Raw genomic sequence first — 45,561 nt, forward strand, 5'->3', positions numbered from 1 at the left:
GGGTCCGCGCCGCGGGCGCCGCCGGACCGGTCGCACCGGAGCTGGGGAGCCGCCCGGCACGCGCGGCCGGGCCGGTCCTGGGGACGCCGCCGCCGACGAGTGCACGGGCCGCGTCGGGGGCTCGCGCCCGCGTGCTGCCCGCCGTGAACCCCCTGCCTCCCGCCGCGCCGCTGCTCCCCGCCGCGCCCGCCCCGGAGGTCCTCCCACGGGCAGCCGCGCCGGCCGCCGGCCCGCCGGCGGTTCCTGCGCAGGACCCGGCCGCCACGCCCGCGGAGGCCCCGGCTCCGCCTCCTGCGGCCCCGGGCAGGACGCCCCCTGTGGACCCGGGCAGCCCGCCGGCTGCGGACCCGGGCACAGCGCCCCCTGACGACCCGGCTCCCCCGCCCGGCGACGGCTCCCCGGAGCACCCGCCGCTCCCGGCCCCGGACGGCGGCGACGGGGACGCCCCGGACGGTCCGGGGACGCCGGCCCCCGGACAGCCCGAGGCGCCCGAGCCGCCCGACGACGGCGACGCCCCCGGCACACCGGCCCCCGGCACACCGGCCCCCGGGACACCGGCCCCGGAACAGCCCGAGCAGCCCGAGCAGCCCCAGCAGCCCGAGCAGCCCGAGCAGCCCGACGACGGCTACCAGGTCGAACGGGACCTCGATGCCGGGACGGTGGGGGACGCCGTCGCGGCCGTACCCGGGTAGCGGATCAGACCAGGTCGAGCGGGTCGAGCTGCACGCGCACGTGCTCGGGCGCCTTCTTGGCGCTGCGTACGCCCTGCACCTCGGCCAGCGCGTGCGCCAGGGCCGCACCCTCGCCACGGGGCACCCGGACCAGGTAGCGCTCCCGCTCCCCGTCCTGGCCCGGGCGCGGTGGCTCGGGGACCGGCCCGAGCAGGTCGGCGTCGGCCGGCAGCCGCGCCGCCTCGAGGAACTCGGCCAGCGCCGGCGCGGAGCCCGACAGCGCGGCCATGCGGGTGACCGGGGGGAAACCGAGCTCCCGGCGGTCGGCCAGCTCGCGGGCGGCCAGCCAGGCCGGGTCCCAGCGCACCAGCGCCTGGACGACGGCGTGCGCGGCGTCCGCGGCGACCACCACCTGCCCGCCGTCCGGCGCGGAGCGGACCAGGGCGGCCGCGTTCACCCACCGGCGCAGGGTCTCCTCCCCCGCCCGGAGGTCGGCGCGGCCGAGCAGCGCCCACGAGTCCAGCAGCAGCGCCGCCCCGTACCCGCCCTCGGCGACCGGCTCGGCCCCGGGCGTGGCCACGACCAGCGCCGGGCCGCCCGGCACGGCGGCCAGCACCCCGGAGCCGCGCCCGGAGACCCGCACCGCCGCCCCGGGGAAGGCCCGCCCCAGCTCCTCGGCGGTCCGGGTGGCGCCGACGACGGAGGCGCGCAGCTTGGTGCCGTGGCAGTACGGGCAGTCGAACGTCGCCGCCGGGCGGGCGCACCAGCGGCAGGCCGGCACGCGGGAGCCGCCCGTCCCGGGCGTGGGTGAGATCCCCAGCGGCCCGGAGCAGACCGGGCACCGCGCCGGGGCGCGGCAGCGGTCGCAGGCCAGGCCGGGCGCGTACCCGGCCCGCGGCACCTGCACCAGCACCGGTGCGCCGTCGGCCAGCGTCTGCCGGGCGACCCGGTGGGCGAGGCTGGGGAGCCGGGCGGTGCGGGCGGCCGGGTCGCGGGCCAGCTCGGCGTCGGCCCCCAGCGCGTGCACCCGGGGCGCGGCGGCGCGCAGGGTGGCGCGGTCGGCCACCAGCTCGTGCGCCCACCCGCTCTCGACCAGGAGCTGCGCCTCGGCGGTGCGGGCGGTCGCCGCGACCACCGCCGCGCACGAGGTCAGGTGCGCACGGTGCACCAGCACGTCACGGGCGTGCGCGTAGGGCGCGCGCGGTTCGGCGTGCAGGTCGTCGCCGTCGTCCCAGACCGCGACCAGGGCGAGGTCGGCGACCGGCGCGTAGACCGCCGCCCGGGTGCCGAGCACCACCTTCGCGCTGCCGCGGACGGCGTCGAGGAAGCGGCGGTACCGGGCGTCGGGAGCGGCGTCGGCGCGCAGCACGACGAACGAGCCCTTCGGCAGCCGGGCCTCCGCGGCGGCGGCCAGCCGGTCGAGGTCGCGTCCGTCCGGTGCGACGACCAGGGCGCCGCGGCCGCCGGAGAGCGCGGCCTGGCACAGCTCGACCAGCCGGGCGGGCCAGTCCTCGCCGGGCAGCGCCGTCCAGACCGCCCGCGCCGGCCGCCCCTCGGCGACCGCGGCCAGCAGGGCCGGACCGGTGGCATACCGCGCGAAGCCGGCCGGGTCGGGCGGCGGCGGGGCGGGTGGCGCCTCGGCCGGCGGGCGCTTCTCGGCGGCGGCCCGGCGCGGCGGCACGGCCAGCCGCAGCACGTCGGGGACGGTGCCGCCCCAGCGGTCGGCGACCGACCGGGCGAGCACCGCGACCTCCGGGGTGAGCACCGGCTCGGACGAGACGAGCTTGGCCAACGGCGCCAGCTTGCCGCCGTGCTCGGTGCTGGTCCCCAGGTCGAGGACGAACCCGTCGACCAGCTGCCCGGCGAAGCGCACGCGGACCCGGCAGCCGGGCCGGACGTCGCCGGCCAGCTCCTCGGGGACGGCGTAGTCGAAGGTCCGGTCGAGGTGCGCCAGGGGCACGTCGACGACGACCCGGGCCACCGTCGGCCCCGTCCGGAGGCTCACCACGGGCGTGCGGGTGGTGAGGGAGACGGGGCCCGCTTCCGGTGCGTTCAGGCCCCGGTGGCCGCGCGGAGCGCCTCGACGCGGTCCAGCCGCTCCCAGGGCAGGTCGATGTCGGTGCGGCCGAAGTGCCCGTAGGCGGCCGTCGGCGCGTAGATCGGGCGCAGCAGGTCCAGGTCGCGGACGATGGCGCCCGGACGCAGGTCGAAGACCGAGCCGATCGCCTTCTCCAGCACGTCGTCGGCGACCGTGCCGGTGCCGAACGTCTCGACGAACAGGCCGACCGGGTGCGCGGCGCCGATGGCGTAGGCCACCTGGACCTCGCAGCGGCGGGCCAGCCCGGCGGCGACGACGTTCTTGGCCACCCAGCGCATCGCGTAGGCGCCGGAGCGGTCCACCTTCGACGGGTCCTTGCCCGAGAAGGCGCCGCCGCCGTGCCGCGCCATGCCGCCGTAGGTGTCGACGATGATCTTGCGACCGGTGAGCCCGGCGTCGCCCATCGGCCCGCCGATGACGAACTTGCCGGTCGGGTTGACCAGCAGCCGGTAGCCGCTGGTGGGCAGGCCGAGGGCCGCCAACTCCGGCTCGACCACCAGCTCCTGGACGTCGGGGGCCAGCAGTTGCTCGATCGAGATGTCCTCGGCGTGCTGGGAGGAGACGACCACGGTGTCGACGGCGACCGGGCGGTCGTCCTCGTAGACGACGGTGACCTGGGTCTTGCCGTCGGGCCGCAGGTAGGGCACCGAGCCGTCCTTGCGCACCGCCGACAGCCGCCGCGACAGCCGGTGCGCCAGCGCGATCGGCAGCGGCATGAGCTCGGGGGTCTCGTCGGTGGCGTACCCGAACATCAGGCCCTGGTCGCCGGCGCCCTGCCGCTCGATCTCGTCCTCGGTGGTGCCCGCGGTGCGCGCCTCGTAGCCGGTGTCCACGCCCTGGGCGATGTCCGGCGACTGGGAGCCGATCGAGACGCTGACGCCGCACGAGGCGCCGTCGAAGCCCTTGCGCGAGGAGTCGTAGCCGATGCCGAGGATCGTCCGGCGGACGATCTCGGCGATGTCGACGTAGCCGGCGGTGGTGACCTCGCCGGCGATGTGCACCTGGCCGGTGGTGATGAGCGTCTCCACGGCGACCCGGCTGCGCGGGTCCTGCTCGAGCATGGCGTCGAGGATGGAGTCGCTGATCTGGTCGGCGATCTTGTCCGGGTGGCCCTCGGTCACCGACTCGGACGTGAAGAGACGGCGTGGCACTGGGGCTCCTAGCGGTCGGGAACGGTTCGGGTCCTGCCGTGCGGCAGGGGCGTCGGGTTGGAGGTTACCGGCGGAGGCCGACCACCGGGCGCACGGACGATGGCCGGTTCAGGACAGCCGCGGCGCCACGGCGCTCCAGATGCCCGCCGCCACGGCGTCCTTGGTGCCCTCGCGCAGCTCGGTGTCGGTGCCGTCGGCGGCGAGCACCACCGCGGCGTTGTCCGGCCGGCCGAACACCCGCCCGCCCGAGACGTCGTTGACCACCAGCAGGTCGCAGCCCTTGCGGGCGAGCTTGGCGCGGGCGTGGGTGAGCACGTCGCCGGCGTCGTCCCCCGTCTCGGCGGCGAAGCCGATGACGAGCTGCCCGGCCGGGCGCTTGGTGACCAGCTCGGCCAGCACGTCGGGGTTGCGTGCCAGCGGCACCGCGCTGGGCTCGGCGGCGCTGCCCTTCTTCAGCTTGGTCGCGGCGACCGTCGACGGCCGGAAGTCGGCGACCGCCGCGGACATGACGACGACGTCGGCGTCCGCCGCCTCGGCCAGCACGGCGCTGCGCAGCTCCTCCGCCGTACCGACGGGGACGACGCGGACCCCGAACGGCGCGGGCAGGTCGACGTTGGCCGCGACGAGCACGACCTCGGCGCCGCGGGCGACGGCCACGCGGGCCAGGGCCCACCCCTGCCGGCCCGACGAGCGGTTGCCCAGGTACCGGACGGGGTCCAGGGGCTCCCGGGTGCCGCCGGCGCTGATGACCACGCGCCGTCCGGCCAGGTCGGGGGCGAGCGCGGCGGCGCCGTCGGTGAGCACCACGGCGGCCAGGGCGGCGATGTCGGCCGGCTCCGGCAGGCGCCCGGGCCCGGAGTCGGGGCCGGTCAGCCGGCCCACGGCCGGGGGCAGCACGATCGCGCCGCGACGGCGGAGGGTGGCCACGTTGTCCTGGGTGGCCGGGTGCAGCCACATCTCGGTGTGCATGGCCGGGACGAAGACCACCGGGCAGTGCGCGGTGAGCAGGGTCGCGGCGAGCAGGTCGTCGGCCCGGCCGGCGGCGGCGCGGGCCAGCAGGTCGGCGGTGGCCGGGGCGACGACGACGAGGTCGGCGGTCTGCCCGATGCGCACGTGGGCCACCTCGTCGACGTCGCTCCAGACGTCGGTGGTGACCGGGTGGCCCGACAGCGCCTCGAACGTGGCCGCCCCGACGAAGCGCAGCGCGGCCGGCGTCGGCACGACCCGCACGTCGTGGCCGGCCTCGGTGAACTCCCGGAGGAGGAGGGCGGCCTTGTAGGCGGCCACTCCCCCGCTGACACCGAGCACGATCCTCGCCATGCGGGTCATCCTCCACCAGACACGACGGCGCCCCCGGAACGAACCGGAGGCGCCGGTGAGGACCCCGTCCTCCCCACCCTTCGCAAGCTCAGGGCGGGACCGGGACGGGGCCTCAGTTCTCGCCGGCGGTGTGGGTGAGCAGGCCCTCGTTGATCTCGCGCAGCGCGATCGAGAGCGGCTTCTCCTGCGGGGCGGTGTCGACCAGCGGGCCGACGTACTCCAGCAAGCCCTCGGAGAGCTGGCTGTAGTAGGCGTTGATCTGCCGCGCGCGCTTGGCGGCGAAGATCACCAGGCCGTACTTGCTGCTGGTGCGCTCGAGCAGCTCGTCGATCGGCGGGTTGGTGATGCCCTCGGGGGCGGGTGCGACTCCGGACACGGGCGGGCGTGCTCCTCAGATCGTTCGACGGGAGTGGCGGGCGGCGCTGGCCGCGGGCCCGCTACTCGTGGGCGCCGCTGCCCCGCTCAGGGCGGCCGGACGACGGCGCAGTCAGCAAGCCTACCAACTCGTCGGCGGCCCGGGTGACGTCGTCGTTGACCACCACCACGTCGAACTCCCCCGCGGCGTCCAGCTCGGCCTGCGCGATGGCCAGCCGGCGCTCCTGCACGGCGGGGGGCTCGGAGCCCCGGCCGGCCAGCCGGCTGACCAGTTCGGCCCAGGACGGCGGGGCGAGGAAGACCAGCTGGGCACCGGCGTCGCGGGCGCGGACCTGCCGGGCCCCCTGGAGCTCGATCTCCAGCAGCGCCGGTGCCCCGGTGGCCAGGCGCTCGCGCACCGGGGCGGCCGGCGTGCCGTAGCGGTTGCCCGCGTACTCGGCCCACTCGAGGAGCCCGTCCTCGGCGATCAGCCGGTCGAACTCCGCGTCGTCGACGAAGTGGTAGTGCACTCCGTCGAGCTCACCGGCGCGGGGCGGCCGGGTGGTCGCCGACACCGACAGCCAGACCTCCGGGTACCGGCGCCGGACCTCGGCCACGACCGTGCCCTTGCCGACCCCGGAGGGTCCCGAGAGCACGGTCAGCCGCGCCGGTGTGCCTTGCTCGGCAGCACGTCCCACTCGTCGTCGTCCTCGACCTCCGGGCGCCTCGTCGTGCGGGTCAGCCCTCCGCGGCGACGTGGTCGGCGGAGACCTGGTCGCCGCCGAACTCCGCTTCGAGGGCCTTGCGCTGGTTGGCACCCAGTCCGCGCACCCGGCGGGTCGGGGAGATCTCGAGCCGCTCCATGATCTTGGCAGCCCGTGCCTTGCCCACTCCGGGCAGGGACTCCAGGACCGCGGAGACACGCATCTTGCCGATGACCTCGTCGCTCTCACCCTGGCGCAGGACGTCGCCCACGGTGGCGCCCTTGCTCTTGAGCCGCTCGCGCAGCTCGGCACGGGACTTGCGGGCGGCGGCGGCCTTCTCGAGTGCAGCGGCGCGCTGTTCGGGGGTCAGATCAGGGAGGGGCATGGTGCGACCCAATCGTGTCGTCGCCGGCTCGCGGTTCGACCGGCGGGGGCTCCGGTGCTGTGTCGGGGACAGAGCTCACTGCTGAGCCTGTCGGCCAACCTAGTTCCCGGAAAAGCGCAGGTCACGCCCGTCTTTCCGGTTCGTTTCACGCGGAGGGTGACTCGCCGGCCACGGTGCGTTCAACACCGTGCTCACGGTCTGTCATCCCCGCAGGTCAGCGACGACCGTCGCGGGCCCTACGGTCGGTTCCGGAAGCGGACGGTTCCGTCCGACACGCCGGTCGCGACACGCCGAGCGGAGCCGGAAACCGCTGGTGACGAGGCCGTCGGGGCGCTCGGTCGGGTGACCACCGCCGCCGTCCCGACGCCTCGCGCCTCACCCGGCCAGCTCGGTGGCCCACCGGTCGGCCGCGGCCCGGAGTGCGGCGGGGTCGGGGCCGGCGGACAGCACGTCGCGGGACACGGTGGGGACGACGGCCGCGTCGCCGCCGAACAGCCGGCGCAGGTCGGCCACCGATCCACCCTGGGCGCCGAGACCGGGAGCCAGCACCGGACCGCCGAGCCCGGCGAGGTCGACGTCGATCTCGCGCAGGGTGGCGCCGACGACCACCCCGAACGAGCCGGTGTGCGCGCCGAACCGGCTGCTCAGGTCGCGGACGGCGGCGACGTCGGGCAGCGGGTCGCCGACGACCCAGCCCGGGGTGTTCCAGCCGCGCACGGTGTCGACGACGACCTGCGCGACCGACCGCTCCCCCACCAGGGCGTGCTGGAGCGTGCCCGCGTCGGGGTTGGAGGTGCGGGCCAGCACGAACAGCCCGCCGCCGAACCGGCGCGCCGTGTCGACCGCGGGCTGCAGCGAGCCGGGGCCGAGGTACGGGCTGACCGTCATGGCGTCCACGGTCAGCGGGTGGTCGGGGCGCAGGTAGTCGGCGTAGGCGTCCATCGTCGAGCCGATGTCGCCGCGCTTGGCGTCCAGCAGGACGAGGGCACCGGCGGCCCGCGCCCGCGCGACGGCGTCCTCCAGGACGGCCAGGCCCCGGGAGCCGTGCCGCTCGTAGAAGGCCAGCTGCGGCTTGAGGACGGCGACGCTGCCGGCCAGCCCGTCGACGACCGCGTCGGTGAACCGAGCCAGGCCCGAGGGGTCGTCCGACAGCCCCCAGCGCTCCAGCAGCGGCGCGTGCGGGTCGATGCCCACGCACAGCGGGCCGCGGGCGGCGACGGCGTCGGCCAGCCGCTCGCCGAACGGTTGTCTCATCGGTGCGCGTACCCGACGGCGTCGCGCAGGCTCGCGAAGCCGCGCGCGGCCAGTGCCGCGGCCAGCTCGTCGTGCACGCGGCCCACCGCCGAGGGGTCGGCGAACACCGCCGTCCCCACGCTGACCGCCGACGCGCCGGCGAGGACGAACTGCAGCGCGTCCAGACCGGTGCGGATGCCGCCCATCCCCAGGATCGGGACCTCGGGGAGCGCCTGGTGCACCTGCCACACGCAGCGCAGCGCCACGGGGCGGATCGCCGGGCCGGAGAGCCCGCCGGTGACCCCGCCGAGCACCGGGCGCATGGTGTCCGGGTCGATGACCAGCCCGAGCAGGGTGTTGATCATCGACAGCCCGTCGGCGCCGGCGGCGACCACCGAGCGGGCCACCCCCACGATGTCGGTGACGTCGGGGCTGAGCTTCGCGTAGACCGGGTGCGCCGGGTCCGCGGCCGCCCGGACGGCAGCGACGACGTCGGCGGCGGCGACCGGGTCGCAGGCGAAGACCTCGCCGCGGCTCTCCACGTTCGGGCAGCTGATGTTGACCTCGAGACCCAGCACGCCGGGCGCCCCGCGCAGGCGCGCGGCCAGCTCGGCGAAGTCCTCGACCCGGGTGCCCGCGATGGAGACGAACGCCCGGGCGCCGCGCGCGGCCAGCCACGGCAGCTCGTCGGCCAGCAGCCCGTCGATGCCCGGACCCTGCAGGCCGATGGAGTTGAGCATCCCGCTCGGCGTCTCTGCCATGCGCGGCGTCGGCCGGCCGGACCGGGGCCGCAGCTGCACCGACTTGGTGACCACCGCGCCGATCGCGGCCAGGTCGACGAACGGCTCGAGCTCCTCCCCGAACGCCGAGCAGCCCGACGCGGTCAGCACCGGGCTCGGGATCGGCGCCGTCCCCAGCGCCGTCGACATGTCGACGGCCGTCTCGGAGGGGCCGACGTGGCCGCTCTGCCCCTTCAACGTCGCGGTCACGGTGCCACCACTCCCATCGCGTCGGCGCCCACGACGTCCCACGGCAGGGCGCCCACGTCGGCGAAGCGCACCCGGTCGCCGCCGAACACCGGGCCCTCGGTGCACGACCGGGAGAACCGGGTCCGCCCGTCGGCCCCGACCACCGGCAGCACGCAGGTCATGCAGACCCCGATCCCGCAGGCCATCGACTCCTCGACCGCCACGTAGGACGGCACGCCGGCCGCGGTGGCCGCGTCCGCGACCGCGCGCAGCATCGGCATCGGCCCGCAGGCGTAGACCACGCCGGCGTCGCCGAGCAGCTCGGCCACCGCGTCGGTGACCCGGCCGCGCCGGCCGGCGCTGCCGTCGTCCGTGGTCACCGCGACCGTGCCGGCCACGGCGGCCAGCTCGTCGACGGAGCACAGCCGCTCCGCCGAGGCGGCCCCGGTGACCGCGTCGACCGGGTGTCCCTGGTCGCGCAGCAGCTCGGCCAGCCCGACCAGCGCCGCGGCGCCGTACCCGCCGCCGACCAGCAGCGCCCGCGCCCCGGGCGGAGCGGCCGGGAAGGGCCGGCCCAGCGGGCCGACGACGTCGACGGTGTCCCCCGTCCGCAGCCCGGCCAGCCAGGTCGACCCGGGCCCGTGCGGCGCGACCACCACGGTGACCCGGCCGTCGGCCGCACCGGCGATCGCGATGGAGCGGCGCAGCAGGTGCGCCGAGGTCGGCCCGCCGACGGCGAAGGCGACGAACTGACCCGGTTCGGCGCGCCCGGCGATCTCCGGGGCGGTCAGCGTCAGCTCCACGTAGGCGCCGACCGGGCGGCGTCCGGTCACCTCCACGACGCGCTGCACCGGCGGGTGCGCGGCTCGCGGGGCCGGCTCGGTGAGCAGCGGGGCAGGGACGGCCGTCCCCGCCCCTGAGGCGGCGGTCACGGGTTCGTCCCGGCGGCGAGGGCGGCGTGGACCTCCTGGAGGCTGCGCACCCCGATGTCGTCGCGGCGCAGCGCCTCGACGCCCTGCACCGCGGCGGCCAGCCCCTGCACCGTGGTGATGCACGGGATGCCGGCGGCGACGGCGGCGGTGCGGATCTCGTAGCCGTCCAGCCGCGGCCCGCTGTTGCCGGGCGCGCCGAACGGGGTGTTGACGACGATGTCGACGTCGCCGGCGAGGATCCGCTCGACGACGTTGCCCGGGCCCTCGCTGAACTTGCCGACCACGTCGCAGGAGACGCCGTTGCGGCGCAGCACCTGCGCGGTGCCGGAGGTGGCCAGCACGTGGAAGCCGAGGTCGGCCAGCCGCTTGACCGGGAAGATCGCCGAGCGCTTGTCGCGGTTGGCCAGCGAGACGAACACCGTCCCCTCGGTGGGCAGCGAGCCGTACGCGGCGGCCTGGGACTTCGCGAACGCCGTCCCGAAGCCGGTGTCGAGGCCCATGACCTCGCCGGTGGACTTCATCTCCGGGCCGAGCACGGTGTCGACGTTGTGCCCCTCGACCGTGCGGAACCGGTGGAAGGGCAGCACCGCCTCCTTGACCGCGATCGGCATGTCCGCGGGCAGGTCCGCGCCGTCGCCGGTGGCCGGCAGCACGCCGGCGGCGCGCAGCTCGGGGATGGTCTCCCCGACCGCGATGCGCGCGGCGGCCTTGGCCAGCTGGACGGCGGTGGCCTTGGAGACGAACGGCACGGTGCGGCTGGCCCGCGGGTTGGCCTCCAGCACGTAGAGGATGTCGTCCTTGACCGCGTACTGGACGTTGATCAGCCCGCGGACGCCGACCCGGGCCGCGAGCTTCTCCGTCGCGGCGCGGATGCGCACCAGGTCGGCCGAGCCGAGGGTGATCGGCGGCAGCGCGCAGGCGGAGTCGCCGGAGTGGATGCCGGCCTCCTCGATGTGCTCCATGACGCCGCCGAGGTAGAGCTCGTTGCCGTCGTAGAGCGCGTCGACGTCCACCTCGACGGCGTCCTCGAGGAACCGGTCGACCAGCACGGGGTGCTCGGGGCTGACGTCGGTGGCCTTGGCGATGTAGGCCTCCAGCGTGGCGTCGTCGTAGACGATCTCCATGCCGCGCCCGCCCAGCACGTACGAGGGGCGGACCAGCACCGGGTAGCCGATGACCGCCGCGATCTCCCGCGCCTCGGCGAAGGTGGTCGCGGTGCCGTGCTTGGGTGCCAGCAGCCCGGTGTCGTGCAGCACCCGGGAGAAGGCGCCGCGGTCCTCGGCGGCGTCGATGGACTCCGGCGAGGTGCCCAGCACCGGCACGCCGGCGTCCTTGAGCCGCTGCGCCAGACCCAGCGGCGTCTGCCCGCCGAGCGTGCAGATCACCCCGGCGACGGGGCCGGCGGCGCGCTCGGCCTCCACCACCTCCAGGACGTCCTCGAAGGTCAGCGGCTCGAAGTACAGCCGGTCGGCGGTGTCGTAGTCGGTGGAGACGGTCTCCGGGTTGCAGTTGACCATCACCGCCTCGTAGCCGGCGTCCTGCAGCGCCGCGAGCGCGTGCACGCACGAGTAGTCGAACTCGATGCCCTGCCCGATCCGGTTGGGGCCGGAGCCGAGGATGAGCACCGCCGGCCTCTCCCGCGGCTCGACCTCCGTCTCCTCGTCGTAGGAGGAGTAGTGGTACGGCGTGCGGGCGGCGAACTCCGCCGCGCAGGTGTCGACGGTCTTGAAGACCGGCCGGATGCCCAGGCGCCACCGGAGCCTCCGGACGCCGTCCTCCCCGGCCAGCTCCGGCCGCAGCGCGGCCACCTGCCGGTCGGAGAGCCCGTACCGCTTGGCGCGGCGGAGCAGGTCCGGGGTGAGCGACGGCGCGTCGTGCACCTCGGTGCCGATCTCGGTGACCAGGGCGATCTGGTCGACGAACCACGGGTCGAAGCCGCTGGCCTCGGCCACCTGCTCGACCGTGGCGCCGGCGGAGAGCGCCTGCTCGGCCAGGTAGAGCCGCCCGTCGACCGGGGTGCGCAGCCGCTCGAGCAGCTCGGCGGGGTCGGCGTTGGCGTCCTCCACCCCGGTCCAGAACCCGGCCACGGAGGTCTCCGTGGACCGCATGGCCTTGCCCAGCGCCTCGGGGAAGTTGCGGCCCAGGGCCATGACCTCGCCGACGCTCTTCATCGTCGTGGTCAGCCGCGGGTCGGCGCCGGGGAACTTCTCGAACGCGAACCGCGGGATCTTCACCACGACGTAGTCCAGCGCCGGCTCGAAACTGGCCGGCGTGACGCCGGTGATGTCGTTGGTGATCTCGTCCAGCGTGTAGCCGATGGCCAGCTTCGCGGCGATCTTGGCGATCGGGAAGCCGGTGGCCTTGGACGCCAGCGCGGACGACCGCGACACCCGAGGGTTCATCTCGATGACGACCAGCCGGCCGGTCTGCGGGTGGACGGCGAACTGGATGTTGCAGCCGCCGGTGTCGACGCCGACCGCGCGCAGCACGGCGATCCCGACGTCGCGCATCTGCTGGTACTCGCGGTCGGTGAGGGTCATCGCCGGGGCGACGGTCACCGAGTCGCCGGTGTGCACGCCCATCGCGTCGATGTTCTCGATGGAGCAGATGACCACCACGTTGTCGCTGCGGTCGCGCATCAGCTCGAGCTCGAACTCCTTCCAGCCGAGCACCGACTCCTCGATGAGCACGGTGTGCACCGGGGAGTCGGCGAGCCCGTGCCCGGCCATCCGGCGCAGCATCGGCTCGTCGGTGGCGATGCCGGAGCCGAGCCCGCCCATGGTGAAGCTGGGCCGGATGACGACCGGGTAGCCGACCTCCGCGGCCGTGGCGAGGGCCTCCTCGACGCTGGCGCAGACGGTGGAGCGCGGGGCGTCGGCGCCGATCGACCGGACGATGTCCTTGAACATCTGCCGGTCCTCGCCGCGGTTGATCGCGTCGACGTCGGCGCCGATGAGCCGCACGCCGTACCGCTCGAGGACGCCGTTCTCGTAGAGCCCGATCGCGATGTTGAGCGCGGTCTGGCCGCCGAGGGTGGCCAGCAGCGCGTCGGGCCGCTCCTTGGCGATGACCTTCTCGACGAACTCCGGGGTCAGCGGCTCGACGTAGGTGGCGTCGGCGATCTCCGGGTCGGTCATGATCGTCGCCGGGTTGCTGTTGACCAGGCTGACCCGCAGCCCCTCGGCCCGGAGCACCCGGCAGGCCTGGGTGCCGGAGTAGTCGAACTCGGCGGCCTGGCCGATGAGGATCGGCCCGGAGCCGATCACCATCACGTGGTGGATGTCGGTGCGCTTGGGCATCAGGCGTTCTTCTCCGCGGTGCTGTGCTCCACGACGGGAGGCGGGCTGACGGCGTCCCCGGTGTCCCGGGTGCGCTCCATGAGGTCGACGAAGCGCTGGAACAGCGGCGCGGCGTCGTGCGGGCCGGCGGCTGCCTCGGGGTGGAACTGGACGCTGAACGCCGGGGCGTCGAGGCAGCGCAGCCCCTCGACGACGTCGTCGTTGAGGCCCACGTGGCTCACCTCGACCCGCCCGTAGGGGGTGTCGGTGGGCCGGTCCAGCGGGGCGTCGACGGCGAAGCCGTGGTTGTGGCTGGTCACCCGCACCGTGCCGCTGACCCGGTCGAGCACCGGCTGGTTGAGCCCGCGGTGGCCGAAGCGCAGCTTGTAGGTGCCCAGGCCGAGCGCCCGGCCCAGGATCTGGTTGCCGAAGCAGATGCCGAACAGCGGGCGGCCGGCGTCGAGCACGCCCCGCACCGCCTCGACCGCGTAGTCGGCGGCGGCCGGGTCGCCGGGGCCGTTGGAGAGGAAGACGCCGTCGGGCCCGGCGGCGAGCAGGTCCGCGGCGGTCGCGGTGGCGGGCAGCACGTGCGTCTCGACGCCGAGCTCGGCCAGGTGCCGCGGCGTCGCGGTCTTGATGCCGAGGTCCAGCGCGGCGATGGTGAACCGCTTCTCCCCCACCGCCGGGACGACGTAGGGGTCGTTGGCGGTGACCGCGGGGGCGAGGTCCGCGCCGGTCATGCTCTCCGACGCGAGCACCCGGACCAGCAGGTCGTCGGCCGACAGCCCGTCGCTGCTGATGCCGGCCCGCATGGCGCCGCGCTCGCGCAGGTGCCGGGTGAGCGCCCGGGTGTCGACGCCGCTGATGCCGACCACGCCCTGGGCGACCAGCTCGTCGTCCAGGCTGCCGGTGGCCCGCCAGTTGGCCGGCCGGCGGGCGGGGTCGCGGACGACGAAGCCGGCCACCCACATGCGGCGGCTCTCGTCGTCCTCGCCGTTCACGCCGGTGTTGCCGATGTGCGGGGCGGTCATGACGACGACCTGGCGGTGGTAGCTGGGGTCGGTGAGGGTCTCCTGGTAGCCGGTCATCCCGGTGGAGAACACCGCCTCGCCGACCGTCGTCCCGACCGCGCCGTAGGCCTCGCCCCGGAACGTCCTCCCGTCCTCGAGGACGAGTACTGCTTCTCTCAACGAACTGCCTTCCCGTCCAGAACGGTCGGCGTCCCCCGCAGGAACGTCGCGACCACCCGGCCGGGGAGCTCCCGGCCGGCGTAGGGGCTGTTGCGGCTGCGGCTGGCCAGCGCCGCGGGGTCGACCACCGACCGCGCGGCCGGGTCGAGCAGCACCAGGTTGGCCGGCTCCCCGGGGGTCAGGGGACGGCCGTGCCCGTCCAGCCGGCCGATCGCCGCGGGCCGCGCCGACATGCGGTCGGCGACGCCCCGCCAGTCGAGCAGGCCGGTCTCGACCATGGTCTGCACGACCACGGCCAGCGCCTGCTCCAGGCCCAGCATCCCCGGCCGGGCGCTGGCCCACTCGGTCTCCTTGTCCTCCACCGCGTGCGGCGCGTGGTCGGTGGCGACGGCGTCGATCGTGCCGTCGGCCAGTCCGGCGCGCAGGGCCTCGACGTCGGCGTCCGTGCGCAGCGGCGGGTTGACCTTGAAGACCGGGTCGTAGCTCTCGGCGCACGCGTCGGTGAGCAGCAGGTGGTGCGGGGTCACCTCGGCGGTCACCTGGACGCCGCGGGACTTCGCCCAGCGCAGCAGCTCCACCGAGCCCGCCGTCGAGACGTGGCAGACGTGCAGCCGCGCGCCGACGTGCCCGGCCAGCAGCACGTCGCGGGCGATGATCGCCTCCTCCGCGGCGGCCGGCCAGCCGGCCAGGCCCAGCCGGGCGGAGCGGTCGCCCTCGTGCATCTGCGCGCCGGCGGTCAGCCGCGGCTCCTCCGCGTGCTGGGCGACGACGCCGTCGAGGGCCTTCACGTACTCCAGCGCCCGGCGCATCAGCGCCGGGTCGGCGACGCAGTGGCCGTCGTCGGAGAACACGCGGACGCGGGCGGCGGAGTCGGCCATCGCGCCGAGCTCGGCCAGCCGCTCGCCGGCCAGGCCCACGGTCACCGCGCCCACGGGGACGACGTCGACCAGCCCGGCCGCCTGGCCCAGCCGCCAGACCTGCTCGACGACGCCGGCGGTGTCGGCCACCGGGTCGGTGTTGGCCATGGCGTGCACCGCGGTGTAGCCGCCGAGGGCCGCCGCGCGGCTGCCGGTCTCGACCGTCTCGGCGTCCTCCCGGCCGGGTTCGCGCAGGTGGGTGTGCAGGTCGACGAGGCCGGGGAGGGCGATCAGCCCGCCGGCCTCGACCACCTCGGCACCGGGCGCGGAGAGGCTCTCCCCGATGGCGGCGATCCGGCCGTCCGCCACCAGGATGTCGGCGGCGTCCTCGCCGTAGGGGCGGGCCCCCGTGATGAGCAACGTCATGAGGGGGCGCCTCCCAGCAGCAGGTACAGGACGGCCATGCGCACGGAGACGCCGTTGCCGACCTGCTCGACGATCGTGGAACGGACGGAGTCGGCCACCTCGGCGGCGATCTCCATGCCGCGGTTCATGGGGCCCGGGTGCATGACGATCGCGTCGTCGGCCAGGGCGCCCACCCGCCGGGTGTCCAGGCCGTAGCGGCGGCTGTACTCCCGCGCGCTGGGGAAGAACGAGGCGTTCATGCGCTCGGCCTGGACCCGCAGCATCATCACCACGTCGGCCTTGGGCAGCACGGCGTCCAGGTCGTAGGAGACCTCCGCCGGCCAGCTGCCCACCCCCACCGGCAGCAGCGTGGGCGGGGCGACCAGGGTGACCTCGGCGCCGAGGGTGTGCAGCAGCCGCACGTTGGAGCGGGCCACCCGGCTGTGCAGGACGTCGCCGACGATCGCGACCCGCACGCCCTCGACCCGGCCCAGCCGGCGCCGGATCGTGTAGGAGTCCAGCAGCGCCTGGGTGGGGTGCTCGTGCGTGCCGTCGCCGGCGTTGACGACGCTGCCGCGGACCCAGTTCGCCAGCCGGTGCGGTGCCCCGGAGGCGCCGTGCCGGACGACGATCGCGTCGCTGCCCATCGCCTCGAGCGTCAGCGCGGTGTCCTTGAGGCTCTCGCCCTTGGAGACGCTGCTGCCCTTGGCGGAGAAGTTGATGACGTCGGCGGAGAGCCGCTTGGCCGCCAGCTCGAACGAGATGCGGGTGCGGGTGGAGTCCTCGTAGAAGAGGTTGACGACCGTGCGGCCGCGCAGCGTCGGCAGCTTCTTGACCTCGCGGCCGGCGAGCGCGGCGTCGATCTGCGCCGCGGTGTCGAGCACCAGCGTCGCGTCGGCGCGGTCGAGGTCGGCCGCGTCCAGCAGGTGTCGCTTCACGCCTTCTCCCCCTCCGTGACCAGCACCTCGTCGGTGCCGTCGATCTCGTCCAGGTGCACGCGGACCTGCTGCGCGCGGGAGGTCGGCACGTTCTTGCCGACGTAGTCGGCGCGGATCGGCAGCTCCCTGTGGCCGCGGTCGACCAGCACCGCGAGCTGCACCGCGCGCGGCCGGCCGAGGTCGCGGAGCGCGTCGAGCGCCGCGCGGACCGACCGGCCGGAGTAGAGGACGTCGTCGACGAGGACGACCAGCCGGCCGTCGATGCCGCCCTCGGGCAGGACGGTGACCTCCAGCGCCCGGACGCCGCGCAGCCGCAGGTCGTCGCGGTAGAGGGTGATGTCGACGGTGCCCACGTCGACACGGGTGCCGGAGAAGGCCTCGATGCGGGCGGCGAGCCGGCGGGCCAGTGGGGCGCCGCGGGTCGGGATGCCGACCAGCACGAGGTCGGCGAGGCCGTTGCCCGCCTTCTCGATCAGCTGGTGGGCCATCCGGTCGACCACGCGGGCGACGTCGGGGGCGGTGAGGAGCGGAGCGGGGCTGCCGAGGGCAGCCGCGGACGAGTCGGCCATCAGGCCTCCTTCCCCGCCTCACTGGACGGGTCGTTAAAGGAGTGGTTGGACCGGGACCGACGGTACTGCACCCTCCGGTGTGACCCGCACCGCGCCCCGGAGAGGCGGAGATCGGATCCCGTCACCCGACAGGAGTCTTCTGGTGTCGCACTCTCCGCTCGACCAGTACGCTCCGTGACGACAACTCGACTTCGACGACGGACAGTGAGCAGGAAGCGATGAGCACCGACTACTCACGGGCCCTCGGTGCCCGGCTCCGGGCCATCCGGAACCAGCAGGGTCTCTCCCTCCAGGGTGTGGAGGACAAGTCACACGGCCGGTGGAAGGCCGTCGTCGTCGGCTCCTACGAGCGCGGCGACCGCGCGGTCACCGTGCAGCGGCTGTCCGAGCTGGCGGTCTTCTACGGCGTCCCGGTCTCCGAGCTGCTGCCCGACCCGCGGCCGAGCTCGGCGGTCACGTCGACGACGAAGATCGTGCTGAACCTGGAGTCCCTGGGCTCGCTGCCCGCCGACGAGGCCGGCCCGCTGGCCCGCTACGCCTCGACGATCCAGGCGCAGCGGCACGACTACAACGGCAAGGTCCTCTCGATCCGCGCCGAGGACCTCAAGTCGCTGGCGATCATCTACGACATGAGCCCCGACGAGCTGACCTCCCGGCTCATCGAGTGGGGCGTGCTCTCCCCCGGCATGGAGAGCGTCGTGGGCTTCGGCGGCGACGAGGACGAGGACGAGGTCAACCCCAACTGGGAGCGCCGCCGCACCCCGCGCTGACCCGGAGACGTCGAGGGCCCCTGACCGCACGGCGGTCGGGGGCCCTTCGCACGTCCGGCACAGGAAAGTGTCAGAGGGGCTCCCTAGCGTCGCCCGTGTCGCCGCCGATCCCCGAGGAGCCCCTGATGAGCCTGCCCGACCCGGTCCCCGTCGTCCTCGACGGTGAGCTCGTGCTCGCCGCCCGCCGGCGGGCGGCGCTGCGCCGGGTGCACCGGCAGCGGTCGGCCGCCCGGCTCACCGCGATGCTGGTGGCCGCCGGCCCCGGAGCCGGCCGACCGGGCTGACGCGTCAGCTGGTGGGCAGCTCCGCGTCCAGGATCGCGCCGAGGACGCCGTTGACGTAGGCCGGCGAGTCGTCCGTGGACAGCGCCTTGGCCAGCTCGACCGCCTCGTCGATGACCACGGCGTCGGGCACGTCGTCGGCCCACAGCAGCTCGAAGACCGCCATCCGCAGGATCGCGCGGTCGACGTCGGGCAGCCGCTCCAGCGACCAGCCGGTCGCGTGCCGCTCGATCAGCTCGTCGATACGCGGCCCGTGCTCGACGGCGCCCTCGACCAGCCGGACGGCGTGGTCCGGGATCGGCGGGCTGGCGTCGGCCACCCGCTCGCGCAGCAGCACCAGCGGGTCGGCGCTGCGGACGTCGGCCTCGTAGAGGACGTCGACGGCGCGCTTGCGCGCCTTGGAACGGGCAGCCACGGGGAGCCGGTGCGTCAGTTGGCGCGGCCGAGGTACCGGCCGTCGCGGGTGTCGACCTTGAGCTTGTCGCCGGTGTTGACGAACAGCGGCACCGCGATCTGGGCGCCGGTCTCCAGGGTGGCGGGCTTGGTGCCGCCGGTGGAGCGGTCGCCCTGCAGGCCCGGGTCGGTGTGCTGGACGACCAGTTCCATGGTCACCGGGAGCTCGACGTAGAGCGGGTTGCCGTCATGGACCGCGACGACGACCTCGGTGTTCTCCAGCAGGTAGTCCGCCCCGCCGCCGACGGTCTCGGCCGGCACGTGGATCTGCTCGTAGGTGTCGCCGTCCATGAAGACGTAGTCGGTGCCGTCCTTGTACAGGTACGTCATCGACCGCTTGTCCACGTTGGCGGTCTCGACCTTGGTGCCGGCGTTGAACGTCTTGTCGACCACCTTGCCCGACAGCACGTTCTTCAGCGTGGTGCGGACGAAGGCGCCGCCCTTGCCCGGCTTCACGTGCTGGAACTCGGTGACGGTCCAGAGCTGGCCGTCGAGGTTGAGGACCAGGCCGTTCTTGAGGTCGTTGGTGGTAGCCATCAGAGGACCAGTAGTTCCTTGCTCGTGAGGGTCAACAACTCGGGCTCGTCGTCCGTGACGATCAGGGTGTCCTCGATCCGGACTCCGCCGTGGCCGGGGAGGTACACCCCCGGCTCCACGGTGACGGCCATGCCGGCGGCCAGCGTACCCGCGCCGAGCTGCCCGATGCCCGGCGCCTCGTGGATCTCCAGCCCCACGCCGTGCCCGAGGCCGTGGGTGAAGTGCTCGCCGTGGCCGGCGGCGGCGATGACCTCACGCGCCGCGGAGTCGACCGCGACCACGTCCGCGCCGACGGCGAGGGCGGCCCGGCCGGCGGCCTGCGCGGCCGCGACCAGCTCGTAGACCTCCCGCTGCCAGGCCGCCACGACCCCGCCCGGCCCGCCGAGGACGATGGTGCGGGTCATGTCGGAGTGGTAGCCGTCGACCGTCGCCCCGAAGTCCAGCTTGAGGAGGTCGCCCTCGCGCAGGACGGTCGTGTCCGGCCGGTGGTGCGGGATCGCGGAGTTCGCGCCCGCGGCCACGATCGTCTCGAAGGACGGCGCCTCGGCGCCCATGGCGAGCATCCGGGCGTCGAGCTCCCGGCCCACCTGCAGCTCGGTCCGTCCCGGCCGGAGCGCCCCCTCCGCGGCCAGCTCGGCAAGTGCCGCGTCGGCCACCGCGCACGCCCGGCGCAGCGCGTCCACCTCGTCGGAGTCCTTGATCGCCCGCAGTCCCTCCACCGCGCGGCGGACCGACACCAGCTCGGGCACGGTGCCGCCGGCCGCTGCGTCGGCGAGGACCGACTCCAGGCCGCGCAGCCCGTCGACGGTGACGTCGTGGCTCTCGTACCCGATCCGGCGGGCGGGCGGGCCCCCTGGATGAGAGCGCACCGCCTCGCGGGCGAGCGCGGCCGCGGTGTTCCGGTCGACGAGCAGCTCGACGTCGGGCACCTGGGTGCCGGCCTGGGTGGTGTAGCGGCCGTCGGTGCCGAAGACGTCCGGTCCGTCGGTGCGCAGCAGCAGCGCGCCGTTGGACCCGGTGAAGCCGGTGAGGTATCGGACGTTGAGCAGGTTGGTGACCAGGACGGCGTCCAGCCCGCGTTCGGCCGCGGTCGCCCGCAGCCGCTCCCGCCGCTCGGCGGCCCGGCTCACCGCGCCCCCCGTTCGGCTCCGCGCTCGCTCCGCTCCTCGCTCGCAGAGCTCGCTGCGATGCTCACTCGCTGTCGCCTCACCGCGCCCCCCGTTCGGCTCCGCGCTCGCTCCGCTCCTCGCTCGCAGAGCTCGCTGCGATGCTCACTCGCTGTCGCCTCACCGCGCCCCCCGTTCGGCTCCGCGCTCGCTCCGCTCCTCGCTCGCAGAGCTCGCTGCGATGCTCACTCGCTGTCGCCTCACCGGTGGTCCCGGGCCGCCAGCCAGCGCAGGGCCAGCACGTACCCGTCCACACCCAGCCCCGCGATCACGCCCTGGGCGACGCGGGAGACGTAGGAGAAGTGCCGGAACTCCTCGCGCTTGTGGATGTTGGTGACGTGCACCTCCAGCACCGGCGCACTCGTCGCGGCCAGCGCGTCGTGGAGGACCACCGAGGTGTGCGACCACCCGCCGGGGTTGATGACGATCGGGGAGCCGGCGTCGGTCGCCTCGTACACCCAGCGCAGCAGCTGGCCCTCGTCGTCGGTCTGCCGGACCTGCACCTGCAGACCGAGCTGGGCGCCGGCGGACTCGATCAGCTCGACGAGCTGGGCGTACGTCGTCGTCCCGTACTTCTCCGGCTCCCGCAGCCCCAGCCGGCCGAGGTTGGCACCGTTGAGCACCTGGATCGTCACGCTTCCTCCGATACTGCGGCCCACGCCGCGTCGAGCCAGGCCTGGTCGGGGTCGGTGAGGATGCGCGGCCGGCCGAGCCCGTCGAGGACGACGAACCGCAGCGAGGCGCCGCGGGCCTTCTTGTCCACCCGCATCACCGACTGCAGCCGCGGCCAGTCGCCGGCGTAGCGGGTCGGCAGCCCCATCGCGTCGATCAGCCGCCGGTGCCCGTTGACCTCCGCGCGGGTCAGCAGCCCCGCCTGGCCGGCCAGCTCGGCGGCGAACACCAACCCGACGGCGACCGCCTCGCCGTGCCGCCAGCCGAAGTCCTCCACGCGTTCGATCGCGTGGGCGAGGGTGTGCCCGTAGTTGAGGAACTCGCGCACGCCGGTGTCGAAGAGGTCCGTACCCACCGCGTCGGCCTTGACCTGCACCGCGCGCTCGATGAGCTCGGCGGTGTCCCGGCGGCCGGTGGGGTCGGCGTGGAGCAGGTCGAGGATCGCGCCGTCGGCGATGAAGCCGCACTTGACCACCTCGGCCAGCCCGGCGCGGAACTCCGCCTCCGGCAGCCCGGCGAGGACGTCGGTGTCAGCGAGCACCGCGGCCGGCGGGTGGAACGCGCCCACGAGGTTCTTCCCGGCACCGGTGTTGATCCCGGTCTTGCCGCCGACCGCGGCGTCCACCATGCCCAGCAGGCTGGTCGGCACCTGCACCACCCGCACGCCGCGCACCCAGGTGGCGGCGAGGAAGCCGGCGAGGTCGGTGACCGCACCGCCGCCCACGCCGACGACGGCGTCGGTCCGGGTGAGCCCCAGCCGGCCGAACTCCTCCCAGGCCGCCGCGGCGACCTCGGCGGTCTTGGCCGCCTCCCCGTCGGGGACGACGACCGCCTCGGCGGCGACGCCCGCGGACTGCAGGATCTCGACTGCGGCGCCCGCGCGCGCGGCCAGCGGCGGCGCGTGCACGACGGCGGCGCGGGCCGTCCCGGCCAGCACCAGGCCCAGCTCCACCTGCGCGGCGGGGCCGATGACGACCTCGTAGGGCTTGTCGCCCGCGACGTTCACCCGTCGCCTCATCATCGGTTCGCTCCCGCGGGCCGCTCCGCTCCTCGCTCGTTCCTCGCTGCGAGGCTCGCGCCCCTGTCCGCTCACGGCGTCGCCGCGCGGAGGGCGGTGGCCACGTCGGCGATCACGTCGCCGGGCTCCCGGTTGCCGGTGGGCACGGTGACGGTGGCGACCTCGGCGTACAGCGGAGCCCGCGCGAGGAGCAGGTTGCGCAGCGTGGCCCGCGGGTTCATGCCGAGCACCGGGCGCTCGCGGCCCAGGCCCACCCGCCGGGCGGCGGAGGCCAGGTCCACGTCCAGCCAGACCACGGTGCCGCCGGCCCGGCGGTAGCCGAGCAGCAGCTCCCGCGTGGCCGCGCTGAGCACCGCGCCCCCCCCGAGGGCGAGGACGCCGGCGTGCGTGGCCAGGGCGCGTGCCACCGCCTGCTCCTCCAGGGCGCGGAAGAACGGCTCGCCCCGGTCGACGAACAGGTCGGCGACGGACTGACCGGTGACGTCCTCGATGTCGGCGTCGGTGTCGCGGAACGGGACGCCGAGCAGTTCGGCGATGGCGGTGCCGACGGTCGTCTTGCCCGCCGACGGCGGCCCGACGAGGACCACGCGGGGGCCGACGGGGTTCGCGGACGTCATCGGATGGGGAGGGCGTCGAGGTAGGCCTGCACGTTGCGCCGGGTCTCGGGCACCGAGTCGCCGCCGAACTTCTCCAGCGCCGCGTCGGCCAGGACCAGGGCGACCATCGCCTCCATGACCACCGCGCCGCGGGGCACCGCGCAGGCGTCGCTGCGCTGGTTGATCGCGACCGCCGGCTCGAGCGTCGACGTGTCGACGGTGGCCAGCGCGCGCGGCACGGTGGAGATCGGCTTCATCGCCGCGCGGACCCGCAGCACCTCGCCGTTGGTCATGCCGCCCTCGATGCCGCCGGCGCGGTCGGTGAGCCGCTGGACGCGGCCGTCGGCGAGCACGATCTCGTCGTGGGCGACCGAGCCGCGGCGGCGGGCGGTCTCCAGGCCGTCGCCGACCTCCACCGCCTTGACCGACTGCACGCCCATGAGCGCGCCGGCCAGCCGGGAGTCCAGCCGGCGGTCCCAGTGCACGTGGCTGCCCAGGCCCGGCGGGAGGCCGTGGACGACGACCTCGATGACGCCGCCGAGGGTGTCGCCGTTCTTCCGGGCGTCGTCGACCTCGGCGACCATCAGCTCGCTGGTCGCCGGGTCCGCGCAGCGCACCGGGTCCTCGTCGATCCGGGGGTTGTCCTCCGGGCCGGGGACGATGCCCTCGGGCGTGACGACCGGGCCGATCGCCACGACGTGGCTGACCACCTCGGCCCCGAGCGCCTGGCGCAGGAAGGCGCGGGCGACGGCGCCCAGCGCGACGCGGGCCGCGGTCTCGCGGGCGCTGGCCCGCTCGAGCACCGGACGGGCGTCGTCGAAGCCGTACTTCTGCATGCCGGCGAGGTCGGCGTGGCCGGGCCGGGGGCGGGTCAGCGGCGCGTTGCGCGCCTGCCCGGCGAGCACCTCGGGGTCGACCGGGTCCGCCGACATGACCGTCGTCCACTTGGGCCACTCGGTGTTGCCGATCTGGACGGCGATCGGCCCGCCCTGGGTGACGCCGTGCCGGACCCCGCCGGTCAGCGTGACGACGTCCTCCTCGAAGGACATCCGGGCGCCGCGGCCGTGGCCGAGCCGGCGCCGGGCGAGGTCGACGTCGAGGTCGGAGGTCTGCACCTGCACGCCGGCGGGCAGGCCCTCGAGGATGGCGGTGAGCTGCTGGCCGTGCGACTCACCGGCGGTCAGCCAGCGCAACATGACCCGGATTGTAGGAGGACCCCCCTTCCCCCCTTCCCCCGCAGGCTCGGGCGGGGCCCGGGAGGGTGGCCGTTCCCGTCACCACGTGCCGGCGAGCGCCAGGGCCAGCACGGCGCCGACGAGCAGCGGTGGCCCGAACGGGAGGGCGCTGCGCCAGCCGGCCCGGCCGGTGGCCAGCAGGGCCAGCGAGACCAGTGCCCCGGTGAGCAGGCCGAGGAAGACCCCGGCCAGCAGCGCGCCCCACCCGACCCAGCCGAGCACCAGGCCGAGCAGGCCCAGGAGCTTGACGTCCCCGAAGCCGAGGCCCCGCGGGGAGACCAGGGCGGCCAGTGCGGCCAGCCCGAACGCGGCCGCGGCGGCCAGTCCGGCCCGGAGCAGGGCGGTCCAGGTCCCCAGGACGGCGGCGTCGAGCAGCAGGGCCGCGGCGACGACGCCCGCCGTGGGGTAGGTGACCCGGTCGGGCAGCCGGTGGACGGCGAGGTCCACCCCGGCCAGCACCACCCCGGCCGCGGCGGCCCAGAGCAACCCGAGCGTGGCGGGCCGCAGCCCGGCGAGCTGCAGCACGCCGGCCAGGGCGGCGGCGAGCACGGCGCCGGTGACCGCGGTCCGGAGCGGGCTCGCCGTCGCCGCGTCGTCCCGCGTCGCCAGGCGCACGGTCAGCCGGGCCAGCCAGGGGCCCAGCGCGAGCGCCGCGAGGACGGAGGCGGCGACCGCGGCCGGCGGCAGGTCCGCCACGCCGGCGGCGGTCAGCGGGCGTCCAGCGCCGCGCGCATCTCCGCGATCGGCGCCGGCTGCCCGGTCATCAGCTCGACCTGGACCGTGGCCTGCCAGAAGAGCACCTCGAGCCCGCCGACCACCGCGCCGCCCGCGTCGGCGACCGCCGTCGCCAGCGGGGTCGGCCACGGGTCGTAGAGCACGTCGAGGACGGTCTGTCCGGCCCGCCAGGGCAGCGCGGCCACGACCGGCTGCCCTCCGACGGGGACGGTGCTGACCACGACCGACGCGTCGACGACCGCCTGCTCCAGCGACACGACCGTCGTCGGCACGGTGAGGGTGTCGAGCACCCGCAGCAGGTCCCCGGCGCGGATCGGTTCCCGGACGACGACGTCGACGTGCTCGGCGCCCAGGGAGGCCAGCGCGACGGCCGCGGCCGCCGCCGTGCCCCCGGCGCCGAGGATCGCGGCCCGCTCGACCTGCTCGACGCCGGCCAGCTGCAGTGCCATGCCGATCCCGGTGACGTCGGTGTTCTCCGCCCGCCAGCCGGCGTCCGTGCGCACCAGCGTGTTGGCCGCGTGCAGCAGCCGCGGCAGCGGCTCGACGACGTCGGCGACGTCGGCCGCCGCCTGCTTGCACGGCATGGTGACCGAGAAGCCGCGCCACTCCTCGCCGAGCCCCGCGAGCAGGGTCGGGAGGTCCTCGGCGCCGATGTCCAGGGCGTCGTAGGTCCACTCGGTCAGGCCGAGCGCGGCGTAGGCGGCCCGGTGCAGCAACGGGGACAGCGAGTGCCCCACCGGGCGGCCGAGCACGGCCGCCCGCCGGGTGCCGACGGCCGTGCCCGGAGTCCTCCGGTCAGCCACCGCAGCCGAGGCCGGCGGCGGCACACCGCTCGCGCGCCGCCATGAACTCCGCGTAGTCGGCGGTGAAGAAGTGCTTCCCGTCCTCGGACTCCAGCACGTAGTACAGGAGGTTCCCGGCCGACGGCGAGAGCGCCGCCTCCAGGCTGGCCTCGCCGGGCGAGCTGATCGGCGTGGGCGGCAGCGCGGCCCGGGTGCGCGTGTTGTACGGGCTGTCGGTCTGCAGGTCGGTGACGGTGAGGTCGTTGCCGTTCTTGCCCAGGCCGTAGGCGAGGGTGGCGTCGATGCCGAGCGGGATGCCCTGGCCCAGCCGGTTGTAGACGACCTGCGCGACGTCCACCCGCTCCTCGTCCAGCCGGGTCTCCGACTGGATCATCGAGGCGACGGTGACGATGTCGAAGACCGACCGCCCGGCCGCCGCGGCCCGCTGCTCGAGCTGGATGGTGGCGGCGGTCTCGGTGAACCGGCCGACCATCGCGCGGAGCATGTCGGTCGGGGTGTCGTCGGGCTGGAAGTCGTACGTGGCCGGGAAGAGGAAGCCCTCGAGCTGGCCGTTGGCGTAGGCGGGCAGGCCGAGCGCGGCGTGGTCGCCCGCGGCGGCCTGCAGCTCCTCGACCGGGGTCTGGGTGCCCTCCGACAGCCGCTGCAGGATCTGCTGCACCGTGAAGCCCTCGGGGACGGTGACCCGCGAGAAGAGCCGTGTGGCCGGGTCGAGCAGCAGGTCGAGGGCGGCCTGGCCGCTCATCTCCGACCGCATCGCGTAGACGCCGGGCTGGATGCCGCGCGCCGCCGGCTCGGTCTCCGCGGCGTCGACGAACGGGCCCACCGAGGCGATGACGCCGGCGTCGACGAGGCTGCGCGCGATGTCGCTGAGGGTGTCGCCCACCGCGATGCGGACCTCGACGCTGCCCGAGCCCTGGCCGGCGAAGTCCTGGCTCGGCGGGTTGACCAGGTCGATGAGCGCCTTGCCGCCGAAGACGATGCCGGCCACCAGGCCGACGAGGACGACGAGGGAGAGGACGACGGCCAGCGGGCTGCGCCGGCGGCCGGACCGGCGGCCCCCGCCGCCCTCGCCGTCGTGACCGTCGTCGCCGTGGCCGCGGCGGAACCGGCGGTGGTCGTCGGCGCCGGAGGCCCCCAGGACCTCCAGGCCGCCGGTGGACTCGTGCTCGTCGTCCCAGCCGTGCGGGTCGGGGTGGGCGGTGCCGTGGTCGTCGTCCGGGTGGAGGCGGGGCCCGGCGGTGAGCGGCTGGGCCACGGTCGCGTCGTCGTCACGACCGACGTCGGTGCGGCGCTGCATCCGGGACCAGGCACCGGGCGGCCGCGGGGGGAGGTCGGGCAGCGGGGCCGACGGGTGGGCCGCGCGCTCCTGGCCGTCGGTCCAGCGCGGCGGGACGGGGCGGGCGCTGCCGTTGCCCGGCAGCGGGCCGGTGGTGCGGTCCTCGGGCGACGCGTGCCGGCCCCGCCGCGCGGACGGGGCCGGATCGCTCACGACCGCTCCCGCTGGGCGTCCAGATAGGCCTGGAGGATGACCACGGCGGCCGCCTGGTCGATCACCGAGCGCTGCTGACGGCTGTCCAGACCGTTCGCCCGGAGGGAACTGGCTGCGGTCACGGTGGAGAGCCTTTCGTCGACGAGGTGCACGGGCACGCTGCCGATGCGCCCGGCGAGTGCCCGAGAGTAGGCACGCGCCTCCTTCGCCGACGCGCCCGACGCACCCGAGAGGTGCCTCGGCTCCCCCACGATCACCTCTGTCACCTCGTGTTCCACCACGAGGTCGGCGATCCGGTCGAGGTCGGACTCGTTCCGTGCCCGCTGCACCGTCTCCAGCGGGGTGGCCAGCGTGCCGCTCGGGTCGGAGATCGCCACCCCCACCCGGACCGTGCCGACGTCGATGCCGAGCCGGCGACCCTGCCGCTGGCGCCGCGGCGGGATGGGCAACCCGCCGGGGAGGCCGCCGGACAGGTCGATCTGCGAGGTCTCGTGCCGGACCGGCGGGAACCCGGCGGACAGGTCGATCTCTGTGGTCTCGTGCCGCACCGGCGGCGGAGTGGGGCGGGGCCGGGCCGGGGGCACCGCCGGGCGGCGCACCCGGCGCTCCCCCACCGGACCGGTCTCGTCGGGGCGCTGCTCGGGCACCTCGCTCACCTCCCTGTGGCGGTCGCGACCGCCTGTTCGCCGGCCTGGAGGGCCGCGGGGATGCCGGCGGGGTCGGTCCCGCCTCCCTGGGCCACGTCTGTCTTGCCGCCGCCGCGGCCGCCGACCGGTGCCGCCGCCGCGCGCAGCACGTCGTTGGCCGACAGCCCACGCTCCTGGGCGGCCGGGTTGAGGGCCGCGACGACAGCCACCTTGCCCTCCGACTCCGACGCGAGCAAGACGACCGCCGGACGGTCGGCCGGGAGCCGGCCGCGCACGTCGAGGGCCAGCGTGCGCAGATCCCCGCCGCCCAGGCCGCCCGGCGAGCCGGTGACCACGGCGACCCCGCCGACGTCCCGGGCTCCGGCGGCCAGCTCGCCGGCCGCCGCGAGGGTCTGCTGGGCGCGCAGCTCGGCGAGTTCCTTGTCGACGTCCCGCAGCCGGGCGAGCATGCCGCTCACCCGCTCGGCGATGCCGTCGGTCGGGGTCTTGAGCAGGTCGGCCAGCTGGCGGACGAGGTCCCGCTCGCGGGCCAGGTACCGGAACCCGTCCAGCCCGACGACCGCCTCGACCCGGCGGGAGCCGGAGCCGACCGAGGACTCGCCGGTCAGCGCGAGGGTGCCGATCTGGGCGCTGCCCTGCACGTGGGTGCCGCCGCAGAGCTCGCGCGACCACGGGCCGCCGATCTCCACGACGCGCACCTGCTCGCCGTAGGTCTCGCCGAACAGCGCCAGGGCGCCGAAGGCCCGCGCCTCGGGCAGGGTCATGTAGCTGGCGGTGACCCGGTGGTCGGCGCGGACGGCGGCGTTGGCGACGTCCTCGATGTCGTGCCGCTGCTGGGCGGTGAGCGCACCCTGCCAGGCGAAGTCCAGCCGCAGGTAGCCGGGCCGGTTGTAGGACCCCGACTGGAGCGCCTGCGGGCCGAGCACCTGGCGCAGCGCCGCGTGCACCACGTGGGTGCCCGAGTGCGCCTGGCAGGCCGACAGCCGCCACTCGCGGTCCACCTCGGCGACCAGCTCGGCGCCCTCGCGCAGCTCGCCCTCGAGCACCCGCACCTGGTGGGCGACCAGGCCCTTGACCGGGCGCTGGACGTCGAGCACCTCGGCCCGCCCGCCGTCCCAGGTCAGGACGCCGGCGTCGGCCACCTGGCCGCCGGACTCGGCGTAGAACGGCGTCCGGTCGAGGACCACGCGGGTGATCTCGCCCGGGCCGGCGGTGGCGCTCGCCCCCTCCTCGTCGGCGAGGTCGGAGACGACGCCGAGCACGCGCGACTCGGTCCGCAGCGTGTCGTAGGCCCGCCAGTCGGTGGGGCCGTGGTCGGCCAGCAGCCGGCGGTAGGCCAGGACGTCGACCGAGCCGGTCTTCTTGGCCCGGGCGTCGGCGCGGGCCCGGTCGCGCTGCTGCTGCATGAGCGCGCGGAACCCGTCCTCGTCGACGGCGACGCCCTGCTCGGCGGCCATCTCGAGGGTGACGTCGATCGGGAATCCGTAGGTGTCGTGCAGCGAGAACGCCTGGTCGCCGGACAGCCGCGGCCGGTCGCTCTTCTTCGCCTCCCGCACCGCGGTGTCGAACAGCGTCGTCCCGGCCGTGAGGGTGCGGCGGAAGGCCTCCTCCTCCGCGTAGGCAACCGCGGAGATCCGGCCGAAGTCGGTTGCCAGCTCGGGGTAGCTGGGGCTCATCGCGTCGCGGGAGACCGGCAGCAGCTCGGGCAGCGTGGCCTCGTCGACGCCGAGCCGCTTCATGGAGCTGATCGCGCGGCGCAGCAGCCGGCGCAGGATGTAGCCGCGGCCCTCGTTGCCGGGGGTGACGCCGTCCCCGATGAGCATCAGCCCGCTGCGCACGTGGTCGGCGACGACGCGCAACTGCACGTCGGCGTCGTGATCGCGGCCGTACGTGACGCCGGCGAGCTCCGCGCCGCGGCGCAGCACCGGTGAGACCTCGTCGATCTCGTAGAGGTTGTTCACCCCCTGGAGCAGGTAGGCGACCCGCTCCAGGCCCATCCCGGTGTCGATGTTCTGCTTGGGCAGGTCACCGACGATGCGGAACTCCTCCTTGCTCCGCACGTCGTCGAGTTCGTACTGCATGAACACGAGGTTCCAGATCTCGAGGAAGCGGTCCTCGTCCACGACCGGACCGCCGTCGCGGCCGTGCTCCGGACCGCGGTCGTAGTAGATCTCGCTGCACGGCCCGCCCGGCCCGGGCTGGCCGGTGTGCCAGTAGTTGTCCTTGTAGCCGCGGCGCTGGATGCGCTCGTCGGGCAGCCCGGCGATCCGCCGCCAGGCGTCGGCGGCCTCGTCGTCCTCGTGGAAGACGGTGACCCAGATCTTCTCCGGGTCGAAGCCCAGCCCGCCGCCGTCCACCGACCCGGTGACCAGCTCCCAGGCGTACTGGATCGCGCCTTCCTTGAAGTAGTCGCCGAAGGAGAAGTTGCCGTTCATCTGGAAGAACGTGCCGTGGCGGGTGGTCTTGCCCACCTCCTCGATGTCGAGGGTGCGCACGCACTTCTGCACGCTGGTCGCCCGCGGGTAGGGCGCGGGCTCGCGGCCGGTGAGGTACGGGATGAACGGCACCATGCCGGCGACCGTGAACAGCAGCGACGGGTCGGGCGAGACCAGCGAGGCGCTGGGCACGACGGTGTGGCCGCGGGTGGAGAAGTGCTCCAGGAAGCGGCGGCGGATCTCGGCGGTCTGCATGGTCCTACTCGGGAGTCGAGGTGCGGGCGGCGGCGCCCGCGGGCGGTGAGGTGGTCAGTGGTCGGCGGCGTGCGCCCCACGACGGGCCGGCAACTGGATCTGGTCCCCCGTGGGCAGCGGGGCGTCCAGGCCGGTGCCGGCGCGGAGCTCCTGCTCCCGCTCGGCGGCGGCCGCGCGGACGTCGGCGCCGAACTCCCCGATCGCGTCGGCGAGGTCGCGCAGCCCCTCGACGAGGGCGCCGGCGATCCCCTGCGGCGTGAGCTTCTCGGCGGCCCGGGACACCTTGCGGACGACGAGCGCGCCGATGGTGATGCCCATGGCGAGCCAGAACAGCCGGCGCATCAGGCGGCCCGCCGGGCGGCCCGGCGCTCGCGCCGCGCGGCCTTGTCACGAGCGGCGGCGTCGGCGATCGCCTGGCCCTCTCGCTTCTTCTTCGCGGCGCTGCGGACGCCGTAGCTGAAGGCGGCGGCCTTGATCAGCGGGCTGCCCAGGGTGGCGGCGACGACGCTGCTCAGCGCGGCGACGTTGCTCGACACGTTGGCCGCGTTGCCGGTGATGTCGTCGACCCGCTCGAGGTTGCTGTTGACGTGGGCGACCGTCGTCGAGGCCTGGCTGAGGATGGGGGCGCTCTGCTCCCGGGCCTGGCGGATGGTGAGGGTCGCCTCGTCGAGGGTGCGCCCCAGCTTGAGGATCGGGACGGCCAGCAGCACCACCAGCAGCACCAGGGCCAGGGCTGCGATCAAGCCGGCCCACTCTCCTGCGGACACGCGGTCTCCTGTTCCTCGGCGACTGATTCCTCGTCGTCTGCGGCGGTTCGGCCGGCGGTGCGTCCCGCCCCGGACCTGCCGGCGGGCGTCGGCCCGGCGTGGTCACAGTAGTCGCGGGCCCGGGCGCCCGTCCGTGCCCCGCCGGGCGGTCAGCGGCCGCGGCGCACGATCGCGCGGAGCTTGGCCAGGCGGGCCGCGATCGGCCCCTCGGCGCCCCGGCTCGTGGGGCGGTAGTAGTCCCGGCCGACGAGCGCGTCGGGCGGGTACTGCTGCGGCACGATCCCGTCGGGCGCGTCGTGCGGGTAGCGGTAGGTGGAGCCGTGGCCGAGTTTCTTGGCGCCCGCGTAGTGGGCGTCGCGGAGGCCCGGGGGGACCGGGCCGGCCAGGCCGGCGCGCACGTCGGCGACCGACTCGCCGATGCCCACGGTGATCGCGTTCGACTTAGGCGCCGTGGCCAGGTGGACGACGGCGTGCGCCAGCGGGAAGTGCCCCTCCGGCATGCCGATGAAGGCGACCGCGTCCGCGGCGGCGACCGCGGTGAGCAGCGCGGTCGGGTCGGCCATGCCGATGTCCTCGCTGGCGGAGATGACCAGCCGCCGGGCGATGAAGCGGGGGTCCTCCCCCGCCTCCACCATGCGGGCCAGGTAGTGCAGCGCGGCGTCGACGTCGCTGCCGCGGATCGACTTGATCAGCGCGCTGGCGACGTCGTAGTGCATGTCGCCCTGCCGGTCGTAGCGGACCGCCGCCTGGGCCACCGCCGTCTCCAGCGTGGCCAGGTCCAGCACGTCGGTGCCCGCGGCCTTCGCCGCGCCCGCGCCCGACTCCAGCGCGGTGAGCGCCTTGCGGGCGTCGCCGCCGGCCACCCGGAGCAGGTGCTCCTCGGCCTCCTCGGTGAGCGTGACGGCCCCGTCGAGCCCGCGGTCGCTGGTCAGCGCCCGACGCAGCACCGCGCGGACGTCGTCGTCGGAGAGCGGCTGAAGGGCCAGCACGAGGCTGCGCGACAGCAGCGGGCTGACCACGGAGAAGAAGGGGTTCTCGGTGGTGGCCGCGATCAGGCTGACGATCCGGTCCTCGACGGCGGACAGCAGCGAGTCCTGCTGGGTCTTGGAGAAGCGGTGGACCTCGTCGATGAACAGGACGGTGCGCCGTCCGGCGTAGGTGAGCTCGCGCTTGGCGCTCTGGATGACCGCGCGGACCTCCTTGACCCCGGAGTCGAGCGCCGACAGCTGGACGAACTGCCGCTTGGTGGCCAGGGAGATGACGTGCGCCAGGGTCGTCTTGCCGGTGCCCGGCGGCCCGTAGAGGACCAGCGACATCGGCTCGTCGCCCTCCACCAGCCGGCGCAGCGGGGCGCGCGGACCCAGCAGGTGCTGCTGGCCGACCACCTCGTCGAGCGCGCGCGGCCGCATCCGGACGGCCAGCGGGGCGCCCGGGTCGACCGCCGGGGTCTCCTCCGGCGCCGGGTCGAACAGCGAACTCACGGTTGCGACGCTACCCGCGGGGCACGACAGCCCCGTGCAGAAGCGACACATCGGGGACCGGACCGTCAGCGCCATCGGGCTCGGCGCGATGCCCCTGTCCACCAAGAGCGACCGGCCGTCGCCGGCCGACGCGGAGGCGGTCGTGCACGCCGCGCTCGACGCCGGCGTGACCCTCATCGACACCGCCGACGCCTACTCCCACGACGAGGCGGAGTTCGGCCACAACGAGTCGGTCGTGGCCGCGGCGCTCGCCTCGTACGGGTCCGGCGCGGCCGACGTGCTGGTGGCGACCAAGGGCGGGCACACCCGGCGCGGCTCGGACTGGGGGCTCGACGGGACGCCGGCCTACCTGCGTCGCGCCTGCGAGGCGTCGCTGCGCCGGCTCGGCGTCGAGGCGATCGGGCTGTACCAGCTGCACCGGCCCGACCCGGACACGCCCTGGGAGGAGTCGATGGGGGCCCTGCGGTCGCTGGCCGACGACGGGCTGGTGCAGATGGTGGGCATCTCCAACGCCGACGTCGCGCAGATCGACGTCGCCCGGTCGATCGTGGGTCCGGCGCTGGTGAGCGTGCAGAACCAGTTCTCGCCCGGCTGGCGGTTCTCCGCCGACGAGGTGAGCCACTGCGCCGCGCACGGGCTGGCGTTCCTGCCGTGGAGCCCCTTCGGCGGGGTGTCGGCGGCGGGGTCGCTGGACGCGACCGCGCCGGCGTTCAGCGCGGTCGCCGAGGAGCTGGGCGTGTCGGTCTACCAGGTGACGCTGGCCTGGCACCTGGCGCAGTCGGACGCGGTCATCCCGATCCCGGGGGCGTCGCGGCCGGCGTCCATCGTCGACTCCGCGGCCGCGGCACACCTGCAGCTGAGCCCCGACCAGCTCGTCCGCCTCAACGCCTGACCCCTCCCGCAGTTGATCTCGTCGGGTGGCGGTCGCCTGCGGCGCGTCGGGCCCCCACCCGACGATGATCAACTCGGCTGCCGGCGCGTCCACAGGCCCGGCGCTCCTCCACAGATCCCGCCGGGACGCGGCCACCTGAGCCACGACCTCCACGTCCGGCTGGACGGCACGAGCGGCTGGCGCTCCTGAGCACCGCCCTGCCGCCGGACGCCGCCTCACCCCGGACGGGCTCGACCGCCGGCTGGCCCGGGCGCGTCGCGCCGCGGGGTGGTGCGGGCGCGGGAGTGCGCACCGCTGCTGTCTGCCCTGGCGATGTCCCGCCCGGAGAGCCTGATGCGGTACTGGCTGGTGCGCAGCGACCTCCCCGAGCCGCAGCCACAGGTGCCCGTGCGCGACCGGTGGGGCCGGGTCGTCGCGCACGGGGACCTCGGCTACGAAGCGTGGAAGGTCGTGCTGGAGTACGAGGGGCGGCAGCACGCCGAGGCCGGGCAGTTCGGCCGGGACATCGACCGCTACTCGCTCATGGCCGCCGACGGCTGGCTGGTGCTCCGCTTCGCCGCCCGGCACGTCGGCGGACCGCGGCTCGTCGTCGACCGCACGCGCCGGGCGTTGACGACCCGCGGATGGCGCCCCTCCCCCCGTTGATCATCGTCGGGGAGCTGTCCGGCGCGCCGAGGGCAGCCGCCGGACGGCGATGATCAACCGGGGGAAACAAATCACGCGGGGGGCTCAGCGGCCCAGCACCTCGCGCAGCGCCGCCAGCACGAGAGCGACCGTGTCCGGCCGGGCGTTGTGACCCATCAGGCCGATCCGCCAGACGGTGGCCGCGTACGCCCCGACGCCGCCGCCGATCTCGAGGTCGTAGCGCTCGAGCAGCTCCTTGCGCACCGCGGCGGAGTCGACGCCGTCGGGCACGCGGACCGTGGTCAGCTCCGGCAGCCGGTACCCCTCGGCGGCGAACAGCTCCAGCCCGAGCTCCTGCAGCCCGTCGTGCAGCAGCCGGCCGGCCTCGGCGTGCCGGGCGTGCACCGCGTCCAGCCCCTCCTCGAGCACCCGGCCCAGGCCCGCGTGCAGCGACACGACCATCCCGGTCGGCGCGGTGTGGTGGTAGGTGCGGCCACCGGAGCCGGCCGCCTCGCCGGCGTACCCGCCGAGCATGCCGAGGTCCAGGTACCAGCTCTGCGGCTTCTCGATCCGCCGCTCCCAGGCCCGCTCGTTGATCGTGAACGGCGCCAGTCCCGGGGCCACGCCCAGGCACTTCTGCGAGCCCGAGTAGGCGAGGTCGACGCCCCAGTCGTCCAGGCGCACCGGGATGCCGCCCAGCGACGTGACACAGTCCGCGAGCAGCAGCGCCTCCCCCTTGCCGGCGGCCAGCGGCTCGAGGTCCGAGCGGACGCCGGTCGAGGTCTCGGCGTGGACGGCGGCGATCAGCTTCGGCGAGGGGTGCGCGGCCAGCACCCGCTCGGCGTCGACCGGCTGTCCCCACTCGTGGTCCACGCGGACCACCTCCGCGCCGCAGCGCGAGGCGACGTCGACCATGCGCTCGCCGAACAGCCCGTTGACGGCGACCACCACGACGTCCCCGCGGCCGACCGTGTTGACGAAGGACGCCTCCATCCCCGCCGACCCGGTCGCCGACAGCGGCAGGGTGCGCCGGTTCGTCGTCCCGAACACCTGGCGGAGCCGGTCGGAGGTCTCGTCGAGGATCCCCAGGAAGACGGGGTCGAGGTGGCCCAGCAGCGGCTGGGTGAGGGCGACGGTCGCCTCCGGGTAGGGGTTGGAGGGGCCGGGTCCGAGCAGGGTGCGGGCACGCAGCGGCATGTCCAGCAAACTACCGGCGTGACTCCCGACCAGCCGGGCGACCTCGATCGCGACGCGGCGTCCGCGCTGTGGCGGGACTACGTCGCCACGCTCCCCGCCCCGCCGCTGGAGGAGCCCACCGTCGAGCGGTTCGGTGACGGCGTCGCGCTGGCCGACGAGCTGCTCGCGCTGGTCCTCGCCGGCACCAAGCGGGCGACGGCCGGGCTGGTCGCCGACTTCGCCGCCGACGGCGAACCGCTGCCCCGGATCGGTGGGCACTGGGTCGTCTGCGACGGCGCCGGCGTCCCCCGCTGCGTGCTGCGCAGCGTCGAGCTGCGGATCGGCCCCCTGGCCAGCGTCGACGACACCTTCGCCTGGGACGAGGGCGAGGGCGACCGCACCCGCGCCGGCTGGCTGGCCGGGCACGAACGCTACTTCCGCCGCACCCTGGCCGCCCGGGGCCGCGAGTGGTCCGACGACCTCGAGGTGGTCTTCGAGCGCTTCCGCGTCGTCTGGCCCCCCGAGGTCGCCGAGTGACTCAGTGCGCCGGGTTGGTCGGCCCCGGGGCGCCCGGCTCGCCGGGCAGCGCCGGCTCCTCCGGCTGGACGTCGATGCCCGCCTCCTTGCGCTGGGCGTCGGAGATCGGCGTCGGCGCGCCGGTGAGCGGGTCGAACCCGGCGCCCGTCTTCGGGAAGGCGATGACCTCGCGGATCGACTCCACCCCGGCCAGCAGCGCCGTCAGCCGGTCCCAGCCGAGCGCGGCGCCGGCGTGCGGGGGCGGGCCGTAGGCGAACGCCTCGAGGAAGAAGCCGAACCGCTCGCGGGCCTCCTCGCGCGACATCCCGAGGGTCTCGAACACCCGCTCCTGCAGGTCGGCGTCGTGGATGCGGACCGAGCCGCTGGCGAGCTCGTTGCCGTTGACCACCAGGTCGTAGGCGTCGGACAGCGCGCCGGCCTTGTCCTCGGCGAACCGTTCCCGCCACTCGGGGGTCGGCGAGGTGAACGGGTGGTGCATGAACGTCCAGTCGCCGTCCTCGGTCTCCTCGAACATCGGGAAGTCGACGACGAACAGGAACGACCAGCTGCCCGGCTCGATCAGCTCCAGCCGCTTGGCGATCTCGTTGCGGGCCGCCCCCAGCAGCTCCTGCGACGAGCGCCGTTGGCCGGCGGCGAAGAACACGCAGTCCCCGGGCCGGGCGCCCACGGCCGCGAGCAGGCCGGCGCGCTCCTCCTCGGAGATGTTCTTCGCGACCGGCCCGCCCAGCGTCCCGTCCTCGGCGATCGTCACGTAGGCCAGGCCCCGCGCCCCGCGCGACTTCGCCCAGTCCTGCCAGGCGTCGAACGCCCGCCGCGGCTGCGACCCGCCCCCGGGCATGACCACGGCGCCCACGTAGGGCGCCTGGAACACCCGGAACGGCGTGTCGGCGAAGTAGGACGTCAGCTCGGTCAGCTCGATGCCAAACCGCAGGTCCGGCTTGTCCGAGCCGAAGCGGTCCATCGCCTCGCGGTAGCTCATCCGCGGGATCTCCGGCAGCTCGTAGGCCGCCAGCTCCCGCCACAGTGCGCGGACGACGTCCTCGACGACGGCCAGGACGTCGTCGCGCTCGACGAAGCTCATCTCGAAGTCGAGCTGGGTGAACTCCGGCTGCCGGTCGGCGCGGAAGTCCTCGTCCCGGAAGCAGCGGGCGATCTGGTAGTAGCGCTCCAGGCCGCCGATCATCAGCAGCTGCTTGAACAGCTGCGGCGACTGCGGCAGCGCGTACCACTTGCCCGGCTGCAGCCGGACGGGGACGACGAAGTCCCGCGCCCCCTCGGGCGTGGAGCGGGTGAGGTTCGGCGTCTCGACCTCGACGAACCCGTGCCGCGCCATCACCCCGCGGGCGATCCGGCTGATCTCGCTGCGCAGCCGGATGGTGCGGGCCGGGCCCTGCCGGCGCAGGTCCAGGTACCGGTACCGGTAGCGGACGTCGTCGGACGCGGCCTGGTCGGTCTCGATCGGGAACGGCAGGGGCGCGGCGGTGGACAGGACCCGCAGGGCCGAGGTCGCCACCTCGATCTCCCCGGTCGGCAGCTCGGGGTTCTCGTTGCCCTCCGGGCGGCGGCGCACCTCCCCGGTGACCAGCACGCAGAACTCGTTGCGCAGGTGGTGTGCCTCCTCCTCGCGGACGACGACCTGGACGTAGCCCGAGGCGTCGCGCAGGTCGAGGAAGACGACCCCGCCGTGGTCGCGGCGGCGGGCCACCCAGCCGGCGAGGGTGACCGTGGAACCGGCGTCGGTCGCGCGCAGCGTGCCGGCGTCGTGGGTGCGGAGCACAGGAACTGCCTTTCGGGTTACCAGCGGTCGTGCACGTGGGCGCGGATGCGCTCGTCGTACACGCGCTCGAGGTCGGCGAGCTGGGTGTCGGTGAGGGGGGCGAGCGAGGCGGCCGCGACGTTGCCGCGAACCTGCTCGACGGAGCGGGCGCCGGGGATCACCGTGGTGACGCCGGGCTGGTCGATGACCCAGCGCAGCGCGAACGCCGCCGTCGGGGCGTCTCCGGAGACCTCGGCGACCTCTCGGGCGGCTGCGACGCCGACCTCGAACGGCACGCCGGCGAAGGTCTCGCCGACGTCGAAGGCCTCGCCGTGCCGGTTGAAGTTCCGGTGGTCGTCGGGCGGGAACGTCGTCGACTCGTCGTACTTGCCGGTGAGCAGGCCGCTGGCCAGCGGGACCCGGGCGAGGACGCCGACCCCCGCCTCGGCCGCCGCGGGCAGCAGCTCCTCCAGCGGCTTGCGGCGGAACACGTTGAGGATGACCTGGATCGTCTGCACACCCGGGTGCGCCAGCGCCGTCAGCCCCTCGGCCACGGTCTCCACCGAGACGCCGTAGGCGGCGATCGCGCCGTCGGCCACCAACCCGTCGAGCGTGTCGTAGACCCGCTCGTCGGAGTAGACCGCCGGCGGCGGGCAGTGCAGCTGGACCAGGTCGAGGGTGTCGACGCCGAGGTTGCGCCGCGACCGGTCGATCCAGGCGCGCAGGTTCTCGGGCGTGTACTGGGCGGCCTCGAACGGATCGGCGCGGCGACCGGCCTTGGTCGCGACGAACGGCCGGTCCGACCGGGCCACGAGCGCCCGCCGGATCCGCTGCTCGGAGCGCCCGTCGCCGTACACGTCGGCGGTGTCGAACAGCGTCACCCCCGCGTCCAGCGCCGCGTCGAGGACCGCTGCGGCCGCGTCGTCGTCGACGTCCCCCCACTCGGCGCCCAGCTGCCACGTGCCCAGGCCGACGACGCTGACGTCGGCCCCTGTCCGCCCGAGCGGTCGCTGCTCCATCACTCCCCCACCGTCGCACGTCGCACCGTCTGGAACAGCTCGGCGACCGGGACGGCGGTCTGCTCGCCGGTGCGCAGGTCCTTGAGCTGGCCCACCCCCTCGGCGAGGTCGCGCTCCCCGATGACCACGGCGTGCGAGGCCCCGGACCGGTCGGCGGCCTTCATGGCGCCCTTGAGCCCGCGGTCGCCGTAGACGGTGTCGGCCGAGACGCCGGCCGCGCGCAGCTGCCCGACCAGCCTCACCGCCAGCCGCTTGGCCTGGGCCCCCAGCGGGACGACGAACGCCTGCACCCCGGCCGCCGCGCCGATGTCCAGGCCCTCGGCCGCCACGGCCAGCAGCGTCCGGTCCACGCCGACCGCGTAGCCGATGCCCGACACGTCCGGCCCGCCCAGCGCCGCGGACAGCCCGTCGTAGCGGCCGCCGCCGCCGATCGCCGACTGCGCCCCGAGGCCGTTGTGCACGAACTCGAAGGTCGTCTTCGTGTAGTAGTCCAGCCCGCGCACCAGCCGGGGCGCCTCGGTCCAGGTGACGCCGAGGTCGGTGAGGTGCTGGCGGACGGCGTCGTAGTGCGCCCTCGTCGAGTCCGACAGGTGGTCGACCATCAGCGGGGCGTCGTCGAGCTGCGCCTGCACCTCGGGGCGCTTGTCGTCCAGGACCCGCAGCGGGTTGATCTCGGCACGCCGGCGGGTGTCCTCGTCCAGGTCCAGCTTCGCGAGGAAGTCCACCAGCAGCTCGCGGTACTGCGGCCGGCAGGTGGCGTCACCGAGCGAGGTGAGCAGCAGCTCGAAGTCGGTCAGCCCCAGGTCGCGGAAGCCCTGCACGCCGAGGGCCACCACCTCGGCGTCCAGCGCGGGGTCGTCGACGCCGAGGGCCTCCATGTCGACCTGGGTGAAGTGCCGGTAGCGGCCGGCCTGCGGGCGTTCGTAGCGGAACGCCGAGCCGACGGTCCACAGCTTGACCGGCAGCGCGCCGGTGTGCAGCCGGTGCTCGATGAACGCCCGCATGAGCCCGGCCGTGAGCTCCGGGCGGAGGGTGAGCGAGCGGCCCCCGCGGTCGTCGAAGGTGTACATCTCCTTCGTCACGACGTCGGTGGACTCCCCCACCCCGCGGGAGAACACGGCGGTCTCCTCGAACACCGGCGTCTCGACGTAGCCGTAGCCGGCCCGCCGCAGGGGCGCGGTGAGCGTGTCGCGGACGGCCAGGAAGCGCGCCGACTCCGGCGGCAGCGTGTCGAAGGTGCCCTTCGGCGCGGTCAGGCCATTGCTCACAGCGCCCTCCGTTCGACTCCGGGCTCGTTCCGCTCCTCGGTCGCTGTCCCCCGCAAGCGGGAGGTGCCCCCAGCCTGGAGCGCTGCTCGCTCCCCCGTCGTCTTCACAGCCCGCGCCCCTTCGGCGCGGGACCCGCACCGGCGGCCGCCTCGGCCAGGTACGGGTTGGTCGCCCGCTCCCGCCCGATCGTCGTGGCCGGCCCGTGCCCGGGCAGCACCACGGTCGCGTCGTCCAGCGGCAGGACGACGTCCCGCAGCGACCGCAGCATCGCGTCCCAGGACCCGCCGGGCAGGTCGACGCGGCCCACCGACCCCGCGAAGAGGACGTCGCCGGCCAGCAGCCCCGGCGCCTCGCCCAGGTCGACGGAGAACACCACGGAGCCCTGGGTGTGCCCCGGCGCGTGCCGGACGGTCAGCTCGACGCCGGCGAGCGAGAGCACCGCGCCGTCGTCGAGCGGCAGGACGTCGGAGGGGTCGGGTAGCGCGACGCCGGCGATCAGCGGGGCCAGCTGCGGACCGTGCCACCGGGCGGGGTCGGCGAGCATGCCGAAGTCGCTCGGGTGGAGGTAGGCGGGGATGTCGTAGCCGTCGCAGACGGGCAGCACCGAGAAGGTGTGGTCGAGGTGGCCGTGGGTGAGCACGACGGCGACCGGCTTGAGGCCGTCCTCGGCCAGCATCCGGGCCAGCGGCTCGACGGCGTCCATGCCGGGGTCGACGACCACGCACTCCTGCCGCGGCCCGGGGGCGACGGCGTAGCAGTTGGTGCCGAACGCGCCGGCCGGGAACGAGCGGATGAGCACCCGTGCAGGTTACGCGGGGCGGTTCCGCCGCTCCGGGGCTCTCCGGCTGCCGGTGGAGCGGCGGCATCGCCACCTAGACTCGCGGATCGACCAGCGGTGCGTGGACGCGCCTCCCGGCTGCCAGCCGCGCCCCGCCGCAGCACCCGTCCGTCCGAGGAGTACCACCCGTGCCCAGCAACAAGCAGCGGCGGCAGGCCGCCCAGCGCCGCCTGCAGCGTCAACTCGAGCGCCGCGCCGAGCTGGCCCGCAAGCGCCGGCGCAACGTGCTGATCGGCGTCACCGTCGTCGCCGTGCTGCTCGTCCTCGGGGCCGTCTGGCTGATCACCGGCGTCGGCGGGGACGACCCGGCCGACTCGGCCGCCGCCGACCCGACGCCGTCGTCCTCCGCACCGGCCGTCGACGGCAGCGACGGCACCTGCGACTTCACCGCCGACGCCTCCGGCAACCCCGACCTGACCGAGGTCGGGACGCCGCCGGCCGAGGTCACCCCCTCGGGCACCACCGCGCTGACCATGACGACGAACTTCGGCCCGGTCGGGCTGACCCTGGACCAGGCCGCCGCGCCGTGCGCATCGGCGAGCTTCGCGTACCTGACCGGCCAGGGCTTCTTCGACGGCACCGTCTGCCACCGGGAGACCGACAGCGAGGGCCTCAAGGTCCTGCAGTGCGGCGACCCGAGCGGCACCGGCCGGGGCGGCCCCACCTACGAGTTCCCCACCCAGGTCACCGGCAGCGAGACCTATCCGCGCGGCACCCTGGCCATGGCCAACAGCGGCGACGGCTTCGACGGCAGCCAGTTCTTCCTGGTCTACGGCGACAGCCAGCTCTCCCCCGACTACACCGTCGTCGGCACCATCGACGAGGCCGGGCTCGCCACCCTGGACACCATCGCCGCCAACGGCAACGACGCCAGCAACGGCCCCGGGGACGGCGCGCCGACCCAGGAGGTCCGCATCGAGACGATGACGATCGCCGCGTGACCGCGTCCGCGACGGCGCGGCTGCGGGCCGCGACCGGGCTGGCCGGGGCCCTGCTGGCCCTGGTCGCCTGCTCCGGCAGCGCGCCGGACTCCGGCGAGCAGGCCGGCCCGGGCGGCGGCTCCGACGGGGGCGGCGGCGCCGGCTCGGGCGGGACGGTGAGCTGCGACTGGTCGACCGACGAGTCGGGCAACCCCTATCTCATCGACGTCCGGCCGCCGGCCGACGACGTGCCCGCCGAGGGCACCGTGGACCTGCTGATGTCGACCAACCTGGGCGACCTCACCCTGACCCTCGACCAGCAGGCCACCCCGTGCGCCGCGGCCAGCCTGGTCCACCTGGCGGAGGTGGGCTTCTTCGACGACTCCCCCTGCCACCGGCAGGTCGACAGCGCGGGGCTCCAGGTGCTGCAGTGCGGCGACCCGACCGGCACCGGCGCCGGCGGGCCGACCTACACCTTCCCCACCGAGGTCACCGGCGAGGAGACCTATCCGCGCGGCACCATCGCGATGGCCAACAGCGGGCAGGGCTTCGACGGCAGCCAGTTCTTCCTCGTCTGGGGCGACAGCCAGCTGTCGCCGGACTACACCGTCGTCGGCACGGTGGACGACGCGGGGCTGGCCGTCCTCGACGTCGTGGCCACCAACGGCAACGACGGCTCCATGGACCCGAGCCCCGGCGGCGGCGCCCCCACCGTGCCGGTGAGCATCGAGTCGATGACCGTCGTCTAGGACCTCAGGCCGTCACGCGCTCCACGTCGAACACGCCGTCGACGTTGCGCACGGTCTGCAGCACCGCACCCAGGTGGGCCGGGTCGGCCAACTCGAAGGTGAACCGGCTGACCGCCACCCGGTCCCGGCTGGTCTGCACCGACGCGGACAGGATGTTGACCCGCTCGTCGGCCAGCGCCTTGGTGACGTCGGAGAGCAGCCGGTGGCGGTCCAGCGCCTCCACCTGGATGGCCACGAGGAACACCGCCCCCGGCTGGCTGGCCCACTCGACCTCGACCAGCCGCTCGGGCTTGCGCTTGAGGTCCTCGGCGTTGGTGCAGTCGGTGCGGTGCACGCTCACCCCGCCGCCGCGGGTGACGAAGCCGAGCACGCCGTCACCGGGGACCGGGGTGCAGCACTTGGCGAGCTTGGCCCAGACGTCGCTCATGCCGTGGACGACGATCCCCGGGTCACCGCCGGCCGGGCGGCGGTGCACCGGCCGCTTGGTCGGGATGGCGGTCTCGGCGATGTCCTCGACGGCGCCCTCGGCGCCGCCCAGGGCGTTGAGCAGCTTCTCCACCACCGAGGCGGCCGAGATCTGGTGCTCTCCCACCGCTGCGTACAGCGCGGTGACGTCGGCGTAGCGGAGGTCCTTGGCCAGCGTGGACAGCGCCTCGCCACCGAGCAGCCGCTGCAGGGGCAGCCCGGCCTTGCGCATGGCCCGGGTCAGCGCCTCCTTGCCGGCCTCGACGGCGTCCTCACGGCGCTCCTTGGTGAACCACTGCCGGATCTTGGTCCGGGCGCGGGAGGAGCCGACGAAGGACAGCCAGTCCTTCGACGGGCCGGCCGTCGGTGACTTGGAGGTGAAGATCTCGACGACGTCGCCGTTGTTGAGCGTGCTGTCCAGCGACACCAGCGTGCCGTTGACGCGGGCGCCGATGCAGCGGTGACCGACCTCGGTGTGCACCGCGTAGGCGAAGTCGACCGGGGTGGAGTTGCCCGGCAGGCTCACGACGTCGCCCTTGGGCGTGAAGACGAAGACCTCCTGCGGACCGAGGTCGTAGCGCAGCGTCTCGAGGAACTCGCCGGGCTCCTGCGCCTCGCGCTGCCAGTCCAGCAGCTGGCGCAGCCACAGCATGTCGTCGGGCGAGCCGGCCTTGGCGCCGCCGAACTCCCCGGCCGCGGGCTTGCCGCCGGCCCGCGCCTTCTCCTTGTACTTCCAGTGCGCGGCGATGCCGTACTCGGCGGTCCGGTGCATGTCGTGCGTGCGGATCTGCAGCTCGACCGGCTTGCCCTGCGGCCCGATCACCGTCGTGTGCAGCGACTGGTACATGTTGAACTTCGGCATCGCGATGAAGTCCTTGAACCGCCCCGGTACCGGCTGCCAGTGCGCGTGCATGATGCCCAGCGCGGCGTAGCAGTCGCGGACGGAGTCGACCAGGATGCGGATGCCGACGAGGTCCCAGATGTCGGCGAAGTCGCGGCCGCGCACGATCATCTTCTGGTAGATCGAGTAGTAGTGCTTCGGGCGGCCGGTGACGACCGCCTCGATCTTCGCGGCCTTGAGCTGGTCGGTGACCGCGGTGGTGACCTCGGCGAGGTAGGTGTCCCGCGACGGCGCCCGCTCGGCCACCAGGCGGACGATCTCGTCGTACCGCTTCGGGTACAGCGTGGCGAAGGCGAGGTCCTCGAGCTCCCACTTGATGGTGTTCATACCCAGCCGGTGGGCCAGCGGGGCGAGGATCTCCAGCGTCTCGCGCGCCTTCTTCTCCTGCTTCTCCGGCGGGAGGAAGCGCAGCGTGCGCATGTTGTGCAGCCGGTCGGCCAGCTTGATGACCAGCACCCGGGGGTCGCGGGCCATCGCGACGATCATCTTGCGGATCGTCTCGGCCTGCGCCGCGTCACCGAGCTTGACCCGGTCGATCTTCGTGACGCCGTCGACCAGGTGGGCCACCTCGGGCCCGAACGCCTCGGTGATCGACTCCAGCGTCTGGCCGGTGTCCTCGACCGTGTCGTGCAGCAGCGCGGCCACCAGCGTCGTGGTGTCCATGCCCAGCCCGGCCAGGATGGTGGCCACCGCGAGCGGGTGGGTGATGTAGGGGTCGCCGCTCTTGCGCTTCTGCGCTGCGTGCGCGCCCTCCGCGACGTCGTAGGCGCGCTGCAGCAGGGCGAGATCGGCCTTGGGGTGGCTCTGCCGGTGCAGCGCCGCGAGCGGCTCGAGCACCGGCCGGACGACGCCGCTGCGCTGGCCGGCCACGATCCGCCGGGCCAGCCGGTCACGGACCCGGCGCTTGGGCGCGCCCTGGACGTCCTGCTCGCCCGGCGGCTCGGATCCCACGTCGTCGGGACGGCGGACCACCGGCCGGCTGGGCAGCGGCGGTCGCTCGACCGGAGCCTGCTCGGGGGCCTCGGTGCCGGTGCCGGCGGGCAGGGCGGGCGCATCGGGCCGCGGGGCAGCCACGTTGGTGGCGGCGTCGGGGCCCATGGCGACTCCTGCAGGCCGGAGGAGAGACGACCCACCCCATGCTAGTCGGGCCGCGTGTCGCCGCGTGCCCGCCGGGTCGACGGTGTCCCCCTCAGGTGGTCCAGAGCGCGTGCACGGCGCGCGGGGCGACCCGCTGGCGGCCGCCGAGCCGCGCCAGCTCGACGACCACCGCGACCGCCGTCAGCACGCCGCCGAGGCCCTCGACGAGCGCGACCGCGGCGGCCAGGGTGCCGCCGGTGGCCAGCACGTCGTCGACGAGGAGCACCCGCTGGCCGGGCCGGATGGAGTCGGTGTGCAGCTCGAGGGTGGCGGTGCCGTACTCCAGCGTGTAGTCCGCCGACACCCGCTCGCGGGGCAGCTTGCCGGCCTTGCGGACCGGCACCACGCCGACGCCGGCCTGCACCGCGACCGCGGCGGCGAGCAGGAAGCCGCGGGCCTCCACGCCGACGACCACGTCGAAGCCCGGATCGCCGTCGGTCGCCAGGGCGGCGACCCGGGGGTCGGCGAGCGAGGCCGTGGCCAGTCCCGCCACCATCCGGCGGAACGCCGGCCCGTCGGCGAAGACCGGCGTCAGGTCGCGGAAGACGACGCCCGGGCTGGGGAAGTCCGGGACGTCGACCGCGAGCGCCGCGATGAGCTCGTCCAGCGGCGGCGTGCCGGCGTCGGCGGCCGGCACGGCTCCGGCGCTCACCGGCGCTTCTTGGCCGACGAGCTGCCGGACCGGCGCGCACCCGGCCGCTGCGGGCGGGCACCCGGCCGCGGTGCCGCGGTCGCCCCGGTGCGCGGCTCGGGCCGCACCGACTCCGGCGACTCGACGACGACGTCGGCCGCCGCGGGACCGAGGTCCTCCTCGCGCTCGGCCAACGCCACCCCGGCCGGGCCACGGGCCGCGCCCCGGGCGCGCCGGGCGCCGGCCACCAACTCG

General features: G+C 75.0%; 44 protein-coding genes and 1 pseudogene. 8 read left to right on the forward strand and 37 right to left on the reverse strand.

Features of this window, described 5'->3' with window-relative positions; all coding sequences use genetic code 11:
• Positions 1-317 precede the first annotated feature (317 nt).
• The gene (locus MY520_RS21530) at positions 318-692 is read left to right on the forward strand and encodes a hypothetical protein (protein WP_436694615.1); all 375 of its coding nucleotides are present in this window, start codon (positions 318-320) and stop codon (positions 690-692) included.
• A 4-nt stretch (positions 693-696) separates the two neighbouring features.
• Here MY520_RS21530 and MY520_RS21535 read toward each other — a convergent pair whose 3' ends face one another.
• The 14 genes from MY520_RS21535 to pyrR form a co-directional block, all read right to left on the reverse strand.
• Positions 697-2,676 (reverse strand): primosomal protein N', encoded by a 1,980-nt coding sequence (locus tag MY520_RS21535; RefSeq protein ID WP_436694616.1) that lies wholly within the window; start codon positions 2,674-2,676, stop codon positions 697-699.
• Between the two features lie 47 nt (positions 2,677-2,723).
• Complete coding sequence (metK, locus tag MY520_RS21540) at positions 2,724-3,920, reverse strand: methionine adenosyltransferase (RefSeq protein WP_436694617.1); 1,197 nt, start codon at positions 3,918-3,920, stop codon at positions 2,724-2,726.
• A 108-nt stretch (positions 3,921-4,028) separates the two neighbouring features.
• On the reverse strand, positions 4,029-5,240 hold the full coding sequence (gene coaBC, locus MY520_RS21545) for a bifunctional phosphopantothenoylcysteine decarboxylase/phosphopantothenate--cysteine ligase CoaBC (protein ID WP_436694618.1): 1,212 nt from the start codon (positions 5,238-5,240) through the stop codon (positions 4,029-4,031).
• 112 nt (positions 5,241-5,352) lie between these two features.
• Positions 5,353-5,616: a DNA-directed RNA polymerase subunit omega gene (gene rpoZ / locus MY520_RS21550; protein ID WP_012949163.1), complete on the reverse strand. Its 264-nt coding sequence runs from the start codon at positions 5,614-5,616 to the stop codon at positions 5,353-5,355.
• 61 nt (positions 5,617-5,677) lie between these two features.
• Positions 5,678-6,292, reverse strand: a complete 615-nt coding sequence (gene gmk, locus MY520_RS21555) for a guanylate kinase (RefSeq protein ID WP_436694619.1) — start codon at positions 6,290-6,292, stop codon at positions 5,678-5,680.
• Between the two features lie 40 nt (positions 6,293-6,332).
• The gene (mihF, locus tag MY520_RS21560) at positions 6,333-6,683 is read right to left on the reverse strand and encodes an integration host factor, actinobacterial type (protein WP_436694620.1); all 351 of its coding nucleotides are present in this window, start codon (positions 6,681-6,683) and stop codon (positions 6,333-6,335) included.
• Between the two features lie 375 nt (positions 6,684-7,058).
• A complete protein-coding gene (gene pyrF, locus MY520_RS21565) occupies positions 7,059-7,937 on the reverse strand; it encodes an orotidine-5'-phosphate decarboxylase (RefSeq protein WP_436694621.1) in 879 nt (292 codons plus the stop codon).
• A complete protein-coding gene (locus MY520_RS21570; protein WP_436694622.1) occupies positions 7,934-8,905 on the reverse strand; it encodes a dihydroorotate dehydrogenase in 972 nt (323 codons plus the stop codon). Before MY520_RS21570 ends, pyrF begins: the two co-directional genes overlap by 4 nt.
• Positions 8,902-9,816 carry a dihydroorotate dehydrogenase electron transfer subunit gene (locus MY520_RS21575; RefSeq protein ID WP_436694623.1) on the reverse strand — a complete coding sequence of 305 codons (915 nt, stop codon included), beginning with the start codon at positions 9,814-9,816 and terminating at the stop codon, positions 8,902-8,904. The genes MY520_RS21570 and MY520_RS21575 overlap by 4 nt, the downstream gene beginning before the upstream one ends.
• Complete coding sequence (gene carB, locus MY520_RS21580) at positions 9,813-13,115, reverse strand: carbamoyl-phosphate synthase large subunit (protein ID WP_436694624.1); 3,303 nt, start codon at positions 13,113-13,115, stop codon at positions 9,813-9,815. Before carB ends, MY520_RS21575 begins: the two co-directional genes overlap by 4 nt.
• Positions 13,115-14,284: a glutamine-hydrolyzing carbamoyl-phosphate synthase small subunit gene (gene carA, locus MY520_RS21585; protein ID WP_436694625.1), complete on the reverse strand. Its 1,170-nt coding sequence runs from the start codon at positions 14,282-14,284 to the stop codon at positions 13,115-13,117. Before carA ends, carB begins: the two co-directional genes overlap by 1 nt.
• The gene (locus tag MY520_RS21590; RefSeq protein WP_436694626.1) at positions 14,281-15,567 is read right to left on the reverse strand and encodes a dihydroorotase; all 1,287 of its coding nucleotides are present in this window, start codon (positions 15,565-15,567) and stop codon (positions 14,281-14,283) included. Before MY520_RS21590 ends, carA begins: the two co-directional genes overlap by 4 nt.
• Positions 15,564-16,484: an aspartate carbamoyltransferase catalytic subunit gene (locus MY520_RS21595; RefSeq protein ID WP_436694627.1), complete on the reverse strand. Its 921-nt coding sequence runs from the start codon at positions 16,482-16,484 to the stop codon at positions 15,564-15,566. The genes MY520_RS21590 and MY520_RS21595 overlap by 4 nt, the downstream gene beginning before the upstream one ends.
• Positions 16,481-17,053 carry a bifunctional pyr operon transcriptional regulator/uracil phosphoribosyltransferase PyrR gene (gene pyrR, locus MY520_RS21600; protein ID WP_436694628.1) on the reverse strand — a complete coding sequence of 191 codons (573 nt, stop codon included), beginning with the start codon at positions 17,051-17,053 and terminating at the stop codon, positions 16,481-16,483. The genes MY520_RS21595 and pyrR overlap by 4 nt, the downstream gene beginning before the upstream one ends.
• 218 nt (positions 17,054-17,271) lie before the next feature.
• Between pyrR and bldD the strand changes: the two genes are divergently transcribed.
• Entirely contained in the window at positions 17,272-17,823 is a 552-nt protein-coding gene (gene bldD / locus MY520_RS21605) for a transcriptional regulator BldD (RefSeq protein WP_091217936.1), read from the forward strand.
• 125 nt (positions 17,824-17,948) lie between these two features.
• Positions 17,949-18,107, forward strand: a complete 159-nt coding sequence (locus tag MY520_RS21610) for a hypothetical protein (protein WP_436694629.1) — start codon at positions 17,949-17,951, stop codon at positions 18,105-18,107.
• A 4-nt stretch (positions 18,108-18,111) separates the two neighbouring features.
• Here MY520_RS21610 and nusB read toward each other — a convergent pair whose 3' ends face one another.
• The 15 genes from nusB to MY520_RS21685 form a co-directional block, all read right to left on the reverse strand.
• Complete coding sequence (gene nusB, locus MY520_RS21615; RefSeq protein WP_436694630.1) at positions 18,112-18,519, reverse strand: transcription antitermination factor NusB; 408 nt, start codon at positions 18,517-18,519, stop codon at positions 18,112-18,114.
• A 14-nt stretch (positions 18,520-18,533) separates the two neighbouring features.
• Positions 18,534-19,094 carry an elongation factor P gene (gene efp / locus MY520_RS21620; RefSeq protein WP_436694631.1) on the reverse strand — a complete coding sequence of 187 codons (561 nt, stop codon included), beginning with the start codon at positions 19,092-19,094 and terminating at the stop codon, positions 18,534-18,536.
• Complete coding sequence (locus MY520_RS21625; protein ID WP_436694632.1) at positions 19,094-20,224, reverse strand: M24 family metallopeptidase; 1,131 nt, start codon at positions 20,222-20,224, stop codon at positions 19,094-19,096. Before MY520_RS21625 ends, efp begins: the two co-directional genes overlap by 1 nt.
• A gap of 236 nt (positions 20,225-20,460) precedes the next feature.
• Positions 20,461-20,895 carry a type II 3-dehydroquinate dehydratase gene (gene aroQ / locus MY520_RS21630; RefSeq protein WP_436694633.1) on the reverse strand — a complete coding sequence of 145 codons (435 nt, stop codon included), beginning with the start codon at positions 20,893-20,895 and terminating at the stop codon, positions 20,461-20,463.
• Positions 20,892-21,938 carry a 3-dehydroquinate synthase gene (gene aroB / locus MY520_RS21635; RefSeq protein ID WP_436694634.1) on the reverse strand — a complete coding sequence of 349 codons (1,047 nt, stop codon included), beginning with the start codon at positions 21,936-21,938 and terminating at the stop codon, positions 20,892-20,894. Before aroB ends, aroQ begins: the two co-directional genes overlap by 4 nt.
• An 83-nt stretch (positions 21,939-22,021) precedes the next feature.
• On the reverse strand, positions 22,022-22,567 hold the full coding sequence (locus MY520_RS21640; RefSeq protein WP_436694635.1) for a shikimate kinase: 546 nt from the start codon (positions 22,565-22,567) through the stop codon (positions 22,022-22,024).
• Positions 22,564-23,742, reverse strand: coding sequence for a chorismate synthase (gene aroC / locus MY520_RS21645; protein WP_436694636.1), 1,179 nt, complete (start codon positions 23,740-23,742; stop codon positions 22,564-22,566). The genes MY520_RS21640 and aroC overlap by 4 nt, the downstream gene beginning before the upstream one ends.
• 78 nt (positions 23,743-23,820) lie before the next feature.
• Positions 23,821-24,477: a prepilin peptidase gene (locus tag MY520_RS21650; RefSeq protein ID WP_436694637.1), complete on the reverse strand. Its 657-nt coding sequence runs from the start codon at positions 24,475-24,477 to the stop codon at positions 23,821-23,823.
• Positions 24,478-24,488: 11 nt separating this feature from the next.
• A complete protein-coding gene (locus MY520_RS21655) occupies positions 24,489-25,319 on the reverse strand; it encodes a shikimate dehydrogenase (protein ID WP_436694638.1) in 831 nt (276 codons plus the stop codon).
• On the reverse strand, positions 25,312-26,808 hold the full coding sequence (gene mltG / locus MY520_RS21660; RefSeq protein ID WP_436694639.1) for an endolytic transglycosylase MltG: 1,497 nt from the start codon (positions 26,806-26,808) through the stop codon (positions 25,312-25,314). The genes MY520_RS21655 and mltG overlap by 8 nt, the downstream gene beginning before the upstream one ends.
• Positions 26,805-27,455 carry a Holliday junction resolvase RuvX gene (gene ruvX, locus MY520_RS21665; RefSeq protein ID WP_436694640.1) on the reverse strand — a complete coding sequence of 217 codons (651 nt, stop codon included), beginning with the start codon at positions 27,453-27,455 and terminating at the stop codon, positions 26,805-26,807. The genes mltG and ruvX overlap by 4 nt, the downstream gene beginning before the upstream one ends.
• A 5-nt stretch (positions 27,456-27,460) precedes the next feature.
• Positions 27,461-30,145 carry an alanine--tRNA ligase gene (alaS, locus tag MY520_RS21670; RefSeq protein ID WP_436694641.1) on the reverse strand — a complete coding sequence of 895 codons (2,685 nt, stop codon included), beginning with the start codon at positions 30,143-30,145 and terminating at the stop codon, positions 27,461-27,463.
• Between the two features lie 54 nt (positions 30,146-30,199).
• Positions 30,200-30,487 carry a hypothetical protein gene (locus MY520_RS21675; RefSeq protein ID WP_436694642.1) on the reverse strand — a complete coding sequence of 96 codons (288 nt, stop codon included), beginning with the start codon at positions 30,485-30,487 and terminating at the stop codon, positions 30,200-30,202.
• Complete coding sequence (locus MY520_RS21680; RefSeq protein WP_436694643.1) at positions 30,487-30,912, reverse strand: DUF948 domain-containing protein; 426 nt, start codon at positions 30,910-30,912, stop codon at positions 30,487-30,489. The genes MY520_RS21675 and MY520_RS21680 overlap by 1 nt, the downstream gene beginning before the upstream one ends.
• Positions 30,913-31,061: 149 nt before the next feature.
• Entirely contained in the window at positions 31,062-32,393 is a 1,332-nt protein-coding gene (locus tag MY520_RS21685; RefSeq protein WP_436694644.1) for a replication-associated recombination protein A, read from the reverse strand.
• A gap of 34 nt (positions 32,394-32,427) precedes the next feature.
• Here MY520_RS21685 and MY520_RS21690 point away from each other — a divergent pair, with 34 nt between their 5' ends.
• Both MY520_RS21690 and MY520_RS21695 read left to right on the forward strand, forming a co-directional pair.
• Positions 32,428-33,285, forward strand: a complete 858-nt coding sequence (locus tag MY520_RS21690) for an aldo/keto reductase (protein ID WP_436694645.1) — start codon at positions 32,428-32,430, stop codon at positions 33,283-33,285.
• A 333-nt stretch (positions 33,286-33,618) separates the two neighbouring features.
• On the forward strand, positions 33,619-33,930 hold the full coding sequence (locus MY520_RS21695; RefSeq protein ID WP_436694646.1) for a DUF559 domain-containing protein: 312 nt from the start codon (positions 33,619-33,621) through the stop codon (positions 33,928-33,930).
• 84 nt (positions 33,931-34,014) lie between these two features.
• Here the strand turns inward: MY520_RS21695 and MY520_RS21700 are convergent, their stop codons facing one another.
• Positions 34,015-35,106, reverse strand: coding sequence for a pyridoxal-phosphate-dependent aminotransferase family protein (locus tag MY520_RS21700; RefSeq protein ID WP_436694647.1), 1,092 nt, complete (start codon positions 35,104-35,106; stop codon positions 34,015-34,017).
• A gap of 18 nt (positions 35,107-35,124) precedes the next feature.
• Between MY520_RS21700 and MY520_RS21705 the strand changes: the two genes are divergently transcribed.
• Positions 35,125-35,622, forward strand: a complete 498-nt coding sequence (locus tag MY520_RS21705) for an ASCH domain-containing protein (RefSeq protein WP_436694648.1) — start codon at positions 35,125-35,127, stop codon at positions 35,620-35,622.
• Position 35,623: 1 nt separating this feature from the next.
• Here the strand turns inward: MY520_RS21705 and aspS are convergent, their stop codons facing one another.
• The 4 genes from aspS to MY520_RS21725 form a co-directional block, all read right to left on the reverse strand.
• A complete protein-coding gene (gene aspS, locus MY520_RS21710; RefSeq protein WP_436694649.1) occupies positions 35,624-37,399 on the reverse strand; it encodes an aspartate--tRNA ligase in 1,776 nt (591 codons plus the stop codon).
• Positions 37,400-37,416: 17 nt separating this feature from the next.
• Entirely contained in the window at positions 37,417-38,397 is a 981-nt protein-coding gene (locus tag MY520_RS21715; RefSeq protein WP_436694650.1) for an aldo/keto reductase, read from the reverse strand.
• Complete coding sequence (hisS, locus tag MY520_RS21720; protein WP_436694651.1) at positions 38,397-39,665, reverse strand: histidine--tRNA ligase; 1,269 nt, start codon at positions 39,663-39,665, stop codon at positions 38,397-38,399. Before hisS ends, MY520_RS21715 begins: the two co-directional genes overlap by 1 nt.
• 103 nt (positions 39,666-39,768) lie before the next feature.
• Positions 39,769-40,464: an MBL fold metallo-hydrolase gene (locus tag MY520_RS21725; protein WP_436694652.1), complete on the reverse strand. Its 696-nt coding sequence runs from the start codon at positions 40,462-40,464 to the stop codon at positions 39,769-39,771.
• A gap of 167 nt (positions 40,465-40,631) precedes the next feature.
• Here MY520_RS21725 and MY520_RS21730 point away from each other — a divergent pair, with 167 nt between their 5' ends.
• Both MY520_RS21730 and MY520_RS21735 read left to right on the forward strand, forming a co-directional pair.
• Positions 40,632-41,444 (forward strand): peptidylprolyl isomerase, encoded by an 813-nt coding sequence (locus MY520_RS21730; protein WP_436694653.1) that lies wholly within the window; start codon positions 40,632-40,634, stop codon positions 41,442-41,444.
• Positions 41,441-42,172, forward strand: coding sequence for a peptidylprolyl isomerase (locus MY520_RS21735; protein ID WP_436694654.1), 732 nt, complete (start codon positions 41,441-41,443; stop codon positions 42,170-42,172). Before MY520_RS21730 ends, MY520_RS21735 begins: the two co-directional genes overlap by 4 nt.
• 4 nt (positions 42,173-42,176) lie before the next feature.
• Here the strand turns inward: MY520_RS21735 and MY520_RS21740 are convergent, their stop codons facing one another.
• The 3 genes and pseudogenes from MY520_RS21740 to MY520_RS21750 all read right to left on the reverse strand — a co-directional run.
• Positions 42,177-44,636, reverse strand: a complete 2,460-nt coding sequence (locus MY520_RS21740; RefSeq protein WP_436694655.1) for a RelA/SpoT family protein — start codon at positions 44,634-44,636, stop codon at positions 42,177-42,179.
• A gap of 91 nt (positions 44,637-44,727) precedes the next feature.
• Positions 44,728-45,327 carry an adenine phosphoribosyltransferase gene (locus tag MY520_RS21745; protein ID WP_436694656.1) on the reverse strand — a complete coding sequence of 200 codons (600 nt, stop codon included), beginning with the start codon at positions 45,325-45,327 and terminating at the stop codon, positions 44,728-44,730.
• Positions 45,324-45,561, reverse strand: a pseudogene (locus tag MY520_RS21750) (protein translocase subunit SecF); the annotation flags it as partial. The gene MY520_RS21745 and the pseudogene MY520_RS21750, both read right to left, overlap by 4 nt.

It is taken from the genome of Geodermatophilus sp. CPCC 205506, assembly GCF_051383635.1.
Taxonomy (GTDB): domain Bacteria; phylum Actinomycetota; class Actinomycetes; order Mycobacteriales; family Geodermatophilaceae; genus Geodermatophilus.

Bases quoted from the DNA above. Each gene is read 5' to 3' on its own strand.
- coaBC (WP_436694618.1), bottom strand. From the start codon at position 5,240: ATGGCGAGGATCGTGCTCGGTGTCAGCGGGGGAGTGGCCGCCTACAAG.
- mihF (WP_436694620.1), bottom strand. From the start codon at position 6,683: ATGCCCCTCCCTGATCTGACCCCCGAACAGCGCGCCGCTGCACTCGAG.
- pyrF (WP_436694621.1), bottom strand. From the start codon at position 7,937: ATGAGACAACCGTTCGGCGAGCGGCTGGCCGACGCCGTCGCCGCCCGC.
- carB (WP_436694624.1), bottom strand. From the start codon at position 13,115: ATGCCCAAGCGCACCGACATCCACCACGTGATGGTGATCGGCTCCGGG.
- MY520_RS21590 (WP_436694626.1), bottom strand. From the start codon at position 15,567: ATGACGTTGCTCATCACGGGGGCCCGCCCCTACGGCGAGGACGCCGCC.
- pyrR (WP_436694628.1), bottom strand. From the start codon at position 17,053: ATGGCCGACTCGTCCGCGGCTGCCCTCGGCAGCCCCGCTCCGCTCCTC.
- bldD (WP_091217936.1), top strand. From the start codon at position 17,272: ATGAGCACCGACTACTCACGGGCCCTCGGTGCCCGGCTCCGGGCCATC.
- MY520_RS21610 (WP_436694629.1), top strand. From the start codon at position 17,949: ATGAGCCTGCCCGACCCGGTCCCCGTCGTCCTCGACGGTGAGCTCGTG.
- efp (WP_436694631.1), bottom strand. From the start codon at position 19,094: ATGGCTACCACCAACGACCTCAAGAACGGCCTGGTCCTCAACCTCGAC.
- MY520_RS21640 (WP_436694635.1), bottom strand. From the start codon at position 22,567: ATGACGTCCGCGAACCCCGTCGGCCCCCGCGTGGTCCTCGTCGGGCCG.
- aroC (WP_436694636.1), bottom strand. From the start codon at position 23,742: ATGTTGCGCTGGCTGACCGCCGGTGAGTCGCACGGCCAGCAGCTCACC.
- alaS (WP_436694641.1), bottom strand. From the start codon at position 30,145: ATGCAGACCGCCGAGATCCGCCGCCGCTTCCTGGAGCACTTCTCCACC.
- MY520_RS21675 (WP_436694642.1), bottom strand. From the start codon at position 30,487: ATGCGCCGGCTGTTCTGGCTCGCCATGGGCATCACCATCGGCGCGCTC.
- MY520_RS21695 (WP_436694646.1), top strand. From the start codon at position 33,619: ATGCGGTACTGGCTGGTGCGCAGCGACCTCCCCGAGCCGCAGCCACAG.
- MY520_RS21700 (WP_436694647.1), bottom strand. From the start codon at position 35,106: ATGCCGCTGCGTGCCCGCACCCTGCTCGGACCCGGCCCCTCCAACCCC.
- MY520_RS21715 (WP_436694650.1), bottom strand. From the start codon at position 38,397: ATGGAGCAGCGACCGCTCGGGCGGACAGGGGCCGACGTCAGCGTCGTC.
- MY520_RS21740 (WP_436694655.1), bottom strand. From the start codon at position 44,636: ATGGGCCCCGACGCCGCCACCAACGTGGCTGCCCCGCGGCCCGATGCG.